Origin of the sequence: Blautia sp. DFI.6.71 (assembly GCF_020593585.1) — a bacterium.
In the GTDB taxonomy this organism is placed as follows: domain Bacteria; phylum Bacillota; class Clostridia; order Lachnospirales; family Lachnospiraceae; genus Blautia_A; species Blautia_A wexlerae.
Genome location: NZ_JAJDMJ010000009.1, coordinates 1 through 57,671 on the forward strand (window position 1 = coordinate 1; position 57,671 = coordinate 57,671).

Sequence of the window (57,671 nt, forward strand, 5' to 3'; positions counted from 1 at the left end):
TTTTTGTGATTTTTTATGAATTTGAGCAGACATGCTCGAATGTGCAATTCATCCCATCACCTATAGAGGTGAGGGAATTCTTGCTACGGTTGTTAAAGGAGTATCTGCATGAAAAATAAAAAATGGATCACACTGGCGACAGCAGTCGTTCTGGCGGTGACTGCACTGCCTCTGGGAGTGTTTGCTGCAAAGAAAGATGAGGCGAAGCTTGCAAAAGTTACCTTAAATGAAGTAGCCCATTCCATCTTTTATGCACCGCAGTATGTGGCAATCGAAGAGGGATATTTTAAAGATGAGGGGCTTGATATGACGCTTATAACTGGCTTTGGGGCAGATAAAACTATGACTGCCGTCATATCCGGCGAGGCGGATATCGGATTTATGGGAGCAGAAGCATCTATCTATGCCTATCAGGAAGGAGCTACTGATCCTGTTGTAAACTTTGCACAGCTTACCCAGCGGGCCGGAAATTTCCTTGTGGCAAGAGAAGAAATGCCGGATTTTAAATGGGAAGATCTGAAGGGCAGGAAAGTCCTTGGCGGTCGCAAAGGTGGCGTACATATATCAATGTAAATTATGAGACGATTGTGATTTTGTGTAATTGGGTGGATGGGTTGAATAGTACGAAGAAATCGCAGAAAATAGAATAGCTTTAAATATAAGTGGAAATATTTTTGCTAATATCTCCACTTATATTTTGCGAAATTTTGTTATTTCTTTCCAGTTACTAGGAAATCCCATATATTCAAAAAGATCATTCAACTTCAAATTTGAATTCTGCTTTTCATATCGGTCAAAAATATGCAATAGTTGCTTTTTAAACAGTAAAAAATCGGTCTTTGGAAGTAGATAACGAAAAGTAATGACTACACTAAACAAGTCATTTTTTCCATATATGTATTTTGAACCGTTTTTAGAAATGCTTAATTTTTCATGTAACAATGTATCTGGAATATCAATATATGTGTGATAGAAAAACAATCTTTCGTTATGAGCACATACATTTCGGTACAGCGTTAATACCTTTAAATATTTTATCATTTCATTTTTCTTGACATTTCCAAAATCCTGGCAAATTGCTCCCTGCATATTTTGAGGTAAGAATTCAAACATTTTGGATATCTGACCAAAAGTAAGGGTATTCATAATCACCCATAACGGAATATTATGATATTTGTTACGCTGGTAAACAAGATATTCGTGATCCTTGTTTTTGTTTGCCATCATATCTAGCATTTTGATTAATTTGGTAATTCCATTTTTATTTTTGGGAATATTGCCGTAATTATTGGAGTTGAGATATTCTTCTTGACGTTCTCCATGTTTTTTACAGAAGTGATAAGAAATGGACGAACGCATTTTTCTTTCCACGCGGCATAAATACTTAAAGAAAATCCCACGTAACTCTTCATCAAATTCATAAAGAGCAACTATATCTTCAAAACACGCTTCATTAATGTATTTGCGGGTATGAATATCAATAAAAGGATGTTTATATCCACCAATTAATGCATAATAACTGATATTCTGCAGGGATTCTACCGCAAAATCATCATCTGTAATAACTAGATTTTTTTCATTTTTCAGTTTTTCAACTTGTGCGGTATATGTAATAAACGGTTTGCTCATATGTACCTCGCTGCAAAATGTTCCAGATAAAGAAAAAGGAGAGGGGCCTCGGCACCCTCCCCCGATCGCAGGCTTCTCAAGTTTCTGCAATCTGATCACTAAAGATAATATAACTGATATAACTAAGAAAGTCAATCAGAAATCATCTTTGTTTTAAATTATATTCGGCAAGGACATTTTTATACATTGACCAAGGACCAAGGGGGACGGTGTTTGATGGCTCAAATACAGTCCCCTCTGGCTTTTCCCCAGGTATCATCATTCATCCTCAGAATCATCTTCAAGCTTTTTCAGTCTTTTTTTATAAATTTTAGAAGTAAGCGTTAATGCAAGGAAACATAAAATCTCTATAGAAAAAAACATAATAACTCCAGTTGCAATGGAACCGACGAGTTTGTGATAATTCCGATAAGAAATGATAAACCACAAAATCCCCATAACAACTGCGGCGATGCTACTGGCCATGATATTGTTCTTAAAATTTGGTTTCAGCTTTCTGTCCCAGATTCCGTTTCTTATGCATCCTACTGTAAGATATAAAGCAAGGCACATAAATACGATCCATTCTCCGGAAAGATCCTGTTTGCTGTCATTTCCTATGGCTATCTGGGTCAGTATTACAGCCAGCAATCCCCAGAAAGCCAGCCAGCATCCATTGTGCTCAATCTTCAGAAGTTTCAGTTCCTGTAATTCATCCAGATTACTTTTCGTTTTCTTCATCCTCGTCATCCTCCCAAAATAAATCATCCAGACTCTTATCCAAGATACGGCAGATTCTTCGGCATAGCTTGATTGTTGGATTGTATTCACCCTTTTCGATTGCATTCATAGTCTGCCGCGAAATACCGGCAGCCTCCGCCAATGCCTTCTGCGTCATATCCTTTTGTGCTCGTGCTACTTTGATAGCAATATTCTTTGGCAAGCTTGCTTCACCTCCCTGATGACTATAAAATATCATTTATTTGTATAAAAGTCAATTATATTTTACTTTTAGAAATATATAAATGAATTATCAAGAAAAAATGCACCATTTTTGAGTTGAGGGAATATCCTAACAGCAGAAGTCTCAAAAGGAGTATCTGCATGAAAAATAAAAAATGGATTTCACTAGCGGCAGCAGTTATTCTGGCGGTGACTGCGCTGCCGATGACAGCTTTTGCTGCAGAGAAGGATGGGGGAGAGGAAAAACTTACGAAAGTTACGTTGAATGAAGTCGCACACTCAATCTTCTATGCGCCACAGTATGTGGCAATCGAAGAGGGATATTTTTCGGAAGAAGGTCTGGATCTGACATTGATAACTGGATTCGGTGCGGATAAAGTTCTGACTGCTCTGATTTCCGGTGAGGCAGATATCGGATTTATGGGAGCAGAAGCATCTATCTATGCCTATCAGGAAGGAGCTACTGATCCTGTTGTAAACTTTGCACAGCTTACCCAGCGGGCCGGAAATTTCCTTGTGGCAAGAGAAGAAATGCCGGATTTTAAATGGGAAGATCTGAAGGGCAGGAAAGTTCTTGGCGGCCGCAAAGGTGGCATGCCGGAAATGGTATTTGAGTATATCCTGAAAAAGAATGGTCTTGACCCTGAGAAAGATCTGTCTATTGACCAGAGCATTGACTTCGGCGCTACTGCTGCTGCCTTTACCGGAGATGATTCAGCCGATTTCACCGTAGAATTTGAGCCGTCTGCTACTGCTCTTGAAAAGCAAGGTGCCGGGTATGTTGTGGCATCCCTGGGCGTTGACTCCGGCTACGTACCATACACCTCCTACAGTGCCAGAACCAGCTATATGGAAAAAAATCCTGATATCATGCAAAAATTTACTGATGCTCTGCAAAAAGGTATGGATTTTGTCCAGAGCCACACTCCTGAAGAAATTGCAGAAATCATCGAGCCTCAGTTCCCTGAAACAGATCTGGATACCATCACAGCCATCGTAAAACGTTATTACGATCAGGATACCTGGAAAGAAAATCTGGTGTTCGGGCAGGATGGATTTGAACTGCTGCAGGATATCCTGGAAGACGCAGGAGAACTGAAGGAACGTACACCGTATGCAGAACTGGTCAACACAGAATTTGCGCAAAATGCTTCCTGATGATTTGCTTTCTCTGATCCACCTGTAATTTTAGCCCGATATCCGTATTCTCCCATCCGTTCCTTCATATTGTCAGAGATTTTTGACTTGATTCAGTCAAACCATAATCTTGTATACACTTTGTGTAACAGGTGGTAAAAAGAACTATGTTTACCAGGACTGCTATAGTTCCAATTTTGAAAAACGCAGACAGAATTTCGTCATTTTGTCCTGCGTTTTTCTTATGTCTTTTGACAGTTTGACGGAATCCCCAGATACTGATTCCGGCTTTTCGTCAGAATGACAAGAAACAAAAAAAATCTTTGTACGATTCTTCCCTAGCCATCCCCCCTCCTTTTCGCTATACTGTCTACAGATGAAAAAAACGAGTACTCAATCAGCAAAAACAATATGAAATAATTTTGGAGGAATAATAATCATGGCAAGCTTATCATTACAGCACATTAACAAAACTTACCCAAATGGTTTCCAGGCAGTTAAAGATTTCAATCTGGAGATCGAAGATAAAGAATTCATCATTTTCGTAGGACCTTCAGGATGTGGTAAATCTACTACACTTCGTATGATTGCCGGTCTGGAAGAAATTTCCGGCGGTACATTAAAGATTGGTGACAAAGTTATGAACGATGTAGAGCCTAAAGACCGTGATATCGCAATGGTATTCCAGAACTACGCTCTGTATCCTCATATGACAGTATATGATAACATGGCATTCGGACTTAAACTTCGTAAAGTTCCGAAAGACCAGATTGATAAAGCAGTTCGTGAAGCTGCAAGAATCCTTGACCTTGAGAAACTTCTTGATCGTAAACCGAAGGCTCTTTCCGGTGGTCAGAGACAGCGTGTTGCTATGGGACGTGCTATCGTACGTAATCCTAAGGTATTCCTTATGGATGAGCCTCTTTCCAACCTGGATGCTAAACTTCGTGTACAGATGCGTATCGAGATTTCCAAGATCCACCAGAGACTGGGTGCTACAATCATCTATGTAACACATGACCAGACAGAGGCTATGACTCTTGGTACCAGAATCGTTGTTATGAAAGACGGTGTTGTTCAGCAGGTAGATACACCTCAGAACCTGTATCAGAAACCAGGCAACTTATTCGTTGCAGGATTCATGGGATCTCCGCAGATGAACTTCCTTGACGCTGTTATCTCCGAAAAAGGTGGCAACCTTATCGCTAAAGTTGGCGAGCATGAACTGGTTATCCCAGCTGCTAAAGCAAAAGCTCTTAAAGATGGCGGCTATGTAGGTAAAACAGTTGTTCTCGGTATCCGTCCGGAAGATATCCATGATTCCCAGATGTTCATCGAAGCTTCTCCAAGCGCACCGATGACATCCGTAGTTAAAGTTTACGAGCTTCTCGGAGCTGAAGTATTCTTATACTTCGATGTAAACGGAACTCAGGTTACAGCACGAGTTGATCCTCGTACAACAGCTAAGACCGGTGATCCGATCAAATTCGCATTCGATATGGAAAAATCTCATTTCTTTGATAAAGAAACAGAACTTACAATCTGCAACTAATTTTCAGGAATCTTTAATAAACCCGGGGAGTTTTCCCCGGGTTTTTATGTTATAATATAGAATTGGCTGCCTGATTACTTCGATCAGACAATTTGCAAGGATTGCTATAAGCTGACTCATACCCCAAAAGAAAGGATTGACCTAATGAAAATACAACAGATTTTACAGAAATGCCTGACAGACTGGAAGAATATCAGCCAGATTGATTTCTGTCTGCTGGATTCTGATAACCAAATCTTTCTCTCTACCTGTGATAAAAAACTTCCTGCAGAATCAAAACTGGAAGAATTTCGCCAAAGCAGTGCCCTGTGTGTTTCCAATACAAGCTGCTGCCTGTATAAAATCATGGAGAACCATTCCATCTCCTATATTCTGATCGTATGGGGAAAGGCAGAAAGTACTGCTACCATCGGAGAGCTGGCCGTATGCCAGGTACAGAGTCTCCTGGCTGCCTATGCAGAGAAAAGCGACAAGAATACCTTTATGCAGAATCTTCTCCTTGGTAGTTATTCCGATGTAGATGCCTTTAACCGCGCCAAGAAACTGCACATTGCAACTTCTGTTCAGCGTGCCGTATTTCTTGTGGAAACCAAACAGACCAAGGATGAGAACGCTCTCGCTACGATCCGGAATATTTTCTCTGCCCGTACCAGAGATTTCATCACAGCTATTGATGATACAGGGATTATCATCATCAGAGAATTACAGTCTACAGAAACTTATGAGGATCTGGAATCAATTGCATATATGCTTGTAGATATGTTAAATACAGAAGCAATGACTTCCGCATGGGTTGCCTACAGTAATCTGGCAGAGGATATTTCCAGGCTTCCAGACGCATACAAGGAAGCACATACAGCCCTTGAAGTAGGCAAGATTTTCTACGCAGATAAAAATGTATTCGGATATAACCAGCTTGGAATCGGCAGACTGATCTACCAGCTTCCTGTTTCCATATGTGAAATGTTTATCGACGAGATCTTCAAAGAGGAAACTCTGGATTCTATTGACGAAGAAACCCTGATCACCATCCGTACCTTCTTTGAAAATAACCTGAATCTCTCCGAGACCTCCAGACAGCTTTATGTACACAGAAATACTCTGGTGTACCGTTTCGAAAAACTCCAGAGAAAATTCGGACTGGATATCCGCGCGTTTGAAGATGCACTGACATTTAAACTGGCGATGATGGTTGTGGACTACATAAAATATTCTAAGAATCATCCGTCATAGATTTCTCAGACAATTTGATAACATCCATCTGCGTGATCAAACCGGCAGACTCTTACAGCTACGTGGCTACGCGATTCCACACCGAATAACTGCTCCACAGGGACTTACTTGATTCGGTTAAAAAAGCGTTATATCTTCACCAGAAATCTCTGTTGAAAATACAACGCTTTTTATTATTTCTTATATATTCTATTTCGCTTCTTTCAGCAGCATCAGATGCTCTTCCGGAAAATGAATATATTTCGGAACTTTTGCATGCGGATCTTCCTCAAAATTTCCTTTGGGGCACATCCACCAAACCGGCTGACAATCTCCGCCTTTCTTGTTCTTCAGTAAATACTGATGTTCAAAGGTCGTTTCAATATATTCCATAACTTCCACTTCCATGTGGTTTTCTCCGCCTTCAGATGCACCTTTCATCCAGTGACCGCGGATTCCCACATGCGTAACATCATCCGGCACCACATCTTTGGTCTGCAGCATAAGATTCCAGTCCACTGCATAAATACTGTGTTTTCCCATTTTCTGTACAGTTGAGAAATTTTTACACCCTGTCAGTCTGGCTGCCTGCAGAATGCCGGGTCGTTCAAAGAGTTTCTTGGTTTCTCCTGTAGTAAGTGCCTGACCACTGTCCAGAATTGTCAGATGTCCGCAGAACTTGTAAGCCTCATCACGGCTGTGAGTGACCAGAATCATATCACCTGTGTACTCATTAAGAAAGTTCTGCATATCACGCTGCATGATATCTTTCAGATATCCATCCAGTGCTGAGAACGGTTCATCCAGAAGGATGACTTCCGGTTCTCCGATCATCATTCGTGCCAGTGCGACACGCTGCTGCTGACCTCCGGAAAGCTGGCCCGGATAACGCTTCTCCAGCCCGTTAAGCTGATAACGCTCTATGTAATCTGCCACTTTTACCTTAAGATGTTTCTTATCCCCTCTGTATCCGCATGCGATATTCTTCTCTACAGTCATGGTAGGAAAAAGTGCATAGTTCTGAAAAAGATAGCCGACCTTCCTCTCCTGCGGTTTAAGATTGATTTTCTTTTCTGAATCAAAAAGAACTTTATCATTTACAACAATTCTTCCAGAGTCCGGTGTCTGGATTCCTGCAATACAGCGCAGAGTCATACTTTTTCCGCTTCCGGATGCTCCAAGGATCCCCATTGGAGAACCATCACTCTCCAGCTTTACTTTCAGAGTGAAGCCATGAAGTTTCTTCTCAATATCCACACTGACTGCCATTACATCCACCTGCCCATCTTCATTCCCTTACCGGAAACGATATTGATCGCCGCAACGATCACAAATGAAATGATCAAGATCACAACTACCCAGAAACCGGCCATGCCATAATTTCCTGCCGCAGTCTCCGAAGCAATGGCAACGGAAACGGTTCTGGTCTTGCCAAGAATGTTTCCTGCGAGCATGGATGTAGCACCGTATTCTCCGATTGCTCTGGCAAAGGCAAGGACTGTACCGGATGCGATTCCGGGTCCTGCTGTCGGCATGACAACTGTCCAGAAGATTCTTCTGTCACTCATGCCAAGTGTCTTGCCTGCTGCGATCAGATTCACATCCACCTGTTCAAATGCTGCGCGTGCATTTCGGTACATCAGTGGAAACGCAATTACAGATGCTGCGATCACGCAGCCCTTCCAGGTCTGTACGATCTTAATATCAAAATTATCCAGCAGAAATGCCCCGAACGGACGTCTCAGACTGAACAGCAGAAGCAGAATGAAACCGGCCACTGTCGGGGGAAGTACCAGAGGCATGGTCAGGATACCATCCAGTATGCCTCTGGAAACAGGTTTCATCTTCATTACCAGTCTCGCAAAGAATATCCCCAGAAAGAACGCGATCACAGTAGCCGCGAAACCTGTTTTCAGTGAAATCCATAAAGGACTCCAGTTTATTTCTGCCAGAAATTCACTCATTCTTATTTAGCTTCCTCTGTTGTCTCTGTCTCAGCATTTGTTTCTGTGTCATCTGCTTCTTCTGTTGCTTCTGCATCTTTATCATCTGTTTCGGTGGCATCATCTGCTTTGTATGCTGTGAATCCGTATTTCTCGAATACTTTCATAGCGTCATCAGATTTGATGTACTCAAGGAATGCTTCTGCAGCTGCTGTATCATCTTCAGATGCCTCTTTGTCTTCGATAAGGCCTACCGGATAAAGAACAGGTGTCTTCAGTGCATCTGCCGTAGCTTCTGCGATAACGTCTACTTTATCTGCAACGGAAGCTGCATCTGTAGCATAAACGATACCGATCTCATTACTTCCTTCACTTACTGCAGCAAGAACTTCAGATACATTTTTACCTTCATTGATCTCCATCTTATTTACTTCATCTGTAATTCCAAGATTGTCGAAAATTTCTCTGGAATACTGTCCAACAGGAACGCTGTCACCTGCAAGTGCGATGTTGGCTGCATCTGTGATGTTCTCGAATCCTGTAACTTTTGTTTCTCCATCCTTAGGTTTGATCAGAACGACTTTGTTCTCAAGGATATCTTCTACCGTATCTTTCTTAGCCAGATTTTCGTCTACCAGAGCGTCCATCTGCTTGTCAGCTGCTGAGAAGAAGATATCGCAGCGTGCACCTTCTTCGATCTGTGTCTGTAATGTGCCTGAGCTGTCTGCATTGTAGAGGATTTCAACATCAGGATATGTCTCATTGAAGTCTTTCTGGATTTCTTCCATTGCATTGCTTAAGCTTGCTGCGATGAATGTGTTGACTTCACCTTTTAAGTCTGTATCAGCTGCGAAAACTCCTGTGCTGAACATTCCTGCACTCAGTACTCCTGCCATCATTGCTGCAATTAATTTCTTTCTCATATTTTTACCGCCTTTCATTTAGTTTCGTTTTGTTTTATTCAGTTTTGTTTCCTTTTGTATCTATTGTACAAAACTTTTGTATTCTTGTCAATTTTATTTGTATATGTTATCATGTAAATGATAAAAGGTCGAAAGCCTTATCTTTACTGCCATAAACAACTTTCCGGCCTTTGATCGGGTATCAGATAAATCGTTACTGTTCACTCCGTTCTCAGTAACGCAGCCAAAATTCATTCCAGATTGCCTGTGGCAATGGAATTTTGGCTTGTATGTCTCGGGATTTTGGCATATCCATGCCAAAACACCTCGCGGGATAGTGGAGTGTGAACAGTAACGATAAATCTATAGAAAAAAATAATAAACAGTGAGGTAATTATCATGAAATTAAGTGCACGCAATCAGTTAAAAGGGAAAGTAGTAAGTATCAATAACGGAGCTGTAAACTCCATCGTTTCTATTGATATCGGCGGTGGAAACATTATCACAGCAACCATCTCCTGTGCAGCAGTTGAAGAATTAAACCTGAAAGTAGGTTCTGATGCTTATGCAGTGATCAAGGCTACTAATGTCATGGTAGGTATTGATGAATAAACTTTACACAGCTCAGGAGGTCGCAGACCGTCTGAAGATCAAAAAGACAACGGTCTATGAACTTATCAAGCGCGGTGAGCTGGAATCTTCCAAAATCGGAAAACAACTCAGGGTCAGCGAAGAGCAGTTGACACAGTATCTTAACAGAAGCAGTTCCGGCAATTCCGGAAGCGGGCAGGATATTCCATACACTTCTGTTAATTTTGAACCTGAGAGTTCTCTGCTGAAGAGAGATTATCTGCTTCATTCCAGTGGTATCATTTTAGGCGGCCAGACTTCTGCCGCCCTGGAGCTTCTTCTCGGCAAAATGTCCGCTCATCCTGATGGACTTCCTGTCCTGCAGTCTCATATGAATGACTATAACGGACTTTATTCCCTGTATTTCGAAAAGGCACATATCGCTGCTACCAGTCTGGATATAGATGATATCCGTCACCTGGTTCCCGGAATCCCGCTGATACTTCTTTCTTTATATAAATACTCTGTCGGCTTCTATGTACAGGCCGGAAATCCTGAAAAGATTTCTTCTGTGGAGGACCTGACGGATCCGAAAGTTGTTTTTATGAATCGTGAAAAGGGAAGTGCCCGCAGGGTTTATCTGGACCGTCTGTTAAAAGAACGGGGAATTTCTTCTGAAAAAATCAGCGGATACAGAAATGAAGCTGTCTCTGATATGTCATCTGCATCTGCTGTTTTTGAGCACAGAGCGAATGTTGCTTTTGGAGAAGAAATGATCGCACGTTACTTTCCGGGACTTGATTTCGTCCCTGTGACTGATATGCAGATGTATCTGGCAATTCCTGCGGAATCTGTGAGAAAGCCGGGGTTCTCTGCTCTTGTGGAAATTGTACAGTCTGAAGATTTCAAAACTGAGATTCATCATCTGACAGGTTATGATACCTCTTATACCGGCGAAATGATCTGCATATAAGAAACCTGTAACATAATAAAAAGCCCTGCTGTCCGGGATATACGCTTATGACGTACATGCCGCTTATACAGCAGGGCTTTTCTTATACATTATTTACAACCAAGAAGTGTTTTTCCGATAAAGTATCCAAGCACCAGAATACCAAGTGCGATTCTGTACCATCCGAATGCCTTAAAGTCATGTTTCTTTATGTATCCCATCAGGAATTTGATCGCGATAATGGAAACTACAAATGCCACTACCATTCCCACGATCAGGATCATCATCTCTGTTCCTGTGAAAGAGAAACCGAATTTCAGGATTTTCAGAAGACTGGCTCCGAACATGACCGGGATTCCCAGGAAGAAGGTAAATTCTGCTGCTACTGTACGGGAGGTTCCTGCAAGGATACCACCGATAATGGTGGAACCTGAACGGGATGTACCCGGAACTACGGAGAGTACCTGGAACAGACCGATGATGAGTGCAGTCTTAAATGACAGATTTTCCAGATTTGTACAGGTTGGTCTTCTTCTCTTGTTATAATTCTCAATGACAATGAAGAGGATACCATATACGATCAGTGCAATGGCAACTACTACATAGTTATTAAATTTCTCTTCAATGACATCATTAAACGGAAGTGCGATAACAATCGTCGGTATACAGGCTACTATAATTTTAAACCAGAGTACCCATTTCTCTTTATCACAGAACTTCTCCACAAAAGTAAGAATTCCTCTGGATACTGCACCATGCCTGTTAAGCACTGCCTGCTGTTTCTTTGAAATTGGTCTGATATAAAACGGCCACAATTTGTTCCAGTAGAGAACTACAACCGCGAGGATCGCGCCAAGCTGGATCACTACGAAAAACAGATTCTTAAAATCCTCTGTCACATTCAGTTTCAGAAACTCATCCACCAGGATCATATGTCCGGTACTGCTGATCGGGAGCCATTCTGTGATTCCCTCTACAATCCCAAGGAAAATGACCTTTAACAGTTCAATAAAATCCATAATCTTTCCCTTCCTGTTTTCTTTTTTGTTGTTATTCTTATTTACAACGATTTTCAACCGGATCAGACAGGTTTCTGTCAGATAATAAGTAATACAAAAGACCCACATATATCTATCTGACCCACTGTAAATACCCATATGATTATATTACACACCATGCCACTGATACAACTGTAATCTGTATTTTTCCTGCTGATTCTATAAGATAAAAACAGCCGCCTTTTCTCCGACAGAGAAAATTACGGCTGCTTTTCATCATTTCATATTATTTATCAGTTCTTTATCTTCTTGCAATCGTAGCAATATCAATAAGAGATAAATTGTTCAGGTCTGTATTCTCAAGGCTGGTTGCCAGTGCTTCTGCTGTATCCAGAGAAGTAAGGACATTGACACCTGTCTCGATGGCGTTACGTCTGATGACGAAACCATCTTTCTGATGCTCTACACCCTGTGGCGGAGTATCGATGACAACGTCGATCTTATGACCAAGGATAAGGTCCATAAGGTTCGGTGCAGGCTGCTCCAGCTTATTTGTACGGATAACTTTGATTCCGTTTTCTTTGAGGACTTTTGCAGTTCCCAGTGTAGCATAGATTCTGTATCCAAGTGCTTCGAATCTTCTTGCGATCGGGATGATATCCTGTTTGTCTTCGTCTTTAACAGTGATGATCATGTTTTTATGTTTCGGAAGACGGATACCTGCTCCGATAAATGCTTTGTAAAGCGCTTCATTGAATGTCTCAGCAATACCAAGGCACTCACCTGTTGACTTCATTTCCGGTCCAAGACTGATATCAGCGCCGCGGATCTTCTCAAATGAGAATACAGGCATCTTGATCGCATAGTGTTTTGCTTCCGGCTGAAGTCCCGGTTCATAGCCCATGTCTTTCAGCTTGTATCCAAGGATTACCTTCGTTGCAAGAGGAACGATCGGAATTCCTGTTACCTTGCTGATGTACGGTACAGTACGGCTGGAACGAGGATTAACCTCGATCACATATACATCATCTCCAAGAACAATGAACTGGATGTTGATCATACCGATAACATGCAGTGCTCTTGCAAGACGTCTGGTGTATTCTGCAATTGTCTCTTTTGCTTTCTCGCTGATGGTCTTAGCCGGGTATACGGAGATACTGTCACCGGAGTGGATTCCGGCACGCTCGATATGTTCCATAATACCAGGAATCAGGATATCCTCGCCATCGCATACAGCATCTACTTCGATTTCCTTACCCATCAGGTATTTATCAACAAGAATCGGGTGCTCCTGTGCGATCTGGTTGATCACACCGATATACTCTTCTACGTCCTCATCGCTTACAGCGATTCTCATGCCCTGACCACCAAGTACATAGGAAGGACGAACCAGAACAGGATAACCCAGCTCATTTGCTGCTTTCTTAGCTTCCTCAGCAGTAAATACTGTCTGTCCCTTTGGTCTCGGGATCTCGCATTTTTCAAGAATCTCATCAAAGAGCTCACGGTCCTCTGCTGCATCTACGTTCTCCGCAGATGTTCCGAGAATCTTAACGCCCATCTTTGTCAGTGCTTCTGTTAATTTGATAGCTGTCTGACCACCGAACTGTACAACTGCTCCGTCCGGTTTCTCGATATTTACTACATTCTCAACATCTTCCGGTGTCAGAGGCTCGAAATACAGTTTATCTGCAATATCAAAGTCTGTACTTACTGTTTCCGGGTTGTTGTTGATGATGATGGTCTCATAGCCTTCTTTTGCAAATGCCCATGTACAGTGTACGGAACAGAAGTCGAACTCAATACCCTGACCGATACGGATCGGACCGGAACCAAGTACCAGGATTTTCTTTTTATCCGGTGTTGCTACTGCTTCATTCTCTGTGCCTTCATCGCCGTATACAGAATAGTAATATGGTGTTGCTGCCGCAAACTCTGCTGCACAGGTATCAACCATCTTATATGCTGCTTTAATCTGATATTCTTCACGAAGAGCTTTAATCTCTTCTTCTGTCTTGCCTGCCAGACGTGCAACGATGTAGTCCGGGAATTCCATGCGTTTTGCTTCAAGGAGAAGCTCTTTTGTGAGCTTTCTGGTCTTAAGAGCATTTTCCATGCCTACAAGGATTGCAATCTTATCGATGAACCAGATATCAATCTTTGTGATGTCGTGAAGCATGGACTGTGGCATACCACGGCGGATTGCTTCTGCAATCTTCCAGATTCTGCGGTCATCTACGATTTCCAGCTCTGCAAGGAGTTCCTCGTCTGTAAGCTGTGTGAAATCATAGGACATCAGGCTGTCTACGTGCTGCTCAAGAGAACGGATGGCCTTCATCAGGGCACCTTCGAAGTTATGGCAGATACTCATAACCTCACCTGTTGCCTTCATCTGAGTAGTAAGGGTTCTCTTTGCAGTAATAAATTTATCAAATGGAAGTCTCGGGATCTTAACTACGCAGTAGTCAAGCATTGGCTCGAAACTTGCATATGTTTTTCCTGTGATCGCATTCGGGATCTCATCCAGTGTGTAGCCCAGGGCAATCTTTGCTGCAACCTTTGCGATCGGGTAACCTGTTGCCTTACTTGCAAGTGCAGAGGAACGGCTTACACGCGGGTTTACCTCGATTACACAGTATTCAAAGCTGTCCGGTTTCAGAGCGTACTGAACGTTACATCCACCTGTGATTCCAAGCTCTGTGATGATGTTCAGGGCTGAAGTACGGAGCATCTGATATTCTTTATCTCCCAGTGTCTGAGACGGAGCAACTACGATAGAGTCACCTGTGTGGACACCAACCGGGTCAATGTTCTCCATGTTGCAGACTGTAATGCAGTTTCCTGCGCTGTCACGCATTACTTCATATTCAATCTCTTTCCATCCTGCGATGCAGCGCTCTACCAGTACTTCACCTACACGTGAAAGACGAAGACCATTCTCCAGGATTTCACGGAGTTCATATTCATTATGGGCGATACCGCCGCCGCTTCCACCGAGTGTGTAAGCAGGACGGAGAACTACCGGATAACCAATGGTGTTTGTAAATGCAAGACCATCTTCTACTGTTGTAACAACCTTGGATGCTGCGATCGGCTCACCGATCTTCTCCATGGTATCTTTAAATTCCTGACGGTCCTCCGCTTTCTTGATTGTCTGGGCAGTTGTACCGATCAGTCTTATATTGTGTTCTTTGAGGAAACCTTTCTCATCCAGCTCCATGGCAAGGTTTAATCCCGCCTGGCCGCCCAGTGTAGGAAGGACGCTGTCCGGTTTCTCTTTCAGGATAAGCTGTTCTACTACTTCTACTGTCAGAGGCTCGATATAAACTCTGTCAGCGATATCTTTATCTGTCATGATGGTTGCAGGGTTGGAGTTAAGAAGAACAACCTCAATGCCTTCTTCTTTCAGGGAACGGCATGCCTGTGTTCCTGCATAGTCAAACTCTGCTGCCTGGCCGATGATAATCGGGCCGGAACCAATTACAAGTACTTTTTTAATGTCTTTATTTCTTGGCATTATTTATTTCCTCCCATCATATCCATAAATCTGTCAAACAGGTAACTGGAATCCTGCGGTCCCGGGCATGCTTCAGGATGAAACTGTACAGTAAAGATATTCTTTCCTTCGTATGCCATACCTTCGTTTGTGCCGTCATTGACGTTAACGAATGCAGGTTTTGCAATGTTTTTCTCTTCAAGTCCCTCAGCATCTACTACATAGCCATGGTTCTGGGAAGAAATGTAAACACGTCCTGTTGCAAGGTCTTTGACCGGATGATTTCCGCCTCTGTGTCCGTATTTCATCTTATGGGTATCTCCACCTGTTGCAAGAGCCATAAGCTGATGTCCAAGACAGATTGCGAAGATCGGAACTTCAGAATCATATAATTTTTTTATTTCCTTTATAATAGAAGTACATTCCTTTGGATCTCCAGGGCCGTTACTTAACATAATGCCATCCGGATTTGCCTCCAGAATCTCTTCCGCAGGTGTCAGTGCCGGATAAATTGTAACCTCACATCCTCTTTCATTCAGGGAACGTGCAATGTTTCTCTTTGCTCCCAGGTCAAGAAGTGCTACTTTCGGACCGTCGCCTTTTAAAATCTCTTTCTCGCGGCATGTTACCTTCTCTACTACCTTACCTGTTGTATATGCTTTTAACTGGGGGATAATTGTATCTAAATCATAATTTTCATTGACGGTGATCATACCGTTCATGGTACCTTTCTCACGAAGGATTTTCGTTAAGGCTCTGGTATCAATTCCGGCAATACCTGGAATATCATGCTTTGTTAAGAAATGCTGAATCGTGTCCACGCTTCTGAAATTACTTGGGACACGGGATAATTCGCGGACAATAAAGCCGTCCACCCATGGCTTTGATGACTCCTGGTCATCATAACAGATTCCGTAATTCCCAATGAGGGGATAAGTCATACATACTGCCTGTCCTGCATAGGAAGGGTCGGTCATTACTTCCAGATAACCGGTCATGGAAGTATTAAAGACGATTTCGCTGATAACGTCTCTCGTTGAACCAATGCTTGTACCTTTGAACACATGGCCATCTTCTAATATCAGAAATGCTTTCATACAATCTCCCTTTCTTATCTTTATATTGTGTCTATCACTTATTTTTTCCTAAATCTTCAAGATTGTATCACAGCAAAGTGCTTTTTTCAACCTTATAAGGTACTAAAAATAATTAAGTTGATATTAAAAACTTTTTTGTATTTTCAGGCAGATCCAATCACATGCATTCACTGCTTTCTCACATCCAAATACCTCTATAAAATTTAAATCATCCTCTTCTCTGTGCAACTCTACACCGGATAACTGCTCCGCAGTTTATCAGAAGAAGCTTACACTTCTACGTAACAAATTGTGCGTTTTGAGGATACTGTAAAAAAAATTAAAAAAATTTCAAAAAAGCTATTGACTTTTATCCATACATCGGTTATTATAAATGAGCAGTCGCGAGAGAGCGATTGATAAATAAGAAATGCAGAAGTGGCGGAATTGGCAGACGCGCAGGCTTCAGGTGCCTGTGGTAGCAATATCGTGTGGGTTCAAGTCCCATCTTCTGCATTATTTTTTTACTCAAAAAAGGAAACTGATACAGTTTCCTTTTTTTCTGTTCTTATGATACAAAAGACATCAGATAACGGTAAATCTTCCATGTGGTTTCATTATCGTAATGAGTTCCGTCTGTTGTCTTATATCCCTGCTTTTTCAGATAAGAATAAAGATCTGCATATTTCGCACCGGCAACTTCTTTTTTCATTCTGGCATTGAAATCTTCGATTTCCTCATTTGTTACATAAGGATCTTTGGTTACCTGTCCCACTGCCACAATATAGACATCCGCTCCCTGCGCTTTCCATTTTGGAATCTCCTCATTCAGCAGACTGATATAATTGGAAATATTGTATACATCATTAACACCAAGCCAGACAAAAATATCTTCATTTCCTTTCATCTGCTCCTGCAAGGTCTTCAGGGCAGTATCTCTAAGCCATTTATACCCCATTCCAACCTCACATATCCATGTAATGTTATCGTTCTCCACAACATCTTTCATCATATCTGTTCTGGAATCTCCAATCATAATAGTCTTTCGCATTACCGCCTCTGCCGGATCACTCAGTTCAGAATATACAACATTTCCCTGATTTCGTACATATGCCCGTATTCTGTAATAATAAGTCTTTCCTGAAACAGTACCTGTATCTGTATAACTGAATGTTGTATTGCCGGAAACTATATTGATTCTTTTATATCCTCTGTCCTCGGATTCTGACCGGAATATCTGATATCCTTCTGCAGTTTTGATTTTTTTCCATTTGATCAGGGTTCCGCTTTCTTCTCTCACTCTTATCCGGGTGATCACAGGTTTTCCGGGAGCTGTTTTTATCTCCAGTGCTTTCGATGATGGGCTATACAGAGTTTTGTTTCCCTGTTTCATATAAGAACGTATCTTATAAGTGTAGAGCTTATCTTCAGAACCTGTCAGTGTAAAACTGGTAATGTTCCTGTTCTTGATCCTTCCCACGCATTTGTATTTCCCGTAGGCTTTATAATACAGAAAAATCTGATAGCCGGAAGCCTTCTTTACTTTATTCCAGTTAAGAGTCACTCTGTTTCCGGATGCTGTTCCGGACAATACCGGTGTTTCCGGTTTTGCAGATGCTGCGGATGCCGATACTGTTCCAAACATCATTACCGCTATCAGCCAAAACAAAGAGAAACTCTTTCTGATATATTTCACATGACATTCCTCCCATCTATAACAATTCATCTATAACAATACCGGACTGTCCACAGTATTTTACGGAATTGCCATAATCAAAGAGCCGGCTCTGTAAAAGATATCTGCTCTCACATCGCCGGCTTGATTTTATACTGTTCTCAATTATTTTTGTATTATTTGACTTTCACGCTCTTCACTGCACTGTAACCTGTATATACCTTGGCAGATCCTACCATCTTATATGCGCGTGCTCTGAAATAATAAGTTTTACCACTTGTCAGTTTTGTCTTATTTGCGGTCAGCTTTGTAGTTCCTTTTACAACCGTACCCTTCTGGGATTTCCTGGATGATCCACAGTAAACATCATATCCGTCTGCACCTGCAACAGCCTTCCAGCTTACGGTTGCCACACCTTTTTGGGTGGACTTCACAGAGATTGCCGGCTTTGTACCTGTTGCTGTAGCTTTCACTTCTGCGGAATTTGACCAGGATCTGAGGTTCTTATTGGCATCTTTTACCTGTACAGTTGCTGTAACTCTGTATGTATAGGCTGTTCCTGTAGAAATCACATTATCTGTGTAATCTTCTCCGAACTCTGCGTCAGCCAGATCACCATTATCCCATGTTTTAACAGTTTCATATGCACCGTTGCCTGTTTTCTTCTCCAGTTTGTAAGAAGCATCATCTGTACTGGATCCAACGTTTACCACAATCTGATCCCATGTTGCAGATGTGATGGATGCAGTTGCCTTCAGCATTTTGACCTTGGATGAAACTCCTGCATCACAGCTGAACTGCTGAGGTACGGAAATCCATTCCGGTGTAAAGTCAATAGAAGGTGTCTTACTCAGTGAGTTTCCGTCAAGGTATAAGGAAACTACCTGAGACCCTTCCTTGCTGTTTTCCAGTTTCAGATTTGTGATCTTATTATTTCTAAGATCAAGGATTCCCTGAAATCCGGCACAGTTAAATGAAGTGATGGCATTATTGGAGGCATTGACTTCTGAAAGACTCTTTACATAATCAGTATCTCCGATGTTCAGTCCTGCATTTGCCTGTGTGGTAAATTTATTGGAGCTTGCATCTACGAAATCCAGGTTCTTCAGATATTTCTTGGAAGGCATTACTACCTTTGTCAGTTTATTGCTTCCATACTTCACTACACGAAGATTTGTGCATTTGCTGAGATTCAGAGTTCCTGCAAGACTGTTATTACTCAGATTCAGATATGCAACTTTTGTATTCTTTGTAATATTTACAGAAGTAAGTTTGTTATTTGCCGCAAACAGATCTGTCGCATAGGTAAAACGTTCAATGCCTTTCAGGTTGGAAATTCCAAGCCCTGAAACATCAATCGTCTTGGCTGCTTTGATCTCTGCCGCTGAAAGTTTCTTATCCTTGTCTGTATCAATATTGTCTAAAACATACTGGCGGAACTTTGCATCCGGGAAGTTCGCTGAACTGACTGCTACTGCTGATGATGCTTCAGCAGCATCAGACTGAAATTCAGATCCGTCCTCTACCTCCGGAGCTTCCTCTTCTGCTGAGCCAACAGACTGTTCTTCTACTGTTGATGTATCATCACTAAAATCAGCAGCCTGAACGCTGATACCAGAAGTCATCATAGCTGCACTGATCATTCCTGCGACTAATAACTGATTTAATTTTCTGTTTTTCATCTTTCCCTCTCCTGTTCGTAATTTTCATACCTTTTGATACGATATAAAATTATCATATTCCATATCAATTTGCAACATATTTTTAATTATACTGTAATTATCTGGTAAATCTGTAAAAATAATTTACCCTGCAGTTACTTACTTCTCTTCCATTGTTTCTTTTTCCACTGGTGTTTCTTCCACCGGCTGTTCCTGTGCTGGTTCTGTTTCTGCTGTTTTCTCTGTTTCTGGCTCTTCCGGCTGTAATTCTTCTGCCGGTGTTTCTTCCGGCTCATTACTCCCATCTTCATCTTCATCTGAAGATACAGTGTCATTTTCCACATTCTTCGCCGGTTCCGGAGTCGGGCATGGCGTTCCGCAATACGGACAGAAACTTACATTAATATCTACCTCTCGCTCGCAGGACGGGCAGATTTTCTCTCCTTTCAGGTTCGCCGCATTATCCTTATACTCCCTGATTTTCAGATAATGCTGATCAATCTCCTGACATAAAGCACTTAACTCACTATCAATTCCATCACCCTGAGAATGTCGTCTGTAAACAATATCACCGATATCAACTTTGATTTTCTCAATAATGCGCTCTTCTCCTGTGATTTTACTTCTTATCTTCTGCGCCTCGATCGTCTGCTCTGCGCGGGCACCTAATTCTCTTGTTGTCTTTCCCAGTTCCTTCGTTGTTTTTGAAAATGTCTTAACTAATCCATCAAAAAAATCTGTTCCCATAATATTTACTCCCTTCCATTATTGTCCTCATAATACAAGAACAAAACTATTTTAATTAATGACTACCCTCCAGCAGGATCGGCTCCTGTCCGCGAAGAAGAATCCTCGGACCACCGTTTCCTTCTATGTATTCTCTTGTGATCACAACCTCTCCTATGCTGTCATCTTTCGGAATCTCATACATGATATCCAGCATATACTCTTCCAGTATCGCGCGAAGTGCCCTGGCACCTGTATCTCTCTCCAGTGCTTTCGCAGCAATTGCATGAAGCGCCCCGTCTTCAAATTCCAGTTTCACTTCATCCAGTGCAAGAAGTTTCTGATACTGTTTAAGAATCGCATTCTTCGGCTCCTGCAGGATCTTCACAAGCATATCCTCATTCAATCCGTCCAGAGTAAAGATGATCGGAAGTCGTCCGATAAATTCCGGAATCATTCCAAAACTGCGGATATCCTCCACTGTTACTTTCTGAAGCAAATGAGGATCATTATCATATTTATCCTTCAGGTCTGCATAAAAACCAATAGATGCCTGCTTGTTCAGCCTTTCTTTAATGATATTCTCCAGATCAGGAAAAGCACCGCCACAGATAAACAGAATATTACGTGTATTAACAGTTACAAGCGGTACCATTGCGTTTTTGCTGTTTGCACCTACAGGAACTTCCACCTCACTTCCCTCAAGAAGCTTCAGCATTCCTTGCTGCACTGCCTCACCACTGACATCTCTCTGGTTGGTGTTCTTCTTCTTGGCAATCTTGTCAATCTCATCAATGAAAATAATACCATGCTCGGCACGCTCCACATCATTATCTGCCGCTGCCAGAAGTTTGGAAACAACGCTCTCTATATCATCGCCAATATAACCGGCTTCTGTAAGAGAAGTGGCATCTGCAATTGCAAGCGGCACATCCAGAAGTTTCGCCAGGGTTTTAACCAGATAGGTTTTACCGCATCCGGTTGGTCCGATCATCAGCATATTAGATTTCTCAATTTCAATCTCATCCATTGTATCTGTTGCCACACGTTTATAGTGATTGTAAACCGCTACAGACATTACTTTCTTGGCTTTCTCCTGACCGATCACATACTGGTCAAGGGTTTCTTTGATCTTATGGGGAGCAGGAATATTTTTCAGATCCAGAACCGGTTTTTCCTGTTTCTTTTTCTTTTTTTCTTTCTTTGGCTGCTGCACCGGATTCTGGAAGCTGCCCAGATCGATCATACTCACATTCGGCATATTCAACAGGTCAGAATAATTGAACTTACCCTCATTAAACTGCTGATTCATAGAATTAAAGCTCTTCTGCATACAATCTGTGCAGACATGTATGTTATTGGGAAGTTCGATCATCGGACCGGCCTTGCTCTCAGGTCTGCGGCAGAGAAAACAGAATTTTTCGGATTTGTTTCTCTTTTTCTCTGTATCTTCGCTGCTGTCTATTATTTCATCATCATTATAGTTCTCGCTCATAATGACTCCTTTCTATATCCTCTTATTCGTAACAGTACAGTGCTCCTGCAGGATAGCAGGCTGCTGGATCATTACGCTTATTTAACTGAATTATATCATACAATTCCCTTATAACAAAATGAAAGTTTTATAAACACAAAAAGAATCGTTACTGTTGTTACTGTTCACACATCACTATCCCGCGAGGTGTTTTGGCATGAATATGCCAAAATCCCGAGACATACAAGCCAAAATTCCATTGCCGCAGGCAATCTGGAATGAATTTTGGCTAAGTTACAGTGAACGGAGTGAACAGTAACTTACTGTTCACTGATAATATATAAAAGACACCGCCGCATGGGCGATGTCTTTTGTTTTATTCATTGTCCGGTCTGGTGCCGAGAGTCAGCTCTATAGTATTTTCTTCATATTCCCCATTAGTGGCTCTTGCAATAACTGCCTCAATCTTCTCTCCCGATTTATAATACTGCAGTTTATCCAGCAGATCATCACCATCACTGACTTTCTGTCCATCGAATTTTACGATGATGTCGCCTTTACAGATACCTGCCTCCTGTGCCGGGGAATCATTCTCCACATTTCTTACAAAAGCGCCTGTGGGCATATTATACATCTCAATTGCCTCTGTGGTCAGACTGGCAAGACTTACTCCCAGATATCCTTTTTTGCTGCTGTCTACTTTCTCCCTGGTCTCACGATTCATCAGTTCTTCCAGAATAGGCTTTGCTTTGGAAATAGGAATGGCATATCCCATACCTTCTACGGCACTGTCTGCGTATTTTGCAGAATTGATGCCGATCAGCTCGCCTTTCATATTCAAAAGTGCACCACCACTGTTACCCGGATTGATCGCCGCATCCGTCTGGATCAGCCCTGTACTGTTCGTTCCGTCATCTGTAGAAATCGTCCGGTTCAATGCACTTATCCAGCCTGATGTTACAGACTGACCATATCCAAGCGCATTACCGATCGCAACTACCTGCTGCCCTACTGCCAGATCATCCGAACTTCCTATCTGAGCAATCTTGATCTGATTTAAAGTGTCCTCAGGGATATCCGATTTCTTCACCGCAACTACTGCCAGATCATTATCAGCATCTGTACCCTTAATCTTGGCACTGACTGCATCCTCTACATTCAGATCTCCATTATCTCCCGCATTCACAGTCTCTGTCTCTGCATTTGCCACATCATCCCCGATAAAGCAGACACTCAGAGTTGTAGCTCCATCCACCACGTGATTATTCGTTGCGATCAGAAGCTCATCATCATTATCTCCAACGATAATCCCTGAACCTGTTGACGCACTCTTATATTGGCGGGAACTATATCCGAAAAAGCTTGGTATTTCCTGAACACTGACAGTAGTGATCGCAACTACAGAAGGCATGGAAGCCTGAGCCACTGCTGCTACTGTTCCATTCTCAGAGTCAGACAGCACCTTATCGGCAGTGCTGTCATCTGATGCCGTTTCCTGAAGATCCACACTGTCTGTAGTTTTAATCTGCACCGAAGACTTACCTGTATTCAGGAATCTGTCTGCTGCAAAATTCGCCGCCTGAAATACAACTGCCGCCACCAGGCCAAAGATCACAGCCAGTGCGATTGTCGTCCCTGCTTTTTTCTGAAAAGAATTCTGATTTCTTCTGTGTCCAGAGGGACCGGATGGTTTCAAAACAGTTCCCTGTTCTTCATGGAACTGATAATGTTCATATCTGGGCTGCTGACCGGAATCATCTGTTTTTTCACCCAGGTTTCTTTCATCATTCATGTAATCTGCTCCCTTCTGTTCCTGTATTACTGTTTATCGGAGCACTCCCCGAAATAAACAATGATCTGTAACTGTTTTATTTCTGCACAGTTACAGCAATTCTTCTCCTGAACTCTGGAATCAGTATATCAATTAATTGTGTTCAAAATGTGACAATTATCGTAAATTGGCGTGTCTTAAGGTTATCCGCTTACCTTTATTTTCTGTTCCAGTAATATGGACTCATGGTACATGCAAGAACAACTTTCCGGGGAAGTTTTCTGTATCTTTTCCCCAGGAAATATCCTGCATATTTCATTCCGCTCTGCCAGATCAGCTGAGGAATCAGCCAGAAGTGTCCCGTTCTTATCAGATAGCCCAGGCTTCTTTTTACCAGACGGATTCCCTCTCCCTCAGAAGGTACTCCTTCAAAAATCTCCGGATGCTCTGCCTGGGATACTCCCAGATCGAAGTTTCTGTGGAACTGCTGTCTTCCGGAATAATTATGGGAATGATATACTCTCGCATCTGCCGCATAGACAACTGAATAGCCTTTCTGAATCATTGTTCCGGCACAGATCATATCTTCATTGAAAATCGCCCGCTCTGTAAAACCGCCTGTTTTCAGATAAATCCCTTTATCATAGGCCGCGCACACATTAGAACAGAAATAGGTCTTGATCCCGTACTTATCAATATCATCCAGTGACTTTACCGAGGACTGCTCCGGATAATTAAAAGAACGGGTATAACGTTCCAGAAAGCGACAGTCTGCCTTAGGCAATTGTCTTGCATAGGCTGCTCCTGCACCCGGATTTTCACTGACAGCACAGACAAGATTTCCAATTACTTTTCTGTCAGCAGGGAGAGCATCCTGTGTCATAAAGATCATAATATCTGCATTCGAAAGTTCTGCTGCCCTTCTTCTGGTTCCGCCATGATCAAAATCCTTCTGTTCCAGGTGATGAACCTCAAGGATCGGACATTTCTCCCATTCTCTGTTCCAGTACTGCTCTCCCGTATTCATAACCAGAATCCTGCGGGGACGATATTCCTGTTCTTCCAGTCTGTGCAGCAGTTCTCCAAATTCTCTGCCGGGACGATAGGCAGGAATGATTACATCAACTGTCACAGTGTCATTATATTTTTCCTTATGCGTCATCCTCAACACTCCTTATCTGAAAAGAGGACCATCCTTTCCAACAGATGGTCCTCTTTTCTATTATTTATATTTTTATAGCAGTTCCCTGTTACTGTTCTTCAGAACTTGCTCCGGAATCTGCTGCTGAATCATCGCTGAATCCATCGTCGCCGCCTGTCTCATCTCCACCGGTGTCATCGCCGCCTGTCTCATCTCCACCGGTGTCATCGCCGCCGGTCTCATCTCCACCGGTGTCATCGCCGCCGTCGTAGTCTCCACCACCGGTGTCATCGCCGCCGTCGTAGTCTCCACCACCAGTGTCACTGCCGGTGTCATCGCCGCCATTATCATAACCGCCATCATAACCGCCGTTATCATAATCACTGTCATAATCGCCGCTGTTATCCGTACTGCCGGAGGTATTATCGCCGGACCATACAAAAGTGTCATTTGCATTTGTGGTATCAGTGTCCTGTGTCGTAGTCTTGGCTGCATCATCCAGCTTACCTTCTCCGCCGACGATCTCAAGTATCTTATTACTGCGGGCCACTACCTCAGAAGACGGAGTATAATCCTGATCATCATACAGGAACTTGTGAAGTTCAACTACATTGTTCTCAAGATCAGTAGGAACAATAATACTTCCCTTGATATTAGAGAATTTAAACTTCTGCGGGAATCCCGTACTGTCTGTAAATTTATATCCGATCAGAGTCGGAATAAGTCCCAGAATATCCTGTTTTGAAAGAGATGTTGTAACCATCGGGAATACATCATCCATAATCTTAAAGATAGAAGAAAGACCTGCTATCTTCGCCTTATCAAAGAGCATTCCAAGTACTCGTCTCTGACGCTCTGTACGTCCCATATCCAGACTTGCAGTATAACGGATACGGCAATAGGATGTCGCCTGTACACCGTTCAGATGATAAGTTCCTACAATGGCTTCCTCATCTTCCGGCTTTGGCTCCGGTTTCTCGATTGGAGTGTAATCTTTCCCTGTCAGCTTGGATGTTTCCACGCAATAGTTATTCATATGTTCAATTTCCGCATAAGATAACGGAATATCAAGACCGCCAAGATCATCTACCACTTCTACAAGTGCAGAAAAATCGGCCGTCGCATAATCGGAAATATCCAGATCCAGGTTTGTATTTAACATAGTGATCGCCTGTTCCGGACCACCCAGCGCATAGGCTGCATTTGCCTTCGTATAGGTATCATCTCCAACATTGAGAAGTGTATCTCTGTATACGGAAACCATACGCACTTCTTTTGTATCGTTGTTTACACTCACAATGATCATGGTATCACTGTTCTGTGCAGAATACTGGGAGCCTTCCCCTCTGGTATCAATACCAAACAGCACATAGGTCTTGTATCCTGTCATCTTTGGTGCTTCCTGGTTTACGACTATTTTTTCCTTTTTCAGTTCCGGCTGCTCAATCTTATCCAGCCTGGAAGAAATCTGTCCATACACATACAGCCCGCCAATAAACAGCAGCAGTACAATGATCTCAAGCACAAACAGTACTTTTTTCTTTTTTCCTGGTTTAGCCATGCCTTTTTCCCCTTATCTTAATATGCATTTTTGTTTATAAATCCCTTGAAAAATGTAAGGAATATAATCTTGATATCCAGCCCTATGCTCCAGTTTTCAATGTAATAAAGGTCATATTCGATTCTTTTTCTTATGGATGTGTCTCCGCGGTAACCATTCACCTGAGCCCAGCCGGTAAGTCCCGGGCGAACCTGATGTTTCACCATATATCTCGGGATTTCTTCTCTGAATTTCTCTACAAAAAACGGCCGCTCCGGTCGTGGTCCCACAAGACTCATGTTACCCTTCAGTATGTTGAAAAGCTGTGGCAGTTCATCAATACTGGTGTGACGCATAAACTTTCCGATGGGTGTTACTCTTGGGTCATTCTTTACTGTCCATGCCTTCTTCTCTTCCGATTCCGGCTGTACTTCCATGGAACGGAACTTGTACATCCGAAAAGTCTGGTTATGAAGTCCAACCCTCTCCTGTTTATAGATCAGTGGTCCCGGTGATGTCAGCTTAATGATAGCACACATTAACAGCATCAGCGGTGAGGTTACTATGATTCCAACAATAGATCCTGCAATGTCCATCGCCCGCTTGACCAGTGCATTGAATGTATTGTTCAACGGTACATAACGGATATTGATAACCGGAAGTCCCAGTATATCTTCTGTGTATGGTTTTGTCGGAATGATCTTATTATAATCCGGGATAAACTTGGTGTGTACTCCGGATTTTTCACACAGTGCTACAATCTCTTCCAGGCGGTAATATTCACTTAAGCCCAGAGTGATCGCTATTTCATCCAGCCGGTTCTCCGGAAGTATTATATTCAGATTGGCAATCCTTCCAAGAACTTTGATTCCCTTGTACTCTGTTCCTGCCGGAACATTGTCATCCAGTATTCCGCGGATCACATATCCCCACTGAGGATTGGCAAGAACTCTGTCAATGTATTCCTCTGCTGCGCGGCTGTATCCCACACAGATCATCTGTTTCTGATTCAGTCCCTTCTCTCTCATATTTCTCAGAAGAGCGAAAATCAACATTCGGGCACACCACTGAAGCACAATATTAATTACATAAAACATAATATAAGTAGAACGGGAAAAATCGCTCTCATCTATCATGTAAAATGTAAACATCAGAATAAGGAGCCCAAGCGAGTTGGCCTTTACAATATTAGCCAATACAAGCCGACGCCCCTGCATCCGCATGGGAGTATACAATGTGAAAGCCTGATACAACAACAGATAAACCGGTACAATAAAAACCAGCATCAGCATATACTGCTGAAAGCTTCTGGTTCTGACTGCTGTTGCTGCCATAGGACCAACAAAACGGATCAGCCATGCCAGAAAATATGACAGTACCAGTACAATTGCATCAATGATCATATGGAGACGACTGAAATTCTTTTCATTGTCCTTTAGCAATCTTTTGTCACCTCATTTTTTTATCGTTTCTATATTATAATAGTTGTTTTATAAAAGCAATAAAAATTTATCTTTCTTTCTTATCATCCGCACAAACGCCTGAAGATATTCACCCACAATTCAACTTGAATCCTAAAATAGTTTGACAGATTTTGAAATTTAAAAGGTATTTTATGATTTTTTTTACTGATCTGGAATCCATTCTTAATTCCCGCAATATACTCTCTTCCGAATCCTTTCAGCGTAAAAAACAGAATTTTGATTCCAAATCCTGCAACAAGAAACGGAAGATTGATAATAATCTGTAACACCGGCATATTTTTGTATATCAGATAAATATTATTTCTGGAAGAATACCGGATCTTGAACTGATTATATCTGGATCCGCTGGTACCGCTTCCCACATGGTATACCATGGCATCAGGTGCATACCAGTTTTCATATCCGTAGATCCTGGCCCGGTATCCCACGTCCATGTCCTCCAGATATGCAAAATGTTCTTCGTCAAAATATCCCAGCTCATCAAAGATCTTCTTTCTGTAAATAGCAGCTCCTGCGCAGGAAGCAAAAATCTTCTCTTCCTTTTCATAGGTATGGATATCTTTCCCTTTACCTCTCGCATAAGCCCATCCAAGTGCGCAGTAATAGTTTCCTGCGTCATCCAGCCTGTCCCTGTCATGAAACTGAATCATTCTGGCAGCACAGGAAAAAGCTTTGGGATGCCTTTTGATGGCTGACAGCATTTCTTCTATAAAATTCTCCGTTACTTCAATATCATTGTTTAAAAGCAGTACATAAGGTGAGCGTGATGCTCTGATCCCTTCATTGACCGCTTTACAGAATCCGAAATTCTCCGGCAGTTCGATCAGATGGACCCATGGATACCTTGCAGCAACAAAAGCACAGCTTCCGTCATTGGATCCATTATCCACAAGAATTACATCAAAATTGCTTACAGTCTGACACTCCAGACCTGCAAGTACGCCATCCAGATAAGCCATCCCATTAAAATTCGGAATGATCACTGATACTTCCTGCATGATTTCCTCCCTGTCTTCTCTTTTTTCTGTCCTGCTTCTGTCTCCATTCCCGGGATTGGCTTCAGAGAATAATTCCATTTGGTAAGAGACAGGTTTTTGTTATAACAGGGATCTCCGTTTTTGAGAATGTCTATCCAGTGACATCGCATATATTCAATCTCCGTCTGAAAACGGCGCACTTTCTCCTTGCTGTCTTCAGCTCCTCTGGTCTTTGATTCCATATGATAAAGCTTCGCATAGGGATCATATACGATCAGATAGCCGTTTTTTCTTACTTTCAGGCAAAGATCCACATCATTAAATGCCACAGCCAGTTCTTCTGTAAATCCTCCTGCCTGCTCAAAAACCTCTTTCTTCATCAACAGACAGGCGGCAGTCACTGCACTCATATCCTGAAGAAGGGATGCCTTATGCAGATAGCCGGTACGGTCCGCAGGCATATCTACGAACATATGCCCCGCAATACCGCCCATTCCGATCACACATCCTGCATGCTGGATCGTATTATCCGGATAAATGAGCTTTGCTCCGACACCGCCCACTTCCGGACGCTGACACACTCCAAGCATTTCTTCCAGCCAGTCCGGATTGATGGATTTTACATCATTATTCAGGAAAAGCAGATATTCTCCCTTTGCATGCGCCGCAGCAAAGTTATTGATGGCAGAATAATTAAATTCTTTTCCCCATCTCAAAAGATGGATCTTTCGGTTTCCGGAAAGCTCTTTATAATATCGGAAAATCTCATCAGTGGTACTGTTATTCTCCACGATTATGATCTCAAAATTCTGATAACCGGTATTCTTCTCCAGCATTTCCAGACAGGTCTGAAGAGTCTCTTTCTCGTCTTTGTTTGGTATGATAACAGACACCAGAGGTTTTCCCTGCACCGGATATTTCACCCGGTAAAAGCCCAGATCCTGTGTATGGCTTACCTCGCCTTTTGTACCTGTTCTCTCAAGATGAGCTTCTATTGCTCTCTTGCCGGCTTCAAATGCGTACATTTTACTGGCAGGATTATCTGCAGTGGAGGCTTTGTGTGTTCTCCAGTGATACAGGATTTCCGGAACATGCAAAACCTCTCCGGCATTCTCCGTACAGCGGAATATAAAATCGTAATCCTGAGCTCCGTCGAATTCTTTTCGGAAACCTCCGGTCTTTTCTACAATACTCTTTCGCACTACAAAAAAGTGGCAGATATAATTATTGGAACGCAGGAGATCCAGATTAAAATCCGATTTCAGATGTGGCTGAAAATGCTCGTCCAGTTCTGTTGTAACCTTATCCTCGTCTGTATAAAGCGCATCTGCCTGCGGATGATCCTGCAGTATTTTCACGATCTCATATAATGCATTGGGTGCCAGCAGGTCATCATGGTCAAGAAGCCCCACAAATTCACCTTTTGCCATTGCAAACGCGCGGTTTGTGTTCTCTGCAATGCCAAGGTTCTCTTTGAGATTGCAGAATCTTACCCGGGAATCTCCGGCTGAATATTCTGCCAGTACTTTCTGCATCTCCTCATTGTCAGGACTTGCATTTACGATACACAGCTCCCAGTTTGAATAGGTCTGAACGATCAGTGATTCTATCATCTGTCTCAAAAATTCTACAGGTGTCTGATAAGCCGGAACTGCAATGCTGATCAGCGGTGAATAATCAAATTTCTGTTTCCTCTGTGTTTCCAGTGTTTCCTCCGTCGGAATGTAAGCCCGGTACCATGGACCATATGGTACTTCTTCCGGTTCAAAACGTTCATGCAGCCTGATCCAGAATTCCTTTGGTCCATAATGCTTCATGTAGCGGAACCCTTTCCGGATCGTATAGGGGGAAAGCTTCCTGAACATTTTCGTCCACTGGATTTTTCCTCCTGCAGATGGTTTTTTACTCATATGATAACCTCGATTTTTACTATGATTTTTTATTTTAACATTGTATGATATTTTTTGCAAGAAAGGAGAGAAATGTGTTATACTGTTATTGTTTTTATGGTTACTGTTCACTTACAATGAACAGTAACTTTTCAATATTTTTATACACAGGAGTATTATATACCATGATGATAAAGAAAAAAAGAATCACTGCAGCCCTGATGGCTCTGGGACTTGGTGCTGTCACCATGTTTTCACAGTTTCCGGTATCTGCTGCTGAAGAAACAGCTCAGAATACAGACGCCGCCGCACAGACAGCAGATCCGTCTGTCGTAGTCACCAACGGTATCGACGGATGGCCCCAGGCTTCCGATATTTCGTCTGCCGCGGCAATTGTAATGGAAACTTCCACAAACACAGTCCTGTATTCCAAAAATGCAGATCAGCCTCTTTACCCTGCAAGCGCAGTCAAGATTATGACCTGCCTGGTTGCTCTTGAGAACAGCAGTCTGGATGAACAGGTAACCATGACTGCAACCGGTGTTTCCGGTGTTACTGACGGAGGAGCCAATATTTCCTCACAGTTAGATGAGGTTTTCACCATGGAACAATGTTTATATGCCATCATGGTTGCCTCTGCCAATGATATCGCACTGCAGGTAGCTGAACATGTGGGAGGTTCTGTGGATGCTTTTGTACAGACAATGAATACCCGGGCACAGGAGCTTGGCTGCACCAATACTGTCTTTACCAATCCTACCGGTCTTCCTGATGAGAACCAGCATATCACCGCCCATGATATGGCTCTGATCATGGAAGCAGCTATGGCAAATGACACTTTCCGCACCATTGCAGCAACTACTTCCTATACACTTCCGGCAACAAATGTTTCCGGCGGTGAACGTGTACTCACAAACAATTTTACCATGATAAACAGCACCAGCGACGGTTATTATAAACCCTGTATCGGCGGTAAGGAAGGGTACACAGAAGCTTCCGGAAGTACCCTGGTATGTGAAGCTTCCAAAAATAACATGAAGCTGGTATGCATTGTATTAAATGGCGCATCCGGTGTTACCAATAATGAAGCGATCGCGCTTCTCAATTATGGTTTTGACAATTTTGCACCCCTTACCATCGCAGACAATGATTTTAACCGTCTTTCCGGTGGTACAGTCATTGCACCAAACGGTGCCACAGAAGATAATCTGACCACAGAAGATACTTCTTCTGACGGACAGATCACACGCCAGTATTACTTTGGAGGAACTCCTGTAGGAACTGCGATTCTGGAAGACGCAGAGCAGCAGACAAATGATGCCGCAGTAACCGGTCAGAAGAATATGGAGGCAGCACAGGCATATTCTGCTTCCCATACAACTGCTCCTTATTATATCATCGGGGCGATCGGGGCAGCATTCCTGCTGTTTTTCCTGTTCCTGATGATCAAAGTGATCAAATCCTGAAGCCTGCTTCTGAATACCAGACAGTAACCATTTCTTTGATAGATAAAATAGATAAATTTAAGGGACTTCCGCAAAAGCTTTTCATGCGGCAGTCCCTTTATTTCTTTTAAGGCAAGATTAAAAATGCCCAGCAGGCAAATGGCGAAATCACCAGCAGTACAGTCAGTACTCTGTATATCAGACTCCGCACCTTTTCATTTTTCACTGTTTTTGTCAGAATATTATTCCAGCCCAGCGTAACAAAGTACATCAGAGGATATAATGCAGGCATAAGATATCTTCCCTGTGGCTGATTATCACTGTAATAAACATAATACAGAAACAGAAATACCGGAATCATAATCAGAAATACCATCATCAAATGGAAAATACCTTCTTTATTCCACTCTCGGGATATCACCTTTGTTTTAATCTTCCATCTGTCATTTCCAACTGCTTTCCGCTGTGCAACATACATTTTTTTTCTCAGATCAAATGTCTCTTTTACAAAAAATACACTGATGATCCCAACAGCAAAGAACAGCATATACAGTTTGCTGACCGTATATGGCATATAAATTTCCATCTGTCCAAAAGTACCGATGAAACTTACACACACTGTCAGAATCCAGTTATGATACCAGCCCGGATCCTGATAAAGGATAATATCTTTCCAGTTCCATCCCAGCTTTGCAGGAGTCGGATACAGTGACGGTCTGTAATCATTCTGAGCATATTTTTCCGCACATTCCGCACAGGATTTCCTTCCCAGGAAATCTCCGTTATACAAAACTGCGTTACGGATGAACCACCAGCCGCAGAGAACTAAAGTAACTGCTGCGATCACTGCTCCTCTGCTGAAAAGGAAACGAACTCTCTGTGAAAAAGCTTCTTCTCTGCAGAGTAATACCGTAAAACAGAAGAAGAAAAAACTGCAGAGTATCCAACCGTATGCATTATAATAAGACAATGCACATACGGCCATTCCCACTGCAAGGAGTATACAGTTTTTCCATGTCCAGTCTTCTCTCAGATAAGAGACCCATGCATACAAGATCATGGCTGCTGCCAGCAGTGCCAGTGAGTCTGTATTCACATAAGTTCCCATAAAGATTGCCTGCGGCATAAATCCTGCCAGTGCTGCAAACAGCCATCTAACTTCTCTGGAATATTTTTCTTTCGGAAACAGTTTGCCCGAAGCTTTTACAACAAAATACACTGCACCTGTGACAAACAGTACATCTGCCATACGTGCAATTTTGAACATGGAGTATCCCGGATCTGCAAAAAGCCGGGATATTCTCATAAATAATGCAGACACCATATAAGATACAACCGGATAATATGCATAGGAAATTCCCCACACTTTATTCCTGACAGCCGGATCATCTCCCCCCGGAAGAGCTCCATGATGTTTATAAATGTAATCTGCAACATAATATCTCATCTGTTCATCCGGCCCTGAATTAAAAGGCTGTGTCATCGCCCAGGTTGTCAGCAGGATAAACGCCAGAAATACAAAAATGAAAATTTCTGTTTTTTCATTGATCTCTTTCTTTTTCTTTAACATATCTTCTTTCACATTCATTTTATAGCAATTTCATCTTCAGATTCTTTTCAGAGAAAAGTCCTGGCTCTTCAGAGTGAGATTGGGGTTATAATAAGGATCTCCGTTCTTCAGGATCTCCGGCCATTTTTTCTCAAAGGTGGCAATTTCTTTGTTAAATCGTGCCACTTTTTCCGGAGTATCCTCAAGACCTCTGGATTTGGATTCATAATGGTATAATTCCGCATATGGATTATACACGATCAGATATCCCGCCTTTCTCAGCTTCATGCAGAAATCAATATCATTAAATGCAACAGCCAGTTCCTCTGAAAGTCCTCCCACTGCATCAAATGCAGATTTCTTCACCATCATGCAGGCAGCTGTAACCGCACTGTAATCCTGTGCACAGATAATTCTGTGACAATATCCGGTGGTACCTCTCTTCTGCTGGACAAAACAGTGTCCTGCAATTCCGCCAAAACCGATCACAACACCTGCATGCTGGATCGTATCATCCTCATAATAAAGTCTTGCACCCACTGCACCTACATCTTTACGCATGCAATAACCCAGGAGTTCTTCCAGACAGTCCGGATTAATGATCTCTGTATCATTGTTAAGCAGAAGCAGATACTCACCCTTTGCAAAAGATGCACCATAGTTATTAATGGCAGAATAGTTAAAGACTCCGTCCCAGTATACCATGCGGACCTTCGGATTCTCTGCCTCCAGTTTTTTGTAATATTCAAAAGTAGCAGAATCTGTACTGTTATTCTCTACAATAATGTACTCATAATTTTTGTACGTAGATTTCTGTTCAATGGATTCCATACATCTCTTCAGATCATCAATATGGTCTTTATTCGGAATAATAATAGAAATCAGTGGATCATGATCTCTGATAAACTTCGTTCTGTACAGCCCCAGATATTCACCCTTAAAAACCTCTGCGTGGATTCCTGTTCTCTCATAGTGAGCCTGTACTGCACGTCTTCCGGCTTCAAAGGCATAAAGCTTGCTCTCGGGATTCTCTGCTGTGGAGTCCTCATGGCAACGCCAGTGATACAGGATTTTGGGAATATGACAGATTTCTTCATCCTTTACTGCTTCCACACAGCGTAACACAAAATCATAATCCTGTGCACCGTCAAACTCACTTCGCAGCCCGCCAACTTTTTCAATTACTTTTCGTGATACCACAAACAGATGGCAGATATAATTGACCGTGCACAGCAGATCCGGATTATAGTCCGGTTTAAAATGCGGCTGAAAGAATTTATGTCCATCCATAGACATCTTATCTTCATCTGTGTAGATCACCAGTGTCTGCGGTTTCTCATTTATTGCTTTCACACATTCAAATAATGCATTCGGCGTCAGCTCATCATCATGGTCTGCAAAGGCAATGAAATCACCTGTTGCAATTTCAATGGCACTGTTGGTATTCTCTGAAATCTGAAGCGGCTCCTCATGAGAAACGTATTTAATTCTGTTATCCTTCGCTGTCAGTTCTTTTAACAATTCCGTCAGCGGTGACTGTGCGCCGCTTCCGTCAGAGAAACAAAGTTCCCAGTTTGAATAAGTCTGTTCCTGAAATGATTCTGTCAGTCTTCTGAGATATTTCTCCGGTGTCTTATACAGCGGTACTACAAAAGAAAGCTTGGGTCTGTATCCAAAGGATGTTTTCTTCTGTTTCTCCAGTTCGTTCCTGTCCGGCAGATGATGTCTGATCCATTTCTGATAGGATGGCGGTCCCTGACGCACATTTTTAACCTTTGTCACTACCTTCTCAGCAAGAGCCGCCGCACCCTGAGATTTCCAGTAGCGGATTCCTTTTTCTACATATTTGTCTAATTTCTTTGCCAGAATATCAGCTTTTCTCAGAGGAACCACATGTACAGTTTTCTTCTCGCCTGCATAAAACACTACATACAGGCATTTTCCCGAAACGTTGGTGATCTCAGAAAAGAATCCTGTCTTTCCCGGATCCTGTGCTTCTTCAAACAGCTGGTTGACATCCACCCTGTCTGTTCTCTGGATTTCAGCGGCAACCGGCTTTTTATCCGCATCAAAGATACGGACAGTCACAGGCTTGGGTGCAATGGCCCACCCTCTGATCCGTACAGTTCCCTGTTCTGCACTCTCTTCTTCAAAATATACCTGCGGTTTATCTCTTTTTTTATCCAGTTCACCGGCAGTGATGGAAAACCAGACATGTTTTTTATCCGGAAACTTCTCATAGATCACAAGCTTATGATACCCCTCCAGATTTTCCGGTATCTGAACAGTTGCCGTAATCTGTATTCCCTGCATTTTCTCCGGATCTTTAAAACGTTCCAGTGCACTTACATTTTCATTTTCTTTCACAGACACCTTCAGTTTGTGCTGATCCAGATATGCCTCCATCACCGCATCTTTCGGCCAGTGTCCCTGCACAATATACTGTGTCCTGTCTGATAAATGAAATCTTTCTCTTACTACTTCAAATATTTCCTTAGGCATGTTAATCTCCGTTCTTCTCCTGTTTTCTCAGAGAACAGTCTGTGTTGTTTAATGTCAGATTGGGATTATAATAAGGATCTCCTTTCAGGAGCTCTCTTTCCCATTTTCTCCGGAAACAGTTTACTTCTCTGGAAAAACGCAGCTGTTTCTCCGGTGTATCTTCCATTCCTCTGGATTTGGATTCATAATGATACAGTTCTGCATACGGTGTGAATACAATTTTCACTCCATATTTTCTCACTTTCATACAGAGGTCAATATCATTAAATGCAACCTTCAGCTCCTCGTCAAATCCTCCAACTGCTTTAAAAACAGAAGTCTTTACCATCATGCAGGCGGCAGTGACTGCACTTATCTCCTGCACACAGCGCAGACGTCCCATATATCCTTCCGCATCCCGGGGAAGTTTACATAATACATGGGCAGCAACTCCACCAAGACCAACTACCACTCCTGCATGCTGAATGGTATCATCCGGATAATACAGTTTCGCACCGGCCATTCCCACGTCTTTTTGCTGACAAAGCTGAAGCATTTCTTCAAGCCAGCTCTCTGTAATAATCTCCACATCATTGTTAAGAAACAGCAGATACTCTCCCCGTGCCTCTCTTACTGCAAAATTATTGATCGCAGAATAATTGAATTCTTTTTTCCATGTAAGGATCCTTACATTTGGGTATCTGTTTTTCAGTGTCTCATAGTATACAAAGGTTTCTTTTTCCACACTGTTGTTCTCAACAATAATGATCTCGTAATTCTTCCATGTTGTCTTCTCTTCTATGGATGAAATACACAGTTCCAGATCATTAATGTGATCTTTACTTGGAATGATCACAGAAATCATCGGTTCGCCGGAAATAGTCAGATGGCTTCTGTACCATCCCTTCTTGTCTGCAAGTTCCGCTGTTGCAGAAACCTCTGCCCTGCGGTAATGCTCCTCCAGTGCCTTTCTGCCTGCTTCCCAGTTTTTCTTCTCCTGTTCTTCTGTGATCAGGTTCTCTGCTTTCATGGAATGACAGAGGATCTTTGGAATATGCACAATATTCTCTGCCTGCTCACTGCATCTTAAGAGCATATCATAATCCTGTGCACCATCATATTCCGGATCAAACTTTCCGGCCTGTTCCAGAATTTCCTTCCGGATTGCCCAGAACTGTCCGATATAATTATTTTCCCTTAATCTGAACAGATTGAAATCCGGCTTGAATTCCGGCTCAGAATAATGTTTTCCGTCTGCGCTGATCTCATCTTCATCTGTATAGATCATATCCGCTTTTTTCTCTGTGATCGCTTTGACCATCTGAAAAAGTGCATCAGGTTCAGGTATGATCTCCTGACCGGCAAACAGAACATACTCTCCCATTGCAAGTTTCAGAGATGCATTAAGATTTCCCGAAATGCCGTTGTTTTCCGTAACCTTCTTGTAGGAAAGGCGGGTCTCTTTTTTATATTTTTTCCGCAGAAACTCTCCTGTTTCCTCTCCCTCACATGCATCTGCAAGACACAGCTGCCAGTTACCATAGGTCTGTTCTGTATAAGCATCGATCACACTTTTTAACCTTTGTTCATCTGTATCCGTCACCACCATCACAATACTGATCAGCGGTGAATAAGAAAAAACAGCATTTCTCTGTCTTTTTAATTCCTTTCGGAATGCGACATGATCTTTCAGCCAGTCTTCATAATCCTGATCTCCGTCCTTAAGCTGGGAATTTCTCACATAACGGATAAATCTTCCAATACCGTTTTTCTTTATATATTCCTGATTCTTCTGCCTGTTCTTCAGAGACAGCAGTTTCATCTGCTGATACAGTCCGGTATTTTCCCGTTTTATTTTTTTTACATTTACAGTATAAATTTTCTGTACATCTTTTCCCCTGAAACAGATGCAGATATTCTGATCGTTTGTATTCTCCAGATTGACAGTAATACTGAATCCCAGATTTCTTTTCTCTTCTTCGGAAATCCCCTTTGCCTCTTCCACGTCCGGACGTCTTTGTCTGGTGATCGTACATTCCAGAACCTTCCCATCTGTACCCTGTACAAATATCTCATCCGGCTCCAGCTGGTTTACAACCCAGCCTCTGACTGTCAGGATACTCTCCTGTGTGATCTGTTCCTCATCAATATGATATTCAATAAGACTTTCCTCACAAAAGTCCTTCACTTCTGCAGCTGTGGCTTCCCAGATGATTTCTTTTTCATCTCCCGCTCTCAGCGCAAGCTGCAGTTTCTCATGTTCTTCTGCAAGTTTTATAATTTCCGGTATCTTTACTGTGAATCCGACATTTCCCACTTCTTTTATATCTTTTGTTTCTTTTAAATCTTTGGCAACATCCGCTCTTTCACAACGTGAAGGTTCAGGAACGGAGAGTTCCTTTCCCGAGCCATAAAGAATGAAATCACATTCTGACTGATCTCTGGTTATCGCCCATCCGGTAATGGCCAGAGTATGATCTTCTTTGTCACTGTATATTTTTTTATCTACACTCCAAAGTATATTTCCCATAACTAAACCCTTTTGATGGCACGATACACTTTCCATGCCTTACTGCCTTCCACCTGATCGACCAGAGCTTTCTTCTGCGCAAGCTCCTGACTCATCTGCTCCATTGCCCTTTTCTGCTCTGCGTATACTTTCCAGAATTTCTTTTCTGTGGTTTGCCGGTCCAGGATCTCCATTTCAATCTTTATGGACTTTCTGTTCTCAGGAACAGAATCTACTATGATCTGCGGATCGTCACCGCCGAAATAGAATTCTCCGGAGGACACTTCACAGCCATCTGTGTGAAACTTTACCTGACTTTCATCTTCCCATGTCAGCTTTACAATTTTAAGTCCCTTGGACATTTCGCCCGGGTCAAGGCGAAGCATTGTGGTATTCTCCGGAAGTTCAAACTCCGTCTGAATTTTCCCGTTTCTGAACAGATATCTCACAGAATCAGCCTCATTAAAGCTCTTTCCGTTATCCCAGAAAATCTGAAGCATTTCCAGAGATTCCTGTTTCTTTTCTCTGTAATAATCTTCTACTTCCACCCGGCCCGGAGAGATCTGGGCATACATATTTCTCATTGCTGTATGCTCACCCAGAATATACTGCTGGAAATTATGTTCCATCTCCACATAAACTTCTATATCTTCAGGCAGGATTCCTGCTTTCTCATAGAAATCCCGTTCTTTAAGTATTCCCCGTTTGTCATTCAGTTCCAGATAATAAAAGATCATCCTGTAAACCAGAAACTGTGAAGGTACAGGAAATGTAAAGGTCCACTCATAGTCAATCACAGATACTTTATTCTCAGAGAGGATAATATTTGCAGGAACAAAATCAATATTGGATATTTCTGTACATTTCAGATCAGAACGCAGGTTTACATTTCCAAATACCCTTACAAATTCCGGTGTTTTCTCAAAGGGTTTCTTCTCGTGAATATTCTTTACTTTCTTTATATAAGAGAAGAATAATTTCTCCAGTTCCTCTGTTCTGCCTTCTTCCAGAAGATGATCCAGCTTATCTTCCAGGGTGATACCTGTCAGATATTCCAGCTGCGCACAGTCACCTTTGATCCGGCAGCGGTTTACTTCAATTTCCTCTTCTTTATACATTCCGGTCAGTTCTTCGCAGATAGTTCCCAGATTCCGTACATGAGCTGCCGCTTTCTTCTGCGACGGTACTTTCTTCACAGTCAGCTGCCCATCTGTTGCTTCACTGATTTCCGTATAAATGGAGAGCTTTTGATCTCTCTCATTGGAAAACTTCACATAAACCGGTGCTGTCTGTGGCTGTTCTTTTCCGATCACAAGAAGAAAGGAATTGGCAAACTGCGGGTAAAGATCATTGCTCAAAAGTGTATTATACACCTGAGATTCCTGAAACAGGTCCAGACGGAGTCTGTCAAAATTGTAGTCCCTCATATGCAGCTCTCCGCTTGCAGGGAGATGTCTGTCTGAATGAATAGTCATTGGAAATTTGTAATCCGGATATGGATAATACCAGTCGGCTTTTAAGTTTCCTGCCTCCTTCAAAATTCCATTAATTTCTTTTCTTGAAAAAGTTTTAACCCCTTTTGTTTTGGGGTATCCCTGGATTCCTTCGAATAAAGTTCCAAAATGGTCCTCTGTACATCCGGCCCAGTATTTCAGTCCCAGTCTGTTCTCAATGGCCAGAATGATCTTTCCATCCGGCTTCAGATGCTTTGATATGATCCTGAGAAAGTCCACATAGGGATTCTCACTCCGGATATAGGATTCTCCATACTCAAATACACCGATCAAAGTAATATAGTCGTATTTCTCAGTAAGGTTTTTCTCGATCTCCTGAAAGTTTCCCACAAGGATCTTAAGATTATCCTGATCCTGATGTCTGTATGCATTGATCTTACTTCTTTTCATAGAAAGCTCGATGCAGGTAACTTCCTTCGCCCTTTCACAGAGAGCTCCTGTCACAGCACCACATCCGGAACCAATCTCCAGAACCTTCTCTTCTCCTGTAAAGGGAATCCAGTTCAGAATATTCTCCCTGATATGAGAAAAATGATAAAGAATTGGCCAGCTCTTTCTCTCACTGATCACTCTGTTAAATTCTTCCGGTGCAAAATCTCTGGAAATTGCAAGCATTTCATCCTCTATCGCACCATCACTGTATAGATCTTTTCCCGGATAGCACGTGGTATCCAGAATTACTTTCCCGATTTTTTCTTCCATATATAGTCCTCGCGCTGATTATTTTTTCGCACTGATATTTGTCATCATAACTTTCTCAGATCTGTTCTTCGCACCGTACTTCCACCTTTGAATCCATATCATAGAATCCAACTGTATTTTTACTGGAAATAACTGTTATGTTACATGCGTCATAAAGTCTGTGGAATACCGTAAAATCTCCGTTTTTATACCCTGTACATCCAAATGACAGGAGATATTCACCGCCCTGCAGGTTCATGTTCTGTGTAAATGTTACAGTACATATATCCCCTTTTCCGGAGTGTTCTATCTTTGCATTTTCATACATGGTATTGGTACCTGTGATTTCCGTACCCTGAATATTTTTAAAGGTGTATGCCATGATCGGCTCCTGAATCTCTTCATTAAACCGGACTTTCATACGAATTTTGAAGCAGCTTCCCTTTTCAACAGTATTGGAACATCTTCCTTTATCATCAATGACTCTGAAATCTGTGATCTCAGCAATACGGCTTCCATATTCCAGCATATTGGGATTTACCTGAAAATCTCCCAGTCCTTCACTGTCCTCTGCCACAATCTGCCCTGTACTGTCAGATTCATTCTGTTTTACAGGATTCTGTCCTACCAGAAGCTGTTTGTACAGGTCAACCATCTGCTTTGGTGAACCTTCATCCATCTTTACCCCTTTGTTCAGAAGAATAACTCTGTCACAATACTTGGAAACGCTTCCAAGATCATGACTTACAAACAGAATCGTCTTGCCCTGTTTCTTAAATTCCTCAAACTTGTGATAACATTTTGCCTGAAAGAACACGTCGCCTACAGACAACGCCTCATCTACCACCAGGATCTCCGGATCAATATTGATCGCAACAGCAAAAGCCAGACGCACGAACATACCGCTGGAATAAGTCTTTACAGGCTGGTGGATAAAGTCTCCAATGTCCGCAAATTCCAGAATATCATTCAGTCTGGCATCAATCTCTTCTTTTGAAAAACCGATCATGGTTCCATTCAGGTATACATTCTCAAGACCTGAATATTCCATGTTAAATCCGGCTCCCAGTTCCAGCAGCGCGGAAATTCGTCCGTCTACCTTTACTTCCCCTGCTGTGGGAGTCAGGACACCGGTGATGATCTTTAAGATCGTGGATTTACCGGAACCGTTGGTTCCGATAATTCCCACGCATTCTCCTTCATAAATATCAAAATTTACATCATGAAGTGCATAATGCTCTTTATAAAGTTTCTTTCTGGTAAGCCCCAGCGCTTCTTTCAGTCTGTCCGAAGGCTTATCATATAATTTATACATTTTGGTGAGATCCTTCACCTGAATTACTTTCTTGTTCTCCACGTGATTTCCTTTCTGTTATGTTCCTGTGTTTTTCATCTTCCTCTGACTTATTTCACGCTTACCAGTACAGCGAAAATTAAGTTTCTGCTATATTAATATTCGCTGTACTAGTTACAATACATCTGCAAAATGAATGCGCAGACGTTTAAATACCCAGCTTCCGAACAGGAAACACAGAATTGTAAATATCCAGAAATAGACCGTCCATCCTGCATGTTCCCAGAACCAGGTTTTCATCAGGAATGTATCTCTGTATCCGGAAACAATATAATACATCGGATTCAGTTTCAGGATCTTCATGATCACAGGATGTCCCATCAGAGGTGAAGCCTCAACGATCCACATGATCGGAGTCAGCCAGACCCCTACCTGAAGCACAATGTTGATGATCTGGGTCAGATCTCTGAAAAAAATAACGATTGCACTTGTGGCATATGATAAGCCCAATACCAGAATGAACACACATACACTGTAATAAATAATCTGCAGATAATAGAAATCAGGAAATTTCCCATACGCTGCATACAGGATGATCGTAAACAACACAAAGAATGCATGCACAAACATGGCAGAAATGATCTTGACTACCGGAAGCACACTGATATTAAAAACGACTTTTTTTACCAGATAATTGTATTCCAGCAGAGAATTTGTCCCCCCTATCAGCGCATCCTGGAAAAAGAACCATGGCACAATACCTGCTACCAGATAAAGAACAAAAGGAACTCCCAGATCCCCTGTTCCGGAACGAAAACCTACAGAGAATACAAACCAGTATACCAGGATCGTAATCACAGGCTGGATAAACGCCCACACAATTCCCAGATAAGAACCTGCATATCTTGTTTTGAAATCATTCTTTGCAAGCTTTGCAACAAGCCGTCTGTTCTTATAAATATCCATCGGTAAAGAAAAAATTGTATTCAATGGCTCATTCTCCTATTTACGGTACTCTTTAAAGCTTCCCCATTTGGTATCTTTGTCAGAAAAGCTTAATTCCATTCCTTCCGGAATCGGCCATTCAACTCCGATATCCGGATCGTTCCAGATCAGGCCGCCCTCATCATTTGGATGATAGAAATCAGAGCATTTGTAAACGAATTCCGCATGCTCGGAAAGTACAAGAAAACCATGTGCAAATCCTTTCGGAATGAAGAACTGTTTCTTGTTTTCAGCAGAAAGTACGACTCCAAACCATTTTCCATATGTTTCTGAGCCTTCACGAAGATCTACCGCCACATCAAATACCTCACCATTTACAACACGTACCAGTTTATCCTGTGGGTAATTGATCTGGAAATGGAGTCCGCGAAGTACACCCTTATGTGAGCTTGACTGATTATCCTGTACAAATTCGACATCAATTCCTGCTTCTTTGAAATCATTGTAATTGTAGGTTTCCATGAAATATCCTCTGGCATCTCCGAAAACTGTAGGTTCTACCACTTTTAATCCCTTAATTCCACCACATTCTGTAACTTTGATTTTTCCCATTTTATTTTCCTCTTTTCTTTAGCTTTCTCTGTGTTTCTGTTATATCTGTTCGCATAAATCCACATGATATGCAGACTTAGCCATAATATCTTTTTTCCTTTTTTGCAAGTGCAATGCTCAGAATGATAATAAGAAGAAGCATTGCCGCTCCTATGATCAGAAGTATTTTTCGCAGTTCCGGCATCCCCGCAGAAGTTTTTTCTTCTCCGACAGTATCTGATTTCTCATTTTGATCCGTATTTCCTCCGGATGTATCAGAAAGGGCATCCGCTGCAGGTTCCGGTGTAGGTGTAGCTTCCGGAACTTCAACGCTTCCCAAAAGATAATCATTATAATAGTAATCATCTACTGTATTTCCATTCTGTGAATTTTCCTGAACAGTCAGGTTATCCACAGTCACTCCGTTTGGAACTGATACTTCTCCACCATTTACCTGTGCTTTTGTGAAATTCTGATAACCATAGTTGAACAGTGCTGTGGAATCCGTACTGGCAACTGCAAGGTCTGCCGCCTTCATTGTCACTGTAATATAGGTAGTTCCATTCTTCTCTGCTGCTGTCACAAGAGTGTTTCCGGCCTCACTGGTATATCCTGTCTTGCCGCCAATACAGCCATCATAATGATAGCTGCTCTCCGGGGCAAGCATCGGATGATGCGTATGCAGTACCCTTGACTCACTGTTCATGTTCGTAGGTTTGATCGTATAATCTGTAGCGCCGATGATCCTGCGGAATTTTTTATTCTTCAGACCTTCCCGCATGATCAACGCCATGTCATGTGCAGTAGAATAGTGGTCAGGATCCGGAAGACCACTGGCATTTACAAAATGTGTATTCGTGCATCCGATCTGAGCCGCACGTTCATTCATCATATCTACAAAATGCTGCTCTGTGCCGCCTACATGTTCTGCAATCTGGGCTGCGACCTCGTTTGCAGAGCGGATCACAAGTGCATAAAGGCATGCTCTCATGCTCATCACTTCTCCCACCTGCATTCCAATATTGCCGGAATCCCAACTGATATCACGTGTTCCTGTTTCCGTAAATACAACATCTTCTTTCAGGGAACAGTTCTCCACCGCCAGAAGCAGTGTCATGATTTTGGTAATACTTGCCGGATAACGGATTTCATCTCCGCCCTTGCTGTACAGAAGAGTTCCGCTGTCTGCATCCATCAGTACCCCTGTCTCAGATGTGATCTCAGGACCTGCAGGCCAGCCTGCAATCTCATTAGTTGAAATGGATACGGGTGTAACATCTGAAGCAGCAGCCTGCGCAGTTCCTTCCGCAGCAGCGCAGATCTGAACAGCAGTCATTGCAATGACTCCCGCAGCCATAACAGCCTTTAATAAATGTTTCCATTTTTTCATAATATTTCCTCTTAATATATGTCTCTGTTTTCCGTCCGATGTGCCGACAAGTTGATTCCTGAAACAGACTTGCGGCACACGATTATCAGAATCCGTCAAAAGAAGCTATGGTATCTGTGATATACTTCACATCCTCCATATCCAGATTATAAAACATCGGCAGTCTCAACAGACGTTCACTTTCCTTTGTAGTATAAACATCTTCCCCTGAAAATCTTCCAAATTTCTGTCCCGCAGGTGCAGAATGAAGAGGCACGTAATGAAATACGCTGCAGATTCCTTTTTCCCGAAGGTAAGCAATCAGCCGGGTTCTTACCTGTATATCACGCACCTTGATATAATACATATGGGCATTGTGGCTGCATTCCTCCGGCACATAAGGCTGTTCGATCTTACCTTCCTGTGCAAGATGAGCCAGATTTTTATGATAATAATTGTATATCTCCATTCTTTTGGCAAAGATCTGATTTCTTGCTTCCAGCTGTGCATAAAGATATGCTGCATTCAGTTCACTTGGAAGATAGGAAGAACCATAATCCATCCAGCGATACTTGTCAACCTGTCCGCGGAAAAACTTACTTCTGTCAGTTCCCTTTTCTCTCAGGATCTCTGCCTTCTCCACATATTCATCCCTGTTAAAAAGGATTGCACCGCCCTCTCCCATAGTATAGTTCTTTGTCTCATGGAAACTGTAACACCCAAAATCTCCAATGGTACCAAGAGCTTTTCCCTTATAACAGGCATCTACTCCCTGCGCAGCGTCTTCAACAACCTTCAGATTGTATTTTTTTGCAATCTCCATAATGGTATCCATCTCACAGGCAACCCCTGCATAGTGGACCGGGACGATCACTTTTGTTTTCTCAGTCACTGCCGCCTCGATCAGTTTCTCATCAATATTCATTGTATCCGGTCTGATATCAACAAATACAATCTTTGCTCCCTTTAATACAAAGGCATCTGCGGTTGAAACAAATGTATAGGACGGCATGATCACCTCATCACCGGGCTTAATGTCGCAAAGATGGGCTGCCATCTCCAGAGCATGGGTACAGGATGTGGTAAGCATTACATGATTTACATGAAATTTATCCATCATCCACTGAGAACATCTTTTCGTATATTCTCCATCCCCACAGAGCATTCCTCTCTGTACCGCATCACGTATGTAATCAAATTCCCTGCCTGTAAAAGCAGGTCTGTTAAAATCAATCATCTGTTTTCTTTTCCTTCTCATATTCCGGTATCTTATTTCTGTAGGCAACTTCTCTTCCCTCCGGATCCCGGATACTCATCTCACTGAAAAATTTCTCAGTCTCCAGCTCCAGCTGCCTGCGGTTTTCTGTTTCTATATAATACAATGCAAGATATGGATTCGGCCCATATTCTATCACACGTTCGCCTTCTTTATAAAAAATCCAGGGTTTTACAACGCATTTTTCTTTTGCAAGCTCACAGGCTGCCGTCTGATCTGCAATCTGAAGCTGTCGTCCCTGAAAATACAGTACAGCCCCATATTTTACCGGATGATGAATATCATGACAGTGAAACATCTCCTTTATCCGGTCTTTTTCATAAAGATAATCCAGCAGCAGTTCCTCTGTCTGAAATCCATAAACCATATCTGTCAGCTCATGTTCATATCCAAAGAAACGTCCTGCAATCTCACATACCTGAATGCCCCTGCCAGGTTTCCAGAAAAACTGCATGGATAATGCACCTTCCGTCTGTCCGGTATAGCGGATATAATTCTGCAGAATATCTGTGGCACTTTTTTCGACCTCCGCCAGGAAACGGGATGGATAAACATTTCGTGTGCTGAGCGGAAGCATTCCCTCTTCCATTTCCGTTTTCTCACGATCTGCAATACTGATCACATTGACTTTCCCATCCATTACCCATGTCATCATGTTAAACTCATAACCGTCATTGTATTCCTCAACCAGAATTTCCTGACAGTCCGTATATTCCGCTGTCTGCAGGGCTTTTTTTCTGACTTCATCTGAATGATGAATAATAAAGATTCCTCTTGAACCATATTTATCCAGAGGTTTACTGATCAGAGGATACTGCAGATTTGCAATACTCTGTTGTATTTCTTCTTCTGATCCCTGTTTCAGCAGTTCCACAGATATTTTCCGAAATCCCGGTGCCGGCAGTCCAAGCTTGTCCAGAACATCCCGGCATGCCGATTTATCCCTGTACCAGGAAAGCTGTTCCGGTTTCAGATAACAGGGCAGTCCTGCTTTATCTGCAATTTTAACCATACACTCCAGGAGCAGATCTGAAAATGATGTGATGATCCCGTCCACACCTTCTTCTCTGCACATCAGGGCAATAGCATCTACGTCTGTTACAGGAATGGTATAAGCCTTATCTGCATACGTTCTGGCAATACCATCTGCATATCCGTCGCACACAACAGTCTCATAACCTTTCTCTTTTGCTTTCTTTACCAGCTCTGTAAATTCTCCGAGCGTTCCCAGAATCAACACTTTATGTTTCATATCCGTTCCTCACATTCTCTGACAACCGAAGCCATATATTTCATATCCTCCACGCTGTAACGCTGATCGCAGGGCAACGGAAGAATATTGGCAGCCCAGGTATATTCCAGACTTTTTGTCTCAGAGTTCTCAATTATATTTTTCCAGTAAGTCGGCACAAATATCTTCTTTTCGGCAAGATATCTGCGAAGTTTCATTCCATCAGCGTGGAAATACGGATATGCAAAAGGTCCCTCCGGCACAGTCTGATTAAATATACTTTCCGATGGGAGCAGTTCTCCGAGAATCCGGTAGTTTTCTTCCCTTTTTTTCTTTGCTCTGTCATAATCCACAGCTTTCAGAAGATTCTGTGTAAGCTTTGACATCTGCCGAAGCTCCATCCCGTCATATTTTGCCGCATTTTCCAGCATATCTTTGTAGTAGGTTCCGGCATTATGCTCATAACGCCCCAGAATATGTTTCATACGCTCTGCAGAATAATCGACAGTCTTATTTTCTGTCAGGCTGGCATCTGTTGACAGATATGCGCCATCGCTGACACCCCAGAATTTTCTGCAGGAATACAGTGTATCTATCCCTTTTAATGGTTTCTGAAAAAATGCATGGGTATGGTCCACTATGATGTTTCCGTAAATCTTTTTATACTCTGATATCCGGGAATCAGACAGCTGGCCATAGTAATTAACCAGATAAAGATATTCCCCTTCCGGAAGCTGTTCTTTCGGATACAGAACTTCCAGTTTCTCATTCAGATGATAAAATTCTGTCTCTATCTGATTTTCCTGACAGGTATGCACCACTGATTCACACAGAAAATACGGTAATAGGATTTTCCTGCACCTGCGGCTCTTCAAAAGCCACAGCAGTGCGGTTCTTCCAAGATTGACCCTGTACAGGTCAGGATAATATTCCTCTCCCGGCATCTCTTCCAGCTGAAAATATCCGCCAATTTCCTTCATTATTCGTCCGTATCCTCCCGACGTATTACATAATGGGGCATTTTTTTTGCCTCATTAAGAATGTTCATTAAATAGATTCCCATAATTCCGATTGATAACAAAATCAGTCCAAAAAACGCCAGCATAACCAGCATCAGCGAAGTCCAGCCCTGCACAGATATGCCCAGTGTAAAATATCTTACCAGATAACAGACCGACAGAACTACACTTATCAGGAAACTGACAATTCCGATATTTCTCACCAGCAGAAGGGGAAATGCAGTATGTGTCGTGATATCATAAATCAGATCTTTCAGCAGTCTCTTAAAGGAATAACCGCTTTTTCCGTAAGCTCTGTCTGCATGCTGAACCGGAACATTAATAATACGGTTAGAACTCCTGATCAGAAGGTTTCCAATCTGTGGAAGATATGTATTTGTTTTTACCATGGCATCCACAAGGAATCTGCGGATCAGCCTGTAACTGGTGATTTGAAGATCCGGATCTTTTCCCAGCATCTTTGAAGTTGCCCATACAGAAAATTTCGTTCCCAGTTTGCGTATCGGACCATGCTTTCTTCCTTCATAGCTTGCAATGATAACATCCACATCCGGTCTCTCCTGCATGGTTCTGACCATCTTCGGAAGTTCCTCCGGCTGATGCTGAAGGTCATCATCCATTGTTACCACAAACTCTCCTTTTACATGTGCAAATCCACACAGAAGTGCCGGATGCTGTCCGAAGTTACGGGCCATCTGTATGATCCGTACCCTGTGATCCTTTTCTCTGAGTTCCGTCATGATCTCATAAGATCTGTCCTTTGATCCGTCATCTACCAGGATCAGTTCAAAGTCTTCTTTAAGAGTTTCCCGGAATACTTTCTCCAAACGGGTATATAGTTCTCCCAGTGTATGTTCAGAATTATATACAGGAACAACCACTGAATATAAGCTCATATGCTTTTCCTTTCTCTTTTCATCTTTTTGCAATCATTTTTATCATATCATTTTCAACATTTCTTTTCAAGATTCCTGCTGCACAAACCTTGACTTCCCTGCTTTTTTATGTAAAATAGTTACTGTCCGACAGCTTTCAGGCTCTTTCAGGCTATTGGACGAAATCCGTAAAATACCATTATCGCCCGGAGGTATTATGTCAAAACTCAAAGACTACATACAACTTCATCTGAATATCCTGCTGTTTTCACTGACAAGTGTTTTTTCCAAAGCTGCATCTGTTCAGTATAATAAACATGGTCTCAGCAGTCCTCTGCTTTACCTGTTCCTGTTCCTGATGGTAGCCAACTGCGGAATCTACGCCATCACCTGGCAGCAGGTCATCAAGAAATTCTCTTTGTCTACTGCCTATGCCAATAAAAGTGTTTATCTTCTGTGGTCGCAGATATGGGCAGTGCTGATCTTTCATGAAAATCTTTCTATTCAGAATATCATAGGTATTCTGGTGGTTTTATTTGGAGTATGGACGGTGCAGAGATATGAATAGAACATTTATTTTAATCATGTTGAGCGGAACATTTTTTTCCGCTGTTTCACAGATACTTCTGAAACAGAGCGCAAATATCAGATACGAAAACCGAATCAGGGAATATCTCAATTTCCGGGTGATTCTCTCATACACTATATATATGCTGATCCTCCTCCTCAATACATGGTGTTATACAAAAGTAGATATGCGCTATGGTCCTGTCATTGATACTGCCGCCTATGTGTTTGTCCTGCTTCTCTCTCATTTCATTCTGAAGGAAAAAATCACGAAAGGAAAAATCATGGGAAACCTGATCATCATTGCAGGTATCCTGATCTATACGCTTTAATTACGGCAATTTCATAAAAAGATCCCGAAGCTGTTGCAGAATTTCCATCAGTGCCACAGCTGCAGGATCTTTTTATATGTTTCAATATTTTTTACTGCTTTTTATATTGTCTGGTACACACTCCATTTCCATCAAACACAGATACAATCCTGTTGGAACTGGTCAGTGTAATGTTCTCGGCACGCGTACCGGAAAGTGCGGAACTGCCTTTGTAAAAATAGTATTTTTTACCATTCAGTGTCAGCCATCCCTTATGCGCTTTTCCGTTTTTCTGGAAATAATAGGTGTGCTCCCCACTTTTTTCCCTGATTTTGTACATTCCATTCTCGCAGCGTACACCGTCGCTTCCAAAATAGTAGATATCACCGGTAGATCTGGTCACGCGGCGGTTTTTAAACATATATCCGGACTTTGTATGGAACCAGTAACATTTCCCGTCTACTTTCTTCATTCCCATCAGAGCATAACCATCAGAACTGATATAATAGGTCTTTCCATTTACAGTTACCCACTGATCTGACACACGTTCGCCATTTTCATTGACATAATAGTATTTTCCATTTTCCTGATGAAGTCCTGTCTGTTCCTGGCTTCCATCATTGCTGCCTGTATCGGGTTTCATTGCCGGAACATAGGAATGCAGAGATTTCCATCTCGGCGTAATTTTCTTTGTATAGTCCACATAGCCAAAATCCATATCAACATCATTGCCTGCAGGGATTCCTGCTACCAGTCCGCTGGTACTGTTCAGTCCGCTTTCCCGGTTACCGTCTGTGGACTGCCATATTGTATAATTGTACCGTTCCTTATCAGGTGCCTGAATCGTGTCCCCATATCTTGCGATCCATACATCCACTCCTGATAATAAGGACCAGTCTATGTAATTATCATACCAGTTGGTATTGCAGTAAACCATTGGATAATATCCGGCCCTGCGCACTTCATTGCAGAAGGTCAGTGCCATCTCTGAGACTGTTTTTGCAGAGAGCTTACTTGCTTTTGCGTACTCCAGATCATATACGACCGGATAGGAAACCTTGTAACCCTGCATTTTGCTGATGGCAAGCTGTGCTTCCTTTAATGCGGTAGTTGTCGATAAGGCTGTACTGTACACATAGGTGCCCGTGGGTACTCCGGCAAGTTCTGCATTTGTCATATTCTCATCATAGGTATAATCTTCGTGAGTCAGGCCATAGGAGATCCGGACAAACGCAAAATCTATGTCAGACTTCTTCACCTGTTTCCAGTCAATATTGCCCTGCCATTCAGAGACATCCATGCCTCTGGTTATCGCACCCGGAATGATTTTACCACTTCCGTTATAGCAGACACCGTTGATCTTTTTCCATGCTTTGGGATTCACTTTTTTTCTTGATGACTCTGTACCGGAAGTTCTTGCAGAATAAATAAATTCCTCCTCAGCCACTGTATCACGTCTGTCATAATGCGGATTTGCAAAAACAGAGCTTACAGGCTGCGCTACAGCTATCGCAGCTGTCAGACAACCAACCATGATCCTTTTTCTGATTTTAAAAAAATCTCTTTTCATCTTTCTACTCCTGTCCTGTCTTCTAATAAACGTCCATTTTATTACAATACTGTTAACTATTATACATACTATATTACATTTCCGCAAGATAATCCCTGATATATAACCAAAAACGACTGCACACTTCTTGCTCTGTGCAGCCGTTTTGTATATTTCATTTCTATAGCAATTCTGGTTATCCTGACAGAAACCTCCGGATCAGACAGCCGGATCTGTAGGATCGAAATTACCAGCTCCCCTTAACGGGGTCAGTGCTTTCTTTCCAAGAGGTCCTTTCATTGCATCATCTGCTTTATATTGACCGTCAATAATACTGATGGATGCGCCATTACAGTTCTCATAAACCCACTTCGCATCTGCCACACAGGCTCTGATACATCCATGTGATGCAGGAGATCCAAGCTTATTGTACTCTACTGCCGGAAGATTATATGAGTTTGCCTGACCGCAGGCTACAGAATGAACAAAGATTCCTCCCTGTCCGGCACCGTTTACATGAGTTCCATACTGTCCCCAGGACGGTCCCATAAGAGGCTGCCACCTCAGACTTCTGCTCAGTGTAAAGTTACCGGTTGGAGTTGGTGTTCCCGGTAAACCTACAGATACTCTGATCGTCTTAACAGGAATTGTTCTGGCTGAATCAGCATAAACAGTCATAACTCCGTTTACTCTGTCCACCTGAACAGAATACGGTCCTCTGTATCTGTTTGTCAGATCAGTGATGCGGTATCCGTTACTGTCAAAGTAATACAGAATTCCATTAACTCTCATACTCTTATTTCTTGCAAATCCGTTTCCTGACGGATCGATATATCTCACCAGGTTGTTAGCATTACTTACAATTACCCATCCTGTTGTATATTTACCGTTTGCATCCAGATAACCGTTTACTCCATTCTTTTTCATAAACTGATTTGTCTGAACCACACATTCTTTAAGATAATAGTAATTGCCGCTGTATTTTCTCCATCCACTCTTATACAGGCTTCCCTTAGAGGATGCGATATACCATTTCTTTTTATAGCGCACCATTGTGCTCTTATATACTTTACCTTTGTGTTCTGCGGATGTAGATGATTCAAATATATATTTCTTTCCATCGATTTCTGTCAAACCGCTTGCAAGCTTTCCTGATGGCTTAAAATAATAACCTGCGGAAGTCCACTTATCCGTATAATGATTTCCATTGGAATCAAAATACAGCCAGCCAAGGAATTTGCCACTGGTGCTGACAAGTTTCTGCCAGCCATGTTTCTCAACAACACGACCCGGAGTACTTCCAAAGTAATAGTAATGATCGCCTGCTTTTGCCCATCTCTTTGTCCAGGTTGCCCGCTTTCCGTTTGAACCAAAATAATATCTGAAATTGCCGTATTTTACAAGTTTATTTCTATAAATCTGGCCGTTACTGTCGGTACAGTAATATGCACCATTCTGAGCCTTCTTCATCACTGATTTCAGAACATATCCATTGGCATCCAGCAAATAACTTCCGGTTCCTTTCTCCGGAATAGCTGTGGCAACTACGCCACGCTTATAATATTTACCTATATCTGCAGGAACACTTCCCTTTTTAAAATACAGCCAGCGCTCTCCCTTAGTGGTATCTGAGCGAAGCCATCCATTGTGGAACATTTTTCCGGGGATGTCGCTGCTTGCAGGATCAAAATAATACAGGTTTGATTCGCCGTTAACTGTGAGGGTGATCTCTCCTGTCTGTGGCTTACCTTCAGAATCGAGGCAGTAATAATCCTCATTGATCTTGAAATATCCGGTATATGTACCTTCTGCTTTTGCTTTCGCTTCAAGCTGTGCAATTGTCTCCAGATTACCATTCTCATCGTAGTACTGGAAATATGTTCCTGTCCATTTCCATACACTCTTCTCCTGCTGACCTACTGTAGATGTATATGGAGTTATCTCTTCTCCTTCACATCCGGTATAAACAACAGCCTCGTCTGCAGTTGTAAAATAAGACTGATTTGTCTGGGCTTCTGTTTCTTCCCCTGCAGCATCTTCTCCTGCTGACTGAGCTGCATCTGATGCCGGTTCTTCATCAGCTGAAGAGTTTTCTTTTACTTCAGCCTGTCCTGTTACAAGGATTCCCTCTTCATCAAACAGATAATATCCTGTATGGATTTCCCCTTTATACTCTGTGCTGACCTTTACAATTCCGTCTGCCGCTGTATAAAATTCTGCATTTGTTACAGACACTGTATCCATTGTTGCTGGTGTTTCCATTGCTGTAACCTCTGCTGTCACAGCTGTTGTATCTGTTTCAGCCACTGCTGTTTCAGATGATTCTGTCTGATCTCCTGTGAATTCGTCAGTCTCAGACGGCATCTCCTCATCGGGTAGTTCTGCTGTTGCTGCTTTCTGATCATCTGTATTTGCTGCATCCTGATTTTTTGCAGGTTTGCGCAGTTTAAAGCCCTTCTCTGTGCTTACCCAGTCCTCAGCTTTCACTACAGCGGCTCCAACGGCATCCGTAGCATCTGCTGTTGACGGCGTCTCGTCCGGCAATGAAGCAGCCGTATCCGTTCCCGCTGTAAATGCGTCGTCTGTCTGTTCCTGTGATGGTACTGCTGTCCCATCATCTCCATCTGAAAAAGCGTCTGCTTCTGTTTCAGAAGTTTCTTCTGTAACATTTACTTCTTCTGCATCTGTCTGTGTGGCAACAGCCAAAGCTGTATCAGGTGAAGTAAATGCAGCAGCACCTGCTTCACTGACAGTTGCCATTGTCATAATAAGACTCAATGTAACCGCAACTAATCTTCTTTTCACAATAAGTTCCTCCTCTTTTAGTCATGTTACTTTATGGTTACTGTTCACTCTGTTTGTGCACAGCAGCTTTCTACTCGCCAAGGCCGCTATCAATAGCAGCAACAAGATGATCCAGGGCTTCCCGTTCATCAACACCTTCACAGGTAAGTTCTATCTCATTTCCGCATTTTACGCATGCACCAAGTACACTCAGTACACTCTTTGCATTTGCCATGCCCCCATCGTAGACAAATGTTATCTGTGACTGGTATTTCATTGCCTCATTGCACAAAATCCCCGCAGGTCTCAGATGAAGACCTGTGGGATTTTTAACTGTCACTTTTTTACTGACCATTTCACTGTTCCTCTTGTATTGTTACTACCCCTTCTGTAAGTGGAGAATTCTTTTATTCCTTGTTTTCCTTACTGTCATCAACAGCAGTCCCTGATGAAATCACTACTTCCGTAGTCACATCTTCCACTGTCTCATAACCATCCGGCAAGACTATCTCAACCGGGACTTCATAACTTCCTTCTTTTTTGCCATCCAGATCTATAGATGCCTTAATGTCTTTGTCATTATTCAGATCATCCAGATCTTTGTTATCTGATTTGATCCGCACTTCTATCTGCGCAGTCTCAAATGTTACCTGCAGATCTTTCGGTTTATTCTTAACCTCTATATTCTTAGTCGGAAATTCAAACTCTCTGCTTCCGGCCGGAAGAATACTTACAGTTACCCATACATCTTCACTGGAGTCACTGGTAAGTTTCACATTGTCCGGCAGAAGATTCGTAAGACTGATTTTTTTCTCCACATCTTTGGATTCACCGGAAATATCAATACTGTCTTCCGGTATAGTGATCACATTATTATTATCCGCAAGACTTTCAAGACCTTCTGCACTGCCTGCTACACTGATCGTATCCGGCACTGTTCTCACAGCCCCAACCTGATATCCTTCAGCCGGTGTTCCTACATAACCTGCAGATATCTGTACTCCCTGGTGGATTTTCCATAATTTTGCAGTCACTGTTACTTTTGCATTATTCTCAATCCGCAATGAATTCATTTCAGAATCGGTAAGTACCTCCTGATTCTTATCAATGATCGTAAGGTTTACATCCTGTGTAAAATCCTCTGTATTCCCATCCAGTTCAATGGAAGCATTTACCTTATCTATTTTATTGATCAGCGTCTTCGGACCTGTAATCCTTACTTTCTCCGGACTGGCAGTCAGACTTCCTACTTCATAATCTTTGCCCGGTTTCGTATCACCTCTGCTGACATTTACCACAAACTCCTGTGTCTCTTTTTCATCAAGATTTACACTGAGATTCTGAGGAGTAACTTTGATATCACTGGGAGATACCCCCGGTACAGAACAGGTAACGGTAATAGGAACCATAACCGGATTTGTATCCAGGCTTACCGCCTGCTGAAGATCAGCTACCGCAGAGATGTCTGTGACTTTGATCTTGTCTCTGATCTTCTTGGTTGCAGTGATCGCGACTTTTATGGAATCCTGGTTCTGTTCCGGCATACACATCTTACCGATGGTATCTGAAGATTCCACATATTCCTTGTTGATCAGTTCCACATCATTGAGCGTATAGTAATTGGTTCCTGTCGGATTATCTATATTTACAACGATCAGCCATAGCACAACAGCTATTGCGACAGACATGATTTTCAGAGGTATATTATCTGTTATTTTTCGCTTCTTCATGCTTCACTCTTCCTTTCAGTAAATGGCGAAGTTTGCTGTTGTCTACAACCTGCTTATTCTGCGCTCTGACCAGGATTTCTCTGAGTTTTGCACTGTTTACACCTCTGATCAGCTTTCCTCCCTGCGCTACAGATACCTGACCGGTTTCCTCTGATACAATGATCGTAACAGAATCTGTCTGCTCACTGATCCCCACACCTGCCCTGTGCCGCGTTCCAAGCTGTTTGCTCAGTTCCATATTATCAGACAGTGGAAGATAGCATGTTGCAGCCACAATCCTGTTCTCTCTTACAATAACAGCTCCGTCATGAAGTGGTGTGTTATGTTCAAATATATTGATCAGAAGCTGACTGGTAAGGATTGCATCCAGATTAATACCTGTTCTTATATAATCGGTCAGCAGCTCATTCTGCTCAATTACAATCAGTGCTCCGGTCTTAACTTCTCCCATATCAAAACATGCTTTGACCAGCTCACTGATGGTTTTATCCGTAAATCTTTCCTTCACCTCTTTACCTGCATCAAAAGGTATCAGTGAAGCCATGATCCGCTTTTGTCCAAGCTGTTCCAGAACTTTTCTGAGCTCCGGCTGAAAAATAACGATCACACCTACGATCAGTGTACTTGCCAGATTTGAAAAAATCCACAGAATCGTATTCATCCTGAAAATATACGCGATCAGAATGAAGAGGAGAACGACCAGTATTCCTTTCAGAAGTGTATATGCATGAGTATATTTGATCCATACCATGAACTGATATACAAAAAAAGCGATCAGTGCAATCTGTATGATATCTATAATCCCAATCTTAGGAAATGCCAGTCTTGATAATGTCTCTATCAAATTTCCTGAAAATTCCTGCATATGGCTCTCCTTTCCTTATCATTTTTATATACCTTATCGTTAAAAATGTTTTCAGTGGATTTTGTGTTACTGTTCACTCCGTTCACAGTAACGTAGCCAAAATTCATTCCAGATTGCCTGCGGCAATGGAATTTTGGCTCGTATGTCTCATCGTTACCGGAAACTGCTTTTTACAGATTTTTTAATGATTCTTCCAGTTTCTTCTCAAAATCCACGCTGTCAATATCTTTCTTTCTCTCTACAGGTGCTGCAGCCTCATCTGTCGTCACTGCTTTCTCATCACCATGAAAAATAGGATTCGCATAAGAAACAACGTTATCCTGTGCCGGTCTTTCATCC

The 57,671-nt window shown here is 42.3% G+C and carries 45 protein-coding genes, 1 tRNA gene and 1 pseudogene (1 of these 47 running past the window's edge); 10 read left to right on the forward strand and 37 right to left on the reverse strand.

Translation table 11 applies throughout. The annotated features are described in order from the left end of the window. Positions 1–108: 108 nt before the first annotated feature. Positions 109–558 (forward strand): annotated as a pseudogene (locus tag LJE12_RS05890) (ABC transporter substrate-binding protein); the annotation flags it as partial. Positions 559–690: 132 nt separating this feature from the next. Here the strand turns inward: LJE12_RS05890 and LJE12_RS05895 are convergent. The 3 genes from LJE12_RS05895 to LJE12_RS05905 all read right to left on the reverse strand — a co-directional run bounded on the left by LJE12_RS05895 (position 691) and on the right by LJE12_RS05905 (position 2,551). Next, entirely contained in the window at positions 691–1,764 is a 1,074-nt protein-coding gene (locus tag LJE12_RS05895; RefSeq protein ID WP_227292110.1) for an Abi family protein, read from the reverse strand. Positions 1,765–1,887: 123 nt separating this feature from the next. Then, entirely contained in the window at positions 1,888–2,349 is a 462-nt protein-coding gene (locus LJE12_RS05900; protein WP_020993481.1) for a DUF6773 family protein, read from the reverse strand. After that, complete coding sequence (locus tag LJE12_RS05905) at positions 2,330–2,551, reverse strand: helix-turn-helix transcriptional regulator (RefSeq protein ID WP_008706078.1); 222 nt, start codon at positions 2,549–2,551, stop codon at positions 2,330–2,332. The genes LJE12_RS05900 and LJE12_RS05905 overlap by 20 nt, the downstream gene beginning before the upstream one ends. Before the next feature lie 224 nt (positions 2,552–2,775). Here LJE12_RS05905 and LJE12_RS05910 point away from each other — a divergent pair, with 224 nt between their 5' ends. From LJE12_RS05910 to LJE12_RS05920, 3 genes are all read left to right on the forward strand, one after another. Further along, entirely contained in the window at positions 2,776–3,729 is a 954-nt protein-coding gene (locus LJE12_RS05910) for an ABC transporter substrate-binding protein (RefSeq protein ID WP_428845678.1), read from the forward strand. 418 nt (positions 3,730–4,147) lie between these two features. After that, positions 4,148–5,260 carry an ABC transporter ATP-binding protein gene (locus tag LJE12_RS05915; protein WP_008706080.1) on the forward strand — a complete coding sequence of 371 codons (1,113 nt, stop codon included), beginning with the start codon at positions 4,148–4,150 and terminating at the stop codon, positions 5,258–5,260. 144 nt (positions 5,261–5,404) lie between these two features. Beyond that, a complete protein-coding gene (locus tag LJE12_RS05920; RefSeq protein WP_022380217.1) occupies positions 5,405–6,493 on the forward strand; it encodes a PucR family transcriptional regulator in 1,089 nt (362 codons plus the stop codon). 189 nt (positions 6,494–6,682) lie between these two features. Here the strand turns inward: LJE12_RS05920 and LJE12_RS05925 are convergent, their stop codons facing one another. From LJE12_RS05925 to modA, 3 genes are read right to left on the reverse strand one after another with little or no spacing between them, the layout of a single operon-like run. Next, positions 6,683–7,741 (reverse strand): sulfate/molybdate ABC transporter ATP-binding protein, encoded by a 1,059-nt coding sequence (locus tag LJE12_RS05925; protein ID WP_022380218.1) that lies wholly within the window; start codon positions 7,739–7,741, stop codon positions 6,683–6,685. After that, positions 7,741–8,436 (reverse strand): molybdate ABC transporter permease subunit, encoded by a 696-nt coding sequence (gene modB / locus LJE12_RS05930; RefSeq protein WP_022380219.1) that lies wholly within the window; start codon positions 8,434–8,436, stop codon positions 7,741–7,743. Before modB ends, LJE12_RS05925 begins: the two co-directional genes overlap by 1 nt. A gap of 2 nt (positions 8,437–8,438) precedes the next feature. Further along, the gene (gene modA, locus LJE12_RS05935; protein WP_022380220.1) at positions 8,439–9,338 is read right to left on the reverse strand and encodes a molybdate ABC transporter substrate-binding protein; all 900 of its coding nucleotides are present in this window, start codon (positions 9,336–9,338) and stop codon (positions 8,439–8,441) included. A 378-nt stretch (positions 9,339–9,716) separates the two neighbouring features. Here modA and LJE12_RS05940 point away from each other — a divergent pair, with 378 nt between their 5' ends. Next, the gene (locus LJE12_RS05940) at positions 9,717–9,929 is read left to right on the forward strand and encodes a TOBE domain-containing protein (RefSeq protein ID WP_008706085.1); all 213 of its coding nucleotides are present in this window, start codon (positions 9,717–9,719) and stop codon (positions 9,927–9,929) included. Continuing rightward, entirely contained in the window at positions 9,922–10,860 is a 939-nt protein-coding gene (locus LJE12_RS05945; protein ID WP_008706086.1) for a substrate-binding domain-containing protein, read from the forward strand. The genes LJE12_RS05940 and LJE12_RS05945 overlap by 8 nt, the downstream gene beginning before the upstream one ends. Positions 10,861–10,949: 89 nt before the next feature. On the opposite strand, the gene LJE12_RS05950 is transcribed toward LJE12_RS05945, so the two are convergent. The 3 genes from LJE12_RS05950 to LJE12_RS05960 all read right to left on the reverse strand — a co-directional run bounded on the left by LJE12_RS05950 (position 10,950) and on the right by LJE12_RS05960 (position 16,430). After that, the gene (locus LJE12_RS05950) at positions 10,950–11,858 is read right to left on the reverse strand and encodes an undecaprenyl-diphosphate phosphatase (protein WP_118758819.1); all 909 of its coding nucleotides are present in this window, start codon (positions 11,856–11,858) and stop codon (positions 10,950–10,952) included. A gap of 280 nt (positions 11,859–12,138) precedes the next feature. Beyond that, positions 12,139–15,354, reverse strand: coding sequence for a carbamoyl-phosphate synthase large subunit (gene carB, locus LJE12_RS05955; RefSeq protein WP_022380221.1), 3,216 nt, complete (start codon positions 15,352–15,354; stop codon positions 12,139–12,141). Then, a complete protein-coding gene (locus tag LJE12_RS05960; RefSeq protein WP_022380222.1) occupies positions 15,354–16,430 on the reverse strand; it encodes a carbamoyl phosphate synthase small subunit in 1,077 nt (358 codons plus the stop codon). The genes carB and LJE12_RS05960 overlap by 1 nt, the downstream gene beginning before the upstream one ends. A 411-nt stretch (positions 16,431–16,841) precedes the next feature. Here LJE12_RS05960 and LJE12_RS05965 point away from each other — a divergent pair. Then, positions 16,842–16,925: transfer RNA gene (locus LJE12_RS05965), tRNA-Leu, on the forward strand. Between the two features lie 52 nt (positions 16,926–16,977). Here LJE12_RS05965 and LJE12_RS05970 read toward each other — a convergent pair. The 10 genes from LJE12_RS05970 to LJE12_RS06015 form a co-directional block, all read right to left on the reverse strand. Next, entirely contained in the window at positions 16,978–18,105 is a 1,128-nt protein-coding gene (locus LJE12_RS05970; RefSeq protein WP_227226656.1) for a hypothetical protein, read from the reverse strand. 155 nt (positions 18,106–18,260) lie between these two features. Continuing rightward, positions 18,261–19,766: a leucine-rich repeat domain-containing protein gene (locus LJE12_RS05975; protein WP_227226655.1), complete on the reverse strand. Its 1,506-nt coding sequence runs from the start codon at positions 19,764–19,766 to the stop codon at positions 18,261–18,263. A 138-nt stretch (positions 19,767–19,904) separates the two neighbouring features. Further along, positions 19,905–20,492, reverse strand: a complete 588-nt coding sequence (locus tag LJE12_RS05980; RefSeq protein ID WP_008706094.1) for a DUF7575 domain-containing protein — start codon at positions 20,490–20,492, stop codon at positions 19,905–19,907. A 55-nt stretch (positions 20,493–20,547) separates the two neighbouring features. Then, the gene (clpX, locus tag LJE12_RS05985) at positions 20,548–21,966 is read right to left on the reverse strand and encodes an ATP-dependent Clp protease ATP-binding subunit ClpX (RefSeq protein ID WP_055057584.1); all 1,419 of its coding nucleotides are present in this window, start codon (positions 21,964–21,966) and stop codon (positions 20,548–20,550) included. Between the two features lie 355 nt (positions 21,967–22,321). Then, positions 22,322–23,737 carry a S1C family serine protease gene (locus LJE12_RS05990; protein ID WP_008706097.1) on the reverse strand — a complete coding sequence of 472 codons (1,416 nt, stop codon included), beginning with the start codon at positions 23,735–23,737 and terminating at the stop codon, positions 22,322–22,324. Between the two features lie 196 nt (positions 23,738–23,933). Next, positions 23,934–24,878 (reverse strand): glycosyltransferase family 2 protein, encoded by a 945-nt coding sequence (locus LJE12_RS05995; protein WP_020993488.1) that lies wholly within the window; start codon positions 24,876–24,878, stop codon positions 23,934–23,936. 88 nt (positions 24,879–24,966) lie between these two features. Further along, on the reverse strand, positions 24,967–26,418 hold the full coding sequence (locus LJE12_RS06000) for an LCP family protein (RefSeq protein ID WP_227226654.1): 1,452 nt from the start codon (positions 26,416–26,418) through the stop codon (positions 24,967–24,969). A gap of 17 nt (positions 26,419–26,435) precedes the next feature. Continuing rightward, positions 26,436–27,839 carry an undecaprenyl-phosphate glucose phosphotransferase gene (locus LJE12_RS06005; RefSeq protein WP_008706104.1) on the reverse strand — a complete coding sequence of 468 codons (1,404 nt, stop codon included), beginning with the start codon at positions 27,837–27,839 and terminating at the stop codon, positions 26,436–26,438. An 83-nt stretch (positions 27,840–27,922) separates the two neighbouring features. Beyond that, positions 27,923–28,879: a glycosyltransferase family 2 protein gene (locus tag LJE12_RS06010; RefSeq protein ID WP_008706107.1), complete on the reverse strand. Its 957-nt coding sequence runs from the start codon at positions 28,877–28,879 to the stop codon at positions 27,923–27,925. Continuing rightward, entirely contained in the window at positions 28,861–30,768 is a 1,908-nt protein-coding gene (locus tag LJE12_RS06015) for a glycosyltransferase family 2 protein (protein ID WP_008706108.1), read from the reverse strand. Before LJE12_RS06015 ends, LJE12_RS06010 begins: the two co-directional genes overlap by 19 nt. Before the next feature lie 164 nt (positions 30,769–30,932). Between LJE12_RS06015 and LJE12_RS06020 the strand changes: the two genes are divergently transcribed. Continuing rightward, positions 30,933–32,213, forward strand: a complete 1,281-nt coding sequence (locus LJE12_RS06020; protein WP_226824557.1) for a D-alanyl-D-alanine carboxypeptidase family protein — start codon at positions 30,933–30,935, stop codon at positions 32,211–32,213. Positions 32,214–32,319: 106 nt separating this feature from the next. Here LJE12_RS06020 and LJE12_RS06025 read toward each other — a convergent pair whose 3' ends face one another. From LJE12_RS06025 to LJE12_RS06080, 12 genes are all read right to left on the reverse strand, one after another. Further along, on the reverse strand, positions 32,320–33,780 hold the full coding sequence (locus LJE12_RS06025; protein ID WP_020993490.1) for an ArnT family glycosyltransferase: 1,461 nt from the start codon (positions 33,778–33,780) through the stop codon (positions 32,320–32,322). Positions 33,781–33,798: 18 nt separating this feature from the next. Next, positions 33,799–36,243 carry a glycosyltransferase family 2 protein gene (locus LJE12_RS06030; protein WP_022380234.1) on the reverse strand — a complete coding sequence of 815 codons (2,445 nt, stop codon included), beginning with the start codon at positions 36,241–36,243 and terminating at the stop codon, positions 33,799–33,801. Between the two features lies 1 nt (position 36,244). Further along, entirely contained in the window at positions 36,245–38,752 is a 2,508-nt protein-coding gene (locus LJE12_RS06035) for a glycosyltransferase family 2 protein (RefSeq protein ID WP_081026389.1), read from the reverse strand. Positions 38,753–38,754: 2 nt separating this feature from the next. Next, positions 38,755–40,947 carry a class I SAM-dependent methyltransferase gene (locus tag LJE12_RS06040; protein WP_227226653.1) on the reverse strand — a complete coding sequence of 731 codons (2,193 nt, stop codon included), beginning with the start codon at positions 40,945–40,947 and terminating at the stop codon, positions 38,755–38,757. A gap of 55 nt (positions 40,948–41,002) precedes the next feature. Beyond that, positions 41,003–42,283, reverse strand: a complete 1,281-nt coding sequence (locus LJE12_RS06045; protein ID WP_227226652.1) for an ABC transporter ATP-binding protein — start codon at positions 42,281–42,283, stop codon at positions 41,003–41,005. 111 nt (positions 42,284–42,394) lie between these two features. Next, positions 42,395–43,210: an ABC transporter permease gene (locus LJE12_RS06050; RefSeq protein WP_008706116.1), complete on the reverse strand. Its 816-nt coding sequence runs from the start codon at positions 43,208–43,210 to the stop codon at positions 42,395–42,397. Positions 43,211–43,222: 12 nt separating this feature from the next. After that, entirely contained in the window at positions 43,223–43,777 is a 555-nt protein-coding gene (gene rfbC / locus LJE12_RS06055) for a dTDP-4-dehydrorhamnose 3,5-epimerase (RefSeq protein WP_008706119.1), read from the reverse strand. 76 nt (positions 43,778–43,853) lie between these two features. Beyond that, positions 43,854–45,146, reverse strand: a complete 1,293-nt coding sequence (locus LJE12_RS06060; protein WP_227226651.1) for a D-alanyl-D-alanine carboxypeptidase family protein — start codon at positions 45,144–45,146, stop codon at positions 43,854–43,856. A gap of 85 nt (positions 45,147–45,231) precedes the next feature. Beyond that, positions 45,232–46,362, reverse strand: coding sequence for a dTDP-4-amino-4,6-dideoxygalactose transaminase (gene rffA, locus LJE12_RS06065; RefSeq protein ID WP_055057590.1), 1,131 nt, complete (start codon positions 46,360–46,362; stop codon positions 45,232–45,234). Then, positions 46,355–47,653 (reverse strand): ATP-grasp domain-containing protein, encoded by a 1,299-nt coding sequence (locus LJE12_RS06070; RefSeq protein WP_022380241.1) that lies wholly within the window; start codon positions 47,651–47,653, stop codon positions 46,355–46,357. Before LJE12_RS06070 ends, rffA begins: the two co-directional genes overlap by 8 nt. Beyond that, positions 47,650–48,612 (reverse strand): hypothetical protein, encoded by a 963-nt coding sequence (locus LJE12_RS06075; RefSeq protein ID WP_055059801.1) that lies wholly within the window; start codon positions 48,610–48,612, stop codon positions 47,650–47,652. Before LJE12_RS06075 ends, LJE12_RS06070 begins: the two co-directional genes overlap by 4 nt. Then, entirely contained in the window at positions 48,612–49,547 is a 936-nt protein-coding gene (locus LJE12_RS06080; RefSeq protein WP_008706126.1) for a glycosyltransferase family 2 protein, read from the reverse strand. Before LJE12_RS06080 ends, LJE12_RS06075 begins: the two co-directional genes overlap by 1 nt. Positions 49,548–49,743: 196 nt before the next feature. Between LJE12_RS06080 and LJE12_RS06085 the strand changes: the two genes are divergently transcribed. Together LJE12_RS06085 and LJE12_RS06090 are read left to right on the forward strand one after the other, a co-directional pair. Beyond that, positions 49,744–50,094: a hypothetical protein gene (locus LJE12_RS06085; protein WP_008706128.1), complete on the forward strand. Its 351-nt coding sequence runs from the start codon at positions 49,744–49,746 to the stop codon at positions 50,092–50,094. Continuing rightward, positions 50,087–50,425, forward strand: coding sequence for an EamA family transporter (locus tag LJE12_RS06090; RefSeq protein ID WP_022380121.1), 339 nt, complete (start codon positions 50,087–50,089; stop codon positions 50,423–50,425). The genes LJE12_RS06085 and LJE12_RS06090 overlap by 8 nt, the downstream gene beginning before the upstream one ends. Before the next feature lie 91 nt (positions 50,426–50,516). Here the strand turns inward: LJE12_RS06090 and LJE12_RS06095 are convergent, their stop codons facing one another. The 6 genes from LJE12_RS06095 to LJE12_RS06120 form a co-directional block, all read right to left on the reverse strand. Then, complete coding sequence (locus LJE12_RS06095; RefSeq protein ID WP_227226650.1) at positions 50,517–51,974, reverse strand: glycoside hydrolase family 25 protein; 1,458 nt, start codon at positions 51,972–51,974, stop codon at positions 50,517–50,519. Between the two features lie 198 nt (positions 51,975–52,172). Further along, a complete protein-coding gene (locus LJE12_RS06100; RefSeq protein ID WP_226839603.1) occupies positions 52,173–54,758 on the reverse strand; it encodes a L,D-transpeptidase family protein in 2,586 nt (861 codons plus the stop codon). 70 nt (positions 54,759–54,828) lie between these two features. Next, positions 54,829–55,092, reverse strand: a complete 264-nt coding sequence (locus LJE12_RS06105; RefSeq protein WP_118670132.1) for an HPr family phosphocarrier protein — start codon at positions 55,090–55,092, stop codon at positions 54,829–54,831. A gap of 52 nt (positions 55,093–55,144) precedes the next feature. Beyond that, on the reverse strand, positions 55,145–56,467 hold the full coding sequence (locus LJE12_RS06110) for a CdaR family protein (RefSeq protein WP_173706314.1): 1,323 nt from the start codon (positions 56,465–56,467) through the stop codon (positions 55,145–55,147). After that, positions 56,442–57,332 carry a diadenylate cyclase CdaA gene (gene cdaA, locus LJE12_RS06115; RefSeq protein ID WP_026648979.1) on the reverse strand — a complete coding sequence of 297 codons (891 nt, stop codon included), beginning with the start codon at positions 57,330–57,332 and terminating at the stop codon, positions 56,442–56,444. Before cdaA ends, LJE12_RS06110 begins: the two co-directional genes overlap by 26 nt. Before the next feature lie 170 nt (positions 57,333–57,502). Then, positions 57,503–57,671 carry the final stretch of a hypothetical protein gene (locus LJE12_RS06120; protein WP_025578502.1) on the reverse strand. It continues 929 nt past the right edge of the window, so 169 of the gene's 1,098 nt are visible here — the last part of the coding sequence; its start codon lies beyond the right edge, outside the window — the gene reads right to left on this strand; its stop codon occupies positions 57,503–57,505.

Coding starts and splice junctions, on each gene's coding strand:
- LJE12_RS05900 (WP_020993481.1), bottom strand. CDS start 2,349: ATGAAGAAAACGAAAAGTAATCTGGATGAATTACAGGAACTGAAACTT.
- LJE12_RS05910 (WP_428845678.1), top strand. CDS start 2,776: ATGACAGCTTTTGCTGCAGAGAAGGATGGGGGAGAGGAAAAACTTACG.
- LJE12_RS05915 (WP_008706080.1), top strand. CDS start 4,148: ATGGCAAGCTTATCATTACAGCACATTAACAAAACTTACCCAAATGGT.
- LJE12_RS05920 (WP_022380217.1), top strand. CDS start 5,405: ATGAAAATACAACAGATTTTACAGAAATGCCTGACAGACTGGAAGAAT.
- LJE12_RS05925 (WP_022380218.1), bottom strand. CDS start 7,741: ATGGCAGTCAGTGTGGATATTGAGAAGAAACTTCATGGCTTCACTCTG.
- modB (WP_022380219.1), bottom strand. CDS start 8,436: ATGAGTGAATTTCTGGCAGAAATAAACTGGAGTCCTTTATGGATTTCA.
- modA (WP_022380220.1), bottom strand. CDS start 9,338: ATGAGAAAGAAATTAATTGCAGCAATGATGGCAGGAGTACTGAGTGCA.
- LJE12_RS05940 (WP_008706085.1), top strand. CDS start 9,717: ATGAAATTAAGTGCACGCAATCAGTTAAAAGGGAAAGTAGTAAGTATC.
- LJE12_RS05945 (WP_008706086.1), top strand. CDS start 9,922: ATGAATAAACTTTACACAGCTCAGGAGGTCGCAGACCGTCTGAAGATC.
- LJE12_RS05950 (WP_118758819.1), bottom strand. CDS start 11,858: ATGGATTTTATTGAACTGTTAAAGGTCATTTTCCTTGGGATTGTAGAG.
- carB (WP_022380221.1), bottom strand. CDS start 15,354: ATGCCAAGAAATAAAGACATTAAAAAAGTACTTGTAATTGGTTCCGGC.
- LJE12_RS05960 (WP_022380222.1), bottom strand. CDS start 16,430: ATGAAAGCATTTCTGATATTAGAAGATGGCCATGTGTTCAAAGGTACA.
- LJE12_RS05975 (WP_227226655.1), bottom strand. CDS start 19,766: ATGAAAAACAGAAAATTAAATCAGTTATTAGTCGCAGGAATGATCAGT.
- LJE12_RS05980 (WP_008706094.1), bottom strand. CDS start 20,492: ATGGGAACAGATTTTTTTGATGGATTAGTTAAGACATTTTCAAAAACA.
- clpX (WP_055057584.1), bottom strand. CDS start 21,966: ATGAGCGAGAACTATAATGATGATGAAATAATAGACAGCAGCGAAGAT.
- LJE12_RS05990 (WP_008706097.1), bottom strand. CDS start 23,737: ATGAATGATGAAAGAAACCTGGGTGAAAAAACAGATGATTCCGGTCAG.
- LJE12_RS05995 (WP_020993488.1), bottom strand. CDS start 24,878: ATGACGCATAAGGAAAAATATAATGACACTGTGACAGTTGATGTAATC.
- LJE12_RS06000 (WP_227226654.1), bottom strand. CDS start 26,418: ATGGCTAAACCAGGAAAAAAGAAAAAAGTACTGTTTGTGCTTGAGATC.
- LJE12_RS06010 (WP_008706107.1), bottom strand. CDS start 28,879: ATGCAGGAAGTATCAGTGATCATTCCGAATTTTAATGGGATGGCTTAT.
- LJE12_RS06015 (WP_008706108.1), bottom strand. CDS start 30,768: ATGAGTAAAAAACCATCTGCAGGAGGAAAAATCCAGTGGACGAAAATG.
- LJE12_RS06020 (WP_226824557.1), top strand. CDS start 30,933: ATGATGATAAAGAAAAAAAGAATCACTGCAGCCCTGATGGCTCTGGGA.
- LJE12_RS06025 (WP_020993490.1), bottom strand. CDS start 33,780: ATGAATGTGAAAGAAGATATGTTAAAGAAAAAGAAAGAGATCAATGAA.
- LJE12_RS06030 (WP_022380234.1), bottom strand. CDS start 36,243: ATGCCTAAGGAAATATTTGAAGTAGTAAGAGAAAGATTTCATTTATCA.
- LJE12_RS06035 (WP_081026389.1), bottom strand. CDS start 38,752: ATGGGAAATATACTTTGGAGTGTAGATAAAAAAATATACAGTGACAAA.
- LJE12_RS06040 (WP_227226653.1), bottom strand. CDS start 40,947: ATGGAAGAAAAAATCGGGAAAGTAATTCTGGATACCACGTGCTATCCG.
- rfbC (WP_008706119.1), bottom strand. CDS start 43,777: ATGGGAAAAATCAAAGTTACAGAATGTGGTGGAATTAAGGGATTAAAA.
- LJE12_RS06060 (WP_227226651.1), bottom strand. CDS start 45,146: ATGAAAAAATGGAAACATTTATTAAAGGCTGTTATGGCTGCGGGAGTC.
- rffA (WP_055057590.1), bottom strand. CDS start 46,362: ATGATTGATTTTAACAGACCTGCTTTTACAGGCAGGGAATTTGATTAC.
- LJE12_RS06070 (WP_022380241.1), bottom strand. CDS start 47,653: ATGAAACATAAAGTGTTGATTCTGGGAACGCTCGGAGAATTTACAGAG.
- LJE12_RS06075 (WP_055059801.1), bottom strand. CDS start 48,612: ATGAAGGAAATTGGCGGATATTTTCAGCTGGAAGAGATGCCGGGAGAG.
- LJE12_RS06080 (WP_008706126.1), bottom strand. CDS start 49,547: ATGAGCTTATATTCAGTGGTTGTTCCTGTATATAATTCTGAACATACA.
- LJE12_RS06085 (WP_008706128.1), top strand. CDS start 49,744: ATGTCAAAACTCAAAGACTACATACAACTTCATCTGAATATCCTGCTG.
- LJE12_RS06090 (WP_022380121.1), top strand. CDS start 50,087: ATGAATAGAACATTTATTTTAATCATGTTGAGCGGAACATTTTTTTCC.
- LJE12_RS06095 (WP_227226650.1), bottom strand. CDS start 51,974: ATGAAAAGAGATTTTTTTAAAATCAGAAAAAGGATCATGGTTGGTTGT.
- LJE12_RS06105 (WP_118670132.1), bottom strand. CDS start 55,092: ATGGTCAGTAAAAAAGTGACAGTTAAAAATCCCACAGGTCTTCATCTG.
- LJE12_RS06110 (WP_173706314.1), bottom strand. CDS start 56,467: ATGAAGAAGCGAAAAATAACAGATAATATACCTCTGAAAATCATGTCT.
- cdaA (WP_026648979.1), bottom strand. CDS start 57,332: ATGCAGGAATTTTCAGGAAATTTGATAGAGACATTATCAAGACTGGCA.